We start from the raw sequence: 54434 nt of genomic DNA, 5'->3' as shown, positions 1-54434 counted from the left end.
CTCGAACTGCGAGGTTTCGCTGCCTTCGATGGTCCAGTGCCCGGAGTTGTGCACGCGCGGCGCCATTTCGTTGGCCAGCAGCTCCTCGCCCCGGCAGAACAGCTCCAGCGCGAACACGCCCACGTAATCCAGCCGTTCGGCCAGCGTCTGCGCATAGCCGATGGCGGCGTCGTGCTGTGCGGGTGTCAGTTGCGCCGGGGCCAGGCTGGCCGACAGCACGCCTTCCACATGCCAGTTGCCGGTGACCGGCCAGGCGCGGAACTCGCCGTCCTGGCCGCGCACGGCGACCACGCTGACTTCGCGCTCGAAGGCGACGAAGCCCTCCAGGATCAGGCCGGTGCGGGCCACCTGGCCGCCCAACGCATCCCACGCCGCATCGATGTCGGCCGCACTGCGCAGGCGGAACTGGCCCTTGCCGTCGTAACCGAAGCGACGGGTCTTGAGGATGCACGGCAGGCCGAACTCGGCCACCCGGGTGGCCAGTTCGTCGCGGCTGCCGATGTCGGCGAACGCCGGCAGTGGAATACCGAGCTCGCGGAAAAGGGTCTTCTCGCTCAGGCGGTCCTGCGCCACGGCCAGTGCGTCTGGGTTGGGATACACCGGCACTCGTCCGGCCAGGAATTGCGCGCTGCGGGCGGGCACGTTCTCGAAGTCGAAGGTCACCACGTCCACCCGTTCGGCGAACGCGGCCAAGGCGGCCTCGTCCTCGAACGCGGCCACCTGCAGCGGCGCCAGCTGCCCGCCACAGGCGTCCGCGGCCGGGTCGAACAGTTCAAAGCGCAGCCCCATCGGCGCGCCGGCCAGGACCATCATGCGGGCCAGCTGGCCGCCGCCCAGGATGCCAACGGTCACCGTGGTCATTGACGCGGATCGTCGTGGGCCATGACGTCTTCGGTCTGGCGGGAACGGAAACCCTCCAGCGCCTGGCCGATGGCCGGCTGCTCCGGCGCCAGCATGGCGGCGGCAAACAGCGCGGCGTTGGAGGCGCCGGCATTGCCGATGGCGAAGGTGGCCACCGGGATGCCGGCCGGCATCTGCACGATCGACAGCAGCGAATCCATGCCGTTCAGGGCCTTGGACTGCACCGGCACGCCCAGCACCGGCACCGCGGTCTTGGCCGCGATCATGCCCGGCAGGTGCGCGGCGCCGCCGGCACCGGCAATGATGGCGCGCAGCCCGCGCGGGCCCGCCTGCTCGGCGTAGGTGAACAGCACGTCGGGCGTACGGTGCGCCGACACGACTTTCACTTCGTAGGGAACACCGAGCGCGTCCAGCTTCTGCGCCGCGTGCTGCATGGTCTCCCAGTCGGAGCGGGAACCCATGACGATGCCGACGAGCGGCGCGGATTGGTTGGGGGTCATTGGCCGTCACCTGCCTTAAAGACGTATTCTAGCCGCCTTCCACGCAAGACGAAGAACCCATGGATCGCAAAGTCATCGACCTCCTGTGCGCGCCCCGCACCGCCCAGCGCCTGTCCCTGCTGGATTCCAAGGGCCTGGACGCGCTCAACCGGGCCATTGGCGCCGGCACGGTGACCAACCTCGAGGGCACCCCGCTGGTCCAACCCGTGCGCGAAGCGCTGCTGACCCAGGACCGCAAGCAGATATTCCGCGTCAACGATGGCATTCCCGTGCTGCTGCCGGAAGAAGCCATCGAGACCGCCCAGATTGCCGATTTTCCCAAGTAATGAGCCTGAGCGTGCTGACGCCTCCTGACCCCGGCCAGGTGCAGGCCGATGTCGCCCGCGCCCTGGCCGAGGACATCGGCGCGGGAGATGTGACTGCCGCCCTGCTCCCGGACCGCCCCGACAGCGCCTACCTGCTATGCAAGCAGGATGCGGTGATCGCCGGCCGGCCGTGGTTCGATGCCACCCACCAGGCCTTGGACCCGCAGGTCCGGATCGAGTGGCGGGTGGCCGAAGGCGATGCGGTGCCCGCCGGCACCGTGCTGGCGATCCTGCACGGGCGCAACCGCAGTCTGGTCAGCGCCGAACGCACCTCGTTGAATTTCCTGCAGACGCTGTCGGGCACCGCCACCACCACCGCACGCTACGTAGCGGCGGTGACCGGGACCGGCACGCGCATCCTGGACACCCGCAAAACCCTGCCCGGCCTGCGCGCGGCGCAGAAGTACGCGGTGCGCTGCGGTGGCGGCGACAACCATCGCCAGGGCCTGTACGACACGGTGATGCTCAAGGAAAACCACATCCGCGCCGCCGGTTCGCTGACCGCTGCGGTCAACGCCGCACGGGCGCAGTGGCCACAGCTGCCGCTGGTGGTGGAAGTGGAAGACCTTTCGCAGCTGCGCGAAGCGCTGGCGGTGGGGTGCGACCGCATCCTGATCGATGACTTCGACGCGGCCACCCGCCGTGACGCGGTGCGGATCGCCGCCGGACGCATCCCGCTGGAGGTTTCCGGCAGCGTGGACCTGGCCGGGCTGCGCGCAATTGCCGAGGACGGCGTCGATTGCATCTCGATTGGCGGGCTGACCAAGCATGTGCAGGCGATTGATCTGTCGTTGAAGCTGGGCGATCCGCCCTGATCGGGTACCGACCAACGGTCGGTACCTACCGGGGCATTCGTACCGACCAACGGTGGGTACCTGCCGGCGACACCGGTGACGCAGCGCTGCCTTCACGGGCTTCCCCTGCCGGCTCTGCGACGCTTCCCGTGCCCCCACCCGGAGAGCGCGGATGCGCCCGCTGCCCCTGCTTGCCTGCCTGACTCCCCTGTTCCTGCTGCTTCCCGGCGCTGCCGCCGCTGCCGAGGTCTGCGACATCCCGCCGCGCTATGGTCTGAGCCCGCTGGCGGCGAGCATCGTGCGGACCGCCTGCAACGAGCACCGACTGTGGTACCGGCCCTTCATCGATGGTGAAGGCCGTGCGCGCAACCTTGGCGTCAGCGAGGCCGAACGGGAATACCTGGCCGACGACGGCATGCCCGCGTGGCAGCGCGTGGTCGGCTACTGGCGCGACAGCGGCACGCTGGGGCCGATGGGCAGCCAGCCTGGCGCCACCAGCTGCATGGAGCCGTTCGGTTCGCGCTACACCGACAGCGACTGTCGTGCGTTCCTGATCGACAACCCGTGGTCGGCCGCCTTCATCTCCTGGGTGATGAGCCGCGCCGGAGTGCCCGGCTTCACCCGCTCGCCGCGCCACATCGACTACATCCGAGCCGCTTACCAGAACACCGGCCCGTACCGGATGGCGGATCCAGCGCAGGAAAAGCCCGCGCCCGGCGACCTGTTGTGTTACCTGCGTGGCCGCAACGAATCATTGAGTTACGCCGGGCTGGTGCAACAGCTCAGCGGCGGCACGGTGGCGAACTGGAAATCCCACTGCGAGGTGGTGATCGCAGCGAACATGGGCGGCGACCACACGCTGTACCTGATCGGCGGCAATGTGATGAACACGGTGGCAATGCGCAAGCTGTCGCTGGATCGCAGCGGCCGCATCCAGCTGCCCCCGGCCCCCTCCAGCGATCCCTACGACATGGGCTGTACCCCCGGACGCGAAGACGAGTGCAACTTCAACCGGCAGGACTGGGCGGCGCTGCTCAAACTGGTGGCGACCTCGCCGATGGGGTCGACGCCCAGCTATCCGCCATCGCCATCGCCCGCGCCGGCCACCGGCCCGCTGCCGGCACCCGCCCAGCCTGGGGTGCCGGCGACGACGACGCCGCCAAAGCCCACCTTCCCGCGCGTCGTGCCGCCGCGGCCCACACCACCGCCACCGCAATCGCCTGCCCCGCAACCGCAGCAGCCGCAGAAGCAGGACGGGTCGCCGGCTTGATCCGGCGCCGGTTCGTCGCCATCTTGGTCGTTCCTGACCTGATTCTGCACCGAGCCGCCGATGCCCAGTCTTATCCTGTTGATGATTGCCGGCGCGTTCGCCTACGCCTTCTGGAACTCCTCGCGCGCCGCGGCCGAACGCGCCATCGAACTGGGCCGCAACGCCTGCCGCGCCGCCGACGTGCAGTGGCTGGACCAGGCCGTGCATGCCAGTGGCATCCGCGTCTGCCGCAAGGACAACGGCTGGCTGGGCTGGGAGCGCACTTACCGCTTCGAGTACTCCCACGATGGCATCGACCGCCATACCGGGCGGATGGTGCTGCGCGGCGATGAACTGGTGGCCTTCGTCGGGCCCTCGGCCGCGCGCATCAGCGAGATCCGGCGCAGCGTGGACACCACCGGCGCCGAGGACGTGTAGAAACAAAATCGCCGCCCGAGGGCGGCGATCTCTTATTTGACCACCCGAAGGTGCGGGCGACCGCTCGGCTTGGGCGGGGTGTCATCCGGGGTCGGCGTGTCATCCGGTGGCAGGGTATCGTCCGGGCTCGGCTCGTGGCCGGGAATATCGTCCGGCAGTGCCATGCCCTGCCCGGTTTCGCGGGCGTAGACGGCCAGCACGGCCGAGATCGGCACCTGCACCGGGTAGCTGGTGCCCGAGAAGCGGGCCGAGAAGCTCACGCTGTCGTTGTCGATGTGCAGGCGCACCACCGCGCGCTCGGCGATGTTGAGGACCACGCGACCGTCCTTCACCGCGCTCTGCGGCACCTGTACGCCAGGCATGCCGGCATCGACCAGGATATGCGGGGTCAGGTCGTTGTCGTTGATCCATTCCACCAGCGCCCGCAACAGGTAGGGGCGATGGCTGGTCATGCGGAAAGTGTCTTCAGTCATTGTGGGGTGCCGCGGAAATGTGACAAGTGTACGCGCCCACCCGTGCAGCGGTCAGCATGCACGTCCCCCGGCGTAAAGCGCCGATGCAGCGAACCGCCGATCAGACCGGCAGGTCGCGCAGCTTCTTTTCCTGGTCGGTCAGGCTGCGGATGAAGCCCGGGTGGCGGAAAATGCGGTTGCCGTAATCCTCGATGGACTTGCCATCCTTGGGCAACGGCACGTCCAGCGACTGCAGGCGCCAGATGATCGGCGCCATGGCGCAATCGGCCAGACTCATTTCCGGGTTGAGGAAGAACTTGCTGGCCTTGAACAGCGGCACCGCGCTGGTCAGCAGTTCCTTCAACCGCTTGCGCCCCGCCTCGGCCTGGGTCTTGTTGCCGAGCTGGATCGCCTGCACCTGCGGTACCCAGTCGTGTTCGATGCGCAGCATCGCCAGCCGGATCCGCGCACGCGAGAGCGGGTCCACCGGCATCAGCGGCGGGTGCGGGTAGCGTTCGTCCAGGTATTCGCTGACCACCGAGGCCGCGTACAGCACCAGCTCGCGCTCTACCAGCGTGGGCACCGAGTGGTACGGATTGAGGTCGATCAGATCCTCGGGCGGGTTCTGCGGGTCGACGGGCACGAAATCGTAGGTAACGCCTTTGGCAGCCAGCACCAGGCGCACGCGATGGCACAGCACGTCGTCGTTCGAGGAAAACAGCGTCAGGGTGTTCCGCATGCGTACGCTCGCCGCCATCAAAGGCTCTCCAGCGATCGGTATCCGCCGGTCGCATCGGCGCTGCCGGCCCATTGCCGACAGTCGTCACAGTACCCGAGTGTGCAACTGCCCATCACAAAAGCCAATAGGCCGATCGACTTACGCCGTATCGATCAATGCACGTCCTTCCAGTACTCCTTCTTCAGCAGGTAGGCCAGGAAGGTGAGCAGTGCCAGGAACAGGATCACCCACACGCCCAGCTTCTGCCGCTTCAGCGCCGCGGGTTCACCCGCGTACTCCAGGAAGTTGGTGATGTCCCGCACCGCCTGGTCGTACTGCCCCGGGTCGACGTTACCGGGCTGTGCCAGCGTGAGCCCGGTCACCGGCGCGTCGGCACCCGGCGCCTCCGGCTTGCCGTGCACGGCGTGTTGCAGGCCCTGCATTTCCCACAGCGGGTTGGGCATGGAGGCGTTGGGGAACAGCGCGTTGTTCCAGCCCAGCGGGCGGCTGGGGTCCAGGTAGAACGACTTCAGGTAGGTATAGACCCAGTCGCTGCCACGCACCCGTGAGATCAGGCTGAGGTCCGGCGGCATTTTGCCGAACCACTTCTCGGCTTCCGCCTTGGGCATCGTCACCGGCACCGGTTCGCCGATCGGCACGCCGGTGAAGTTGAGGTTGTTCATGACCTCTTCTTCGCTCAGCCCCAGGTCCTGCGCCATCCGCGAATAGCGCAGGTACTTGAGCGCATGGCAGCCGGAGCAGTAGTTCATGTAGAGCTGCGCGCCGCGCTGCAGCGACGCACGGTCGCCCAGGTCGTTGCCGGCCTGCAGGGTCTTGCCGCCTTCGGCGGCGCCGGCGACGGTGCTGGCCAGCATCAGGGCGGCCGCGCAGGCCAGCCGGACAATCCAGTGGTCAGTCATGCGTGGTCACCCGGTCCGGTACCGGCAAGGTCCTGTCCAGCTTGGTCCATAGCGGCATGGTGATGAAGAAGGCGAAGTAGAGGAAGGTCAGCACGCGGCCGACATAGGTTTCATGCGCATCGGTACCGGGCCCGGAACCGATCACGCCCAGCCAGATAAAGCACACCGCGAATACGCCCAGCAGCGCGCGCGACAGCCAGCCGCGATAGCGGTAGGACTTCACCCGCGCCTTGTCCAGCCACGGCACCAGGAACAGGATGGCGATGGCCGAGAACATCACGATCACGCCGCCGAGCTTGTTGGGCACCACGCGCAACATCGCGTAGTACGGCGTGTAGTACCACACCGGTTTGATGTGCTCGGGCGTGACCAGGCGGTTGGCCTCGGTGAAGTTGTCGTGCTCCAGGAACAGGCCGCCGAAGCCCGGTGCGAAGAAGATGATGAAGGCCGCGATGATCAGCAGGAAGCCGGCGCCGACCCCGTCCTTGAGCGTGTAGTACGGGTGGAACGGAATGCCGTCGGTGGGCGCGGTGGCCGACCAGCGGTTGCCCTTGGGTCCCTTCTTGATCTCCACGCCATCGGGGTTGTTCGACCCCACTTCGTGCAGCGCGCCCAGGTGCAGCACCACCAGCAACAGCAGCACCAGCGGCAGGGCGATCACGTGCAGGGCGAAGAAGCGGTTGAGGGTGGCATCGCTGGGCAGGTAATCGCCCATGATCCACTCGGTCAGCCCGTTGCCGATCACCGGAATGGCGCCGAACAGCGAGATGATCACCTTGGCGCCCCAGAACGACATCTGCCCCCACGGCAGCACGTAGCCCATGAAGGCTTCGGCCATCAGCACCAGGTAGATCAGCATGCCCAGGATCCACACCAGCTCGCGAGGCTTCTGGTAACTGCCGTACATCAGGCCGCGGAACATGTGCAGGTAGACCACGATGAAGAACAGCGAGGCCCCGGTGGAGTGCATGTAGCGGATCAGCCAGCCCCACTCCACGTCCCGCATGATGTATTCAACGGAGTTGAACGCTTCCAGCGCACTGGTCTTGTAGTGCATCGTGAGGAAGATGCCGGTCACGATCTGGTTGACCAGGATCAGCAGCGCCAGCGAACCGAAGTAGTACCAGATATTGAAGTTCTTCGGCGCGTAGTACTCGCTGACATGCTTGCGGTACACCGGCATCAGCCCGGGCGCGCGCGCGTTGACCCAGTCGGCGACGCCGGTGGCGGTACGGGAAAGGATGTTGGCCATGATCAGGCTGCCCCCTGCGGATCGACGCCGATGATGATGGTGCTGTCGTCCTGGTAATGGTGCGGCGGCACCAGCAGGTTGATCGGCGCCGGGACGCCATCGAAGACGCGCCCGGACATGTCGAACCGGGATTTGTGGCAGGGGCAGAAGTAGCCGCCCTTCCATTCCGGATCGAACGGCTCGGGGCGGATCTCGGCAACCATTTCCGGCGAACAGCCCAGGTGGGTGCACAGCCCGACCAGCACCGAGACCTCGGCCTTGATCGCGCGGAATTCGGGGTTCTGCTTGAGCACGTAGTCCGGCTGCTGGTCCTTGTTCTCCGACGCAGGATCCTTCAACCGCCCATCCAGCCCGTGCAGGGCGTCAAGGATGGCCTTGGACCGTTTGACGATCCAGATCGGCTGTCCACGCCACTCCATGACCAGTCGCTGGCCTTCCTGCAGGGCGCTGATGTCGGCAAGCACAGGGGCACCGGCCAGTTTGGCGCGGGCGCTGGGATTCCAGGACTTGATGAACGGAACTGCGGCGAAACCGACGCCGACTGCTCCCACCACTGCGGTGGTTGCGGAAAGAAATCGTCGACGTCCAGTGTTGACTGGATCGTTTACCCCATCGTTGGCCATCCGGCACTCCGATATTGATTTAGGTAGCTTGAGGCTGCCAGTAGACCGGTGGGGGCCAGTCCACAATGAATCCTGATCGACTATAGCGGAACCTGACTCGGCGACACAATGGTGGTCGCACCACGAGGGCCGGCCAACAGCCGGCGCTGCCAGGGAAGCGTCCACATCTGCAGCGCCGGGCGTTGGCCGGCCTTCGCGATGCGGTCGAAAGCGGAAGGGGATTACTGCGTGGAGGCGGTGGCGCCGCGGTAGCGGTCGGCAAGCAGGGCGACGCGCTTCACGTAGTACTGCGTCTCGCTGTAAGGCGGCACGCCACCGTGGCGGTCGACCGCGCCCTCGCCTGCGTTGTACCCGGCAGCGGCAAGGGTCAGGTTGCCATTGAACCGCTTGAGCAGCCACGACAGGTACTGCACGCCGCCGCGGATGTTCTGCGCCGCATCATAGGAATCGGTCACGCCGAAACGGCGCGCGGTCGGCGGCATCAGCTGCATCAAACCCTGTGCGCCGGCGCGGCTGAGCGCGGTCGGGTTGTAAGCCGATTCGGCGTGGATGATCGCGCGGACCACCGCCTCTTCCACCCCGAACTCGCGCGCGGCAGACGCGATCTCTGCCTGGAAGGCGGTGGTATTGAGGCGGACCGAACCGAAGTTCACGCCCGGACTGGCACCGCAGGCATAACAGCGCTCGATGAAGCTGTAATGGATGGTGCGGACCTGGCCCAGGCTGGCCATCTGCGCGGGCCGGCGGCTGGTGTAATGCCGCACGCCATCCTTCATATACGAGTAGACCTGCCCGTTGACCACGCGCTGCGCCTTGCCGGTGCGGGCCGCCGGCGCGGCAGTAAGCACGGTGGCGGCCTGGGCAGGTGCCGGGGTCGGGGCCAGCGCGGTGCCGGACGCGGCACCGTCCTGGACCGGCGCAGCGGTTGCCACGACCGCAGGGGCGGGCACGGGGGCTGGAGACGGTGGCGGAACGTAACGGCGCGGGGCGCTGCGGTCGGGACGGTAGTTGCTGACCACGCTGCAGCTGGTGCCGGCAATGCGTTTGCTGACATAGCTGGGAATGCCGTCCGCGCCAACACACTTGTACAGGGTGCCCGCACTGGCCGGCACAGCGGTCAGCGCAGCCAAGGCCAGCGCAGCGATCCCCAAGATCCCCTTCATGGGGCGGAGTGTCCCCGTTTCGCGCGCCGTTGCCAAGCCCCGCAGCCACGCAGGGCGTGGCTCTACCGGGCGCCGGGGGTACAATGGACGGCTACCCGGCAGCCCTCCCCGGCTGCCTGCCCGCCCACCCGACTGGAATAAGCGCCATGACCGGGACGCCAGCTTCGACCCTGCCGACCTCGGCCGGCACCGCCGTGCCTGCCATCGATTCGCCCCGCCCCGACCTGCTGCCCCTGCCCGGTTCCCGGCCGCAGGTGACCGGCCCCGTGCGCGGCAAGCTGTACATCAAGACCCACGGTTGCCAGATGAACGAGTACGACTCGACCAAAATGGCCGACGTACTTGCCGCCGAAGAAGGCCTGGAGCTGACCGACGACCCGGGCGAAGCCGACGTGCTGCTGATGAACACCTGCTCGATCCGCGAGAAAGCGCAGGAGAAGGTGTTCAGCCAGCTGGGCTACTGGAAGGCGCTGAAGAACAACGGCCGTGGCGTCATCATCGGCGTGGGCGGTTGCGTGGCCTCCCAGGAAGGCGAAGCCATCATCAAGCGCGCCCCGCATGTGGACCTGGTGTTCGGCCCGCAGACCCTGCACCGCCTGCCCGAGCTGATCCGCCAGCGGCGCGAATCGGGCAAATCGCAGGTGGACATCAGCTTCCCCGAGATCGAGAAGTTCGACCGCCTGCCCGAGCCGCGGGCCGAAGGCGGTTCGGCGTTCGTGTCGATCATGGAAGGCTGCTCCAAGTACTGTTCGTTCTGCGTGGTGCCCTACACCCGTGGCACCGAGGTCAGCCGCCCGTTCGAGGACGTGGTGGTGGAAGTGGCGCAGCTGGCCGCGCAGGGCGTGCGCGAGATCAACCTGCTGGGCCAGAACGTCAATGCCTACCGCGGCCCCTATGGGGAAGGCGAGTTTGCCGACCTCGGCCTGCTGATCCGCACCATCGCCGAGATCGACGGGGTGGACCGCATCCGCTTCACCACCTCGCACCCGCTGGAGTTCAGCGATTCGCTGGTGGACGCGTACCGCGACGTGCCGCAGCTGGCCAATTTCCTGCACCTGCCGGTGCAGGCTGGCAGCGACCGGGTGCTGTCGGCGATGAAGCGCGGCTACACCGCGCTCGAATTCAAGGCCAAGATCCGCAAGCTGCGCGCAGTACGCCCGGACATTTCGATCAGCTCGGACTTCATCGTCGGCTTCCCTGGCGAGACGGACGCGGACTTCGAGAAGACCATGAAGCTGATCGAGGACGTAGGCTTCGACCACAGCTTCTCCTTCATCTATTCGCGCCGACCGGGAACGCCCGCAGCCGACCTCGAGGACACCATCAGCGATGCGGAGAAGCACGCGCGGCTGTCGCGCCTGCAGGCCCGGATCAACGAGCAGGCAGCCGCCATCTCCCATGCGATGGTCGGCACGGTGCAGACGGTGCTGGTGGAAGGTCCGTCGCGCCGCGATCCGAATGAGCTGACCGGCAAGACCGAGAACATGCGGTCGGTGAATTTCCCGGGGCAGGCGCGATTGGTCGGCCAGCTGGTCGATGTGGAGATCACCGAGGCGTACAGCAATTCACTGCGCGGGCGGTTGGTGGTCGCCTGATCAATCCAGGCGCTTGCGGAACCGCAGGATGGCCAGGGTCATCATCACCACGATGAAGCCCAGCAGTGCCAGCACCTCCGGCCACAGTTCCCACCAGCGGGCGCCGCGCAGCATGATGCCGCGCACCAGGCGCAGGAAGTGGGTGAGCGGCAGGATCTCGGCCAGCCACTGCACGATGCGCGGCATGCCGGCAAACGGAAACATGAAACCCGACAGCAGGATCGATGGCAGGAACACGAACATCGTCATCTGCATGGCCTGGAACTGGGACTGCGCGCGGGTCGAGATCAACAGGCCCAGCGCCAGGTTGGCGGTGATCAGCAGCACCGCCGCCAGGTAGACATCCAGCACGCTGCCGCGCACCGGCACCTCGAACAGCCACATCCCCAGCAGCAGCACCAGCGTGGTCTGGACCAGGCCGATCACCGCATACGGCAGCACCTTGCCGACCATCAGCTCGCTGCGGCTCAGCGGCGTGGCGATCAGCAGTTCCATGTTGCCGCGCTCGCGTTCGCGCACGATCGCCACGGCGGTGAACATCACCATGGTCATGGTCAGGATGATCCCGATCAGGCCAGGCACGATGTTGATCGCCGAGCGCCGCTGCGGGTTGTAGAACGCCACCACGCTGATCTGCCCGGCGGCATCCGACGCGCCCGCGCGCAGTGGCCGGTCGTTGCGCACCGGCCGGGTGTCCAGCGGCACCTGGGCCAGCTGCACCGCCGCGCTCTGCACGACGGTATCGCTGCCATCCACCAGCACCTGCACCGCCTCACGGCCGTCGAACCGGCGTCGCTCGAAATCAGGCGGCACCACGATGCCGATGCTGACCTGCCCGCGCCGCAGCGCGGTCATCAACTGGTCGGGAGTGTCCACGTGCAGGGTCGGGGTGATCACCCCGGTGGCCACCATGTCGGCCAGCAGCGCGCGCGAGGCCGCGCTGCCGGCCTGGTCGGCGATGCCGGTCTCCAGGTGGCGGAGGTTGAGGTTGATCGCATAGCCGAACAGCACCAGCTGCATCACCGGAATGCCGACGATCATGGCCAGGGTGATGCGGTCGCGGCGCATCTGCCGCAGCTCCTTGAGCACGATCGCCCACAGCCGCCGCAGGTTCATGGCGTGGCTCCGGCCGCGGCGGGCGTCTCGCGGCCGCGCGTGGCCGAGACGAACACGTCTTCCAGGTTGGCGGTGCTGCGCACCACCTCCGCACCCTGTCCGGCTGCGCGCAGCGCCTGCTGCAGGCGCGCTTCGGCATCGTCGCCGCTGTCCAGCAGCACGCGCAGCGTATTGCCGATCTGCGCCACGCTGAGCACTCCGGGCAGGCCTGCCAGCGCCCGCTGGGCTTGTCGTGGCTGCGCGGCATGCACTTCCAGGGTGCGCCCCTGCAGTGCGGCGGTGAGTTCGGCCGGGCTGCCATCGGCCACCAGCACCCCCTGGTCGAGGATGGCCAGGCGGTGGCAGCGCTCGGCCTCGTCCATGTAATGCGTGGACACCAGCAAGGTGGTGCCGGCGTCGGCCAGGTCGAAGAGCTTTTCCCAGAAATCGCGCCGCGACTCGGGGTCCACCGCACTGGTCGGCTCGTCCAGGAACAACAGCTCCGGCGCGTGGATCACCGCACCGGCCAGTGCCAGCCGCTGCTTCTGGCCGCCGCTCATGGTGCCGGCCAACTGCTTCTGGCGGTCCTGGAAATGGTAGTGCTCCAGCAACTCGTCGATGCGCTGCCGCGCCCGGGCGCGCGGGATGTCCTGCACCGCTGCCAGGAATTCCAGGTTCTCGCGCACGGTGAGGTCTTCAAACAGCGAAAAGCGCTGGGTCATGTAACCAATGCGCCGGCGCAGCGCTTCAGCCTGTTCCGGTATGCGCAGGCCCAGCACTTCGATCTCGCCCGCGCTCGGGGTGAGCAGGCCGCACAGCATCCGGATGGTGGTGGACTTGCCCGAGCCATTCGGCCCCAGGAACCCGTACACGTTGGCGCGCGGCACGCTGAGGTCGACATGGTCCACCGCCACCAGCGGCCCGAACTGCTTGGTCAGCCCCCGCGCGCGGATCGCCGGTTCGGCGGTGTTCAAAACACCACCCGCACCGGCACGCCGGCGGGCAGGTCCGCCAGCGGCGCGCCGCCACCGGCGCGGTCCAGTTCGATTTCCGCCAGCCAGCTCAACCGCGACACGTCGTCGCCACTGAGCGCGTAGTACGGCGTGAAGCCGGGATCGCTGCGGATGCTGCGCACATGGCCGGCAAACGCGCCGTCGCGACCCTGCAGGTGGACCTGGGCCGCCTGCCCCACCCGCACCTTCAGGCGCAGTGGCTCGGGCAGGTACACCCGGGCGTAAGGGTGGTCGCCGACCAGCAGCACCACCAGCGGGGCCCCCACCGGCGCCTGGTCGCCCAGCCGGTAGGGCAGCGCATCGACGCGCCCGGCGCGCGGGGCAACGAGGTCGAGCTTGCGCAGCGTCACTGCCTGCGCGGCGGCCTGGGCCTGTGCCGACTGCAGGGCGGCTTCGCCTTGGGCTACCTGCTCCACGCGGGTACCGTGTTCCAGCGCCAGCAGCGCCTGTTCGGCAGCCTGCACCGCGCCTTGCGCGCTGCCGGCCGCCGCCCGCGCGCGGTCCACGTCGGCAGCGGCCACCAGTTGCTGCCGACCCAGCGGCTGCAGACGGCGGTAATAGGCCGACGCATCGACGGCCTGCGCGCGTGCCGATGCCAGGTTGGCCCGCGCCTGGTCGATGTCCTCGCGACGCGGGCCCTCACGCAGTTCCTGCAGGGCCTGCCCGGCCTGGCTGGCCTGCGCTTCCAATGCCTGCAGCTGGGCGGCGGTGCGGATCGGCTCCAGCTGCAGCAGCGCCGCCCCAGCAGCCACCTGCTGGCCTTCGTGGACCCGGATGCCCACGATGGTTTCCGCCGCGGGCGCCGGCACGGTGATGCGGTCCCACTCCAACGTGCCGAGTGCGGCCGGCGGCTCCTGCCGACACGCAGACAGCAGCAGGCCCGCCCCGGCCAGGAGCGCCCCACGCACGGACAGGTAGCTGGCTGCGGACATCGACGCGGCTCCGGCAGGGCACGGCGGGGGAAGAAGAGGTCACCTTGCGCATGCCGCCGTGAAGGATCGGTCACGCGTGCCAGGGGACCCGCGCACTGGTCATGAAATGATCACCCTTCCGCAGCCATTGCGCCGCAGGGGGTACAGCGGCTTATCCACACCTTTCCCGCGCAACCGCCCACAAGCGGTGTGGAAAACCCCGAGGTAGATGTCGCTTTTTTGACCACGCACGCGACAGCATTGCGGCAGTAGGGCCGTCAGAGACTATCCACAGGTTGCTGCACTGCTGCTGCACAGCCGCTGTGGAGAACCGCGCTGCTGTGGCGAGGCCTGCACGCCCGCGCTACCCTGTCCTTCCTATCCCCAACTTGCGGCACGGCCATGACGACCGTCGCCGCCGGACGCAATGACCGCACTGGCACACCGCGACTTCACCCTGGCCCCGGAAGACAACGAACGCCTGGCCAACCTGGCCGGCCCCTTCGACGAGCACCTGCGCCAGATCGAACTCAAGCTCGGCGTGGAAATCGCCAACCGCGGCCACGTCTTCCGGGTCACCGGCCCGAAGGCCGTGGCCGAGGAAGCACAGGCGCTGATCGAAGCGCTGTACCTGGAGGCGGCCGAGACGCCCTTCGACAGCCACGCCATCCACCTGCGACTGAACCAGGCCAACGTGGAGCACCTGGTGGAGCGCAGCTACGAAGCGCAGGAAGTCACCATCAAGGTCAAGCGCGGCACCGTGCGCGGCCGTGGCGCCAACCAGGCGCGCTACCTGCACCAGATCACCACCCACGACATCAACTTCGGCATTGGGCCGGCCGGTACCGGCAAGACCTTCCTGGCCGTGGCAAGCGCCGTGGATGCGTTGAACGAATCGCGGGTGCAGCGCCTGATCCTGGTGCGCCCGGCGGTGGAAGCGGGCGAGAAACTGGGCTTCCTGCCCGGCGACCTGAGCCAGAAGGTCGATCCGTACCTGCGCCCGCTGTACGACGCGCTGTATGAAATGCTGGGCGTGGAAAAGGTGATCAAGCTGCTGGAGAAGAACGTCATCGAAATCGCGCCGCTGGCGTACATGCGCGGGCGCACGCTCAACGATGCGTACGTGATCCTGGACGAAGCGCAGAACACCACCGTCGAGCAGATGAAGATGTTCCTGACCCGGCTGGGCTTCGGCTCCACCGCCGTGGTCACCGGCGACCTGACCCAGACCGACCTGCCCAAGCACGTGAAGTCCGGCCTGCGCGATGCCATCGAGGTGCTGCGCGACGTGGACGGGGTGAGCTTCACCTTCTTCGAGGCCCGCGACGTGGTGCGCCACCCGCTGGTGGCGCGCATCGTCAGCGCCTACGACCGCCGCGACCTGCAGCAGGTCAAGCCGGGCGCCGAATGAGCGCGGCCATCGCGGCGCGGCGCCACACGCGCGATACTGTCGTTTCCTGATAGAACCCGAAGTGCCGGAACCGCCATGACCAAAGGCCCCATTCGACTCGATGTCGCCGTCAGCTACGCCCTGCCCCGTGCCGGGTTGCCGTCGGCGGTGAGTTTCCGCAAATGGGTGGCTGCGGCACTGAACGGCCGCATCCGCGAGGCCGACCTGGCCATCCGCGTGGTCGACGCCAAGGAGGGCCAGTCGCTGAACCGGCACTACCGCGGCAAGGACTACGCCACCAACGTACTCAGCTTCCCCGCCGAGCTGCCTGAGGGCCTGCCCAAGGGGGTTAAGTTCCCGCTGCTGGGCGACCTGGTGATCTGCGCGCCGGTGGTGGCCGCCGAAGCGATGGAACAGGCCAAGGCGCTCAACGCCCACTACGCGCACCTGACCGTGCACGGGGTGCTGCACCTGCTGGGCTGGGACCACGAGGACGACAAGGAAGCCGAAGCCATGGAACAGCTGGAGCGCGAGATCCTGGCCGACCTCGGCATCGCCGACCCCTACGCCGGCGAGCGCTGAGCCGCCGCCCCTGACGGACGTTTCCTGCATGACCTTCGCACGCCCCGCCTGCCTGTGCCTGCTGGCCCTGTTTTCCACCCCTGCCATGGCCGCCGCCCCGACAGCGGCCGCCCCTGCCGCCGCGCCGCTGGACCTGGCCGCGCTGATCGAGTGCCGCCAGCGCGTGGCCGACTACGACGCGGTCGCCCCGGTCGTGGCCGACCCGCTCAAGGCAGTGGCCAACGGCATGCAGCCGCTGCCGCAGAACAACCAGTTCATGAGTGAGTACCGCCTGGCCACGCCGTTGACGGTGTTCGGCCAGCGTACCGAATACGTGGCGGTGTCCGGGGCCAGCATCATGGCGATCCTGGACGTGGCCGATCCCCGCCCGATGGCCAAGACCCTGGCCCTGGAAGACGGCGTGGACAACCCGGACAAGTTCATGGCCGGCCGTGAAGTGGTCAGCCGGGACGTGACCGATCCGCGCACCGGCGAGCCGATGATCGAGTCGATCATCCTGAGCCTGTCCACGGTCAAGACCCACCCCGGCAAGACCCTGGCCGGCTGCACCTACAGCCTGGACCTGCCCGCCGAGGACGAAGCCCCGGCCGGCACCCCGGCAGCGCCGGCCGGCGCCCTGCCCCCGTCCGTGAACACCCCGCCGGGCGGGCGCTGACAGCGGCCCGCATCCTGCTAGACTGGCGCCAACGCCCGGCTCGCCGGGTGCCTTTTTTGCAGAGATGTCTGAAGACGACAGTAGTGGCTCCGTTCCGGAGCAAAATGAGAAGAAGCGCAGCTGGCTTGAACGCCTGACGTCTGCCTTCTCCGGCGAACCCCACACCCGCGACGAGCTGGTGGCGGTACTGCACTCCGCGCACGAAGACGGCCTGATTGCCGCCGACACGCTGCGCATGATGGAGGGCGCGATCTCGGTGGCGGAACTGACCGTGGGCGACGTGATGATCTCGCGTTCGCAGATGGTCTCGCTGCCGGTGGAAGCCCCCTTCCTTGAACTGATGAAGCAGGTGGTCGAATCCGGCCATTCGCGCTTCCCGGTGCACGGTGACAACAAGGACGACATCCTCGGCGTGCTGCTGGCCAAGGACCTGCTGCGCGGCGTGGTCGCCGACAACGGGCCGGCCAACGTGCGCGAGCTGCTGCGCCCGGCGGTGCTGATTCCCGAAGCCAAGAAGCTCAACGTGCTGCTCAAGGAATTCCGGCTCTCGCGCAACCACATGGCGATCGTGGTGGACGAGTACGGCGGTGTTGCCGGGCTGGTCACCATCGAGGACGTGCTGGAGCAGATCGTCGGCGAGATCGATGACGAGCACGATGAAGCCGAAGACCACACCGCGCAGATCGCGATCCAGGCCGATGGCCAGTACGTGGTCGACGCGCTGACCCCGATCGGGGATTTCAACGAGCGTTTCGGCGCCGCGTTCCCGGACGACGACTACGACACCATCGGTGGCCTGGTCACCGAGGCAATCGGGCACCTGCCCGAAACCGGCGACGAGCTGACCCTGGACCGCTTCGTGTTCCGGGTGGCGCGCGCCGATGCCCGCCGCGTGCAGGCGTTCCACGTGACCGTGCTGCCGCCCGACGCCATCATCGAGGATTGACCCACGCCATGCGGCCCCTGCTGACGCGGTGGCCGTTGTGCCGCCTGTTGTTCCTCCTGTTCCTTGCCAGTGTGTCCAGCCTGCCGCTGGCTGCACTGGCACAGGCAGCGCCTGAACCTGCGGCGGCCAGCGCCGCCGCGCCGCCTGCTGAAGCGCCGCCACCGCGCATCGGCATCGTGACCATGCAGCCGGGCAGCATCTTCTTCGAGCGCTTCGGGCATGACGCGATCGTGGTCGAGGACCCGGTCACCGGCGACGCCACCTCGTACAACTTCGGCTATTTCGACCCCAGCGAACCGGACTTCGTCGGCCGCTTCCTGCGCGGCGAGATGATGTATTACCTGGTGGCGCTGCCGCTGGACCAGGACCTCTCCTACTACCGCGACAGCGGCCGGGGCGCCAACCTGCAGTGGCTGGACCTCAGCCCGGAGCAGGCGCGTGCGCTTGCCGCGTCGCTGGCCGAGCGCGCCAAGCCGGAAAACGCGCGCTACCGCTACGACTATTACACCGCCAACTGCGCCACCATGGTGCGCGATGCGATCGATGGTGCGCTCGGCGGCGGGCTGCACTCGCAGCTGTCCGGCCGTTCGCGCGGCAACACCTACCGCAGCGAATCGGTGCGGCTGGCCTCGCCGGCCCCGTGGATGTGGCTGGGCTTCGACATCGGGCTCGGCCCGTTCGCCGACCAGCCGCTCTCGCGGTGGCAGGAAGCCTTCGTGCCGATGCGCCTGGCCGACGCGCTGCGCGAGGTGCGCAACAGCGACGGCCGCCCGCTGGTGCAGGAAGAGCTGGAGCTGCTGCCGCATCGCATCGCCCCGGAACCGGCTGAATCCGCGCGCCGCTGGTGGCCGTGGCTGCTGTGCGGGCTGGTGCTGGCTGCGGGCGTGCTGGCCCTGCGCCGCCGCAGGCGCCTGCTGGCCGCGCTGGCCGTGCCGCTGTGGCTGTTCTGCGGGATCGCCGGCATCCTGCTGGCCTACCTTTGGGGCTTCAGCGCGCACCACGCCGCCTGGGCCAACCGCAACCTGCTGCAGCTCTCGCCGCTGTGCCTGCTGCTGCTCCCGGGCGCGGTCACCCTGCTGCGCGCACGCGTGCCCGGCACCTGGTTCCGCTGGACCTTGTGGGCGGTTGCCCTGCTCTCCCTGCTCGGCCTGGTACTGCACTGGCTGACCCTGCAGGCGCAGGTGAACCTGCAGTGGATCGTGCTGCTCTTGCCGCTGCACGTAGCGCTGGCCTGGACACTGGGCCGTCGTGACCCAGCTGTCACGCATCGCTGACGCAGGATATCGCTCATGGAACACGCCGCCGCCTCCAATCCGACCTGTGTCATCAACTGCGTTCACTACGACGACCAGGGCAAGCGACACGACATCGCGCTGGATGCGATCAGCGATGTGATCGCCAGCAAGAACGGTTTTGTGTGGGTGGGCCTTTACGACCCGGCCGACGCGGTGCTGCTCAAGCTGCAGGAGGAATTCTGCCTGCACGACCTGGCCATAGACGATGCACGCAATGCCCACCAGCGGCCCAAGGTCGAGGCCTACGGCAATTCCCTGTTCGTGGTGGTGACCACCGCGCAACGCGTGCAGGACCGCATCGAGTATGGCGAAACACACGCTTTCCTCGGTCCGCGCTTTCTGGTGACCGTGCGCCACGGCGCATCGCTGTCCTACGCCCCGGTCCGCGCCCGGGTGGAACGCGAACCGCAGTTGCTGACCATGGGCGCCTCCTACTGCCTGTATGCCGTGCTGGACTTCGTGGTCGACAACTACCTGCCGATCACCACCGACTTCCGCGACACGCTGGATTCGCTGGAGAAGGACATCTTCGCCGACAGTTACAAACGCACCACGGTGGTACGCCTTTACGAGCTCAAGCGCGAACTCAACAAGATGCGGATGGCGGTCGCACCGCTGCAGGACGTGCTGGCGCAGCTGCGCCGCTATCCCGGCGAGCTGATCCCCGACGAAGTGAAGCTGTACATCCGCGACGTGCACGACCACGCCGTGCGGATCAGTGATGTGATCGACACCCTGCGCGAGATGCTGGGTACGGCGCTGAGCGTGAACCTGTCGCTGGTGACCCTGGCCCAGGGCGAGACGGTCAAGCGCCTCGGTGCGTGGGCGGCGCTGCTGGCCGCCCCGACCCTGATCACCAGCTGGTACGGCATGAACTTCACCCACATGCCCGAGCTGGACAAGCCGTGGGCCTACCCCGCGATGATCGTCGGGGTGGGTGCGGTGTGCGTCGGGTTGTATCGGCTGTTCAAGCGCGCCCGTTGGCTGTAACGCGTGTCGACCAACGGTCGATACCTACCCGTGTACCCGGCAGGTGGCGGCCGTTGGTCGGCAACCGCATCAGGCCACGTAAACGGTTTTGATGTTCATGAACTCGTGGATGCCGTGGTCGGCCAGTTCGCGACCGAAGCCCGAGCGCTTGCTGCCGCCGAACGGCAACCGGACATCGCTTTTGACGATGGCATTGACGAATGCCGCGCCGCATTCCAGCCCCTTGGCGATGCCTTCGCCGCGCACCGGATCTCCACTCCACACGCTGCCGCCCAGCCCGAAGGTGGTGTCGTTGGCCACCCGCAGCGCATCGGCGTCGTCGCGCACGCGCAGGATCGCCGCCACCGGCCCGAACAGTTCCTCGTCGTAGGCCGGCATGCCCGGTTCCACATTGTCGAGGATGGTCGCCGGGTAACCCGCATGGGTGCCGGCCACCGGCTCGCCGCCCAGCAATACCTTGGCACCCTTGCCCACGCTCGCCTGCACCTGCTTGTGCAGCTCTTCGCGCAGGTCGGCACGCGCCATCGGCGCCAGCGTGGTCTTCTCGTCCTGCGGATCGCCGTACACACGCGCTCCGGCCGCTGCGACGAACTTTTCCACGAACGCGTCGGCAATCGCATCGACCACGATGAAACGCTTGGCGGCGATGCAGGTCTGTCCGCTGTTGTCGAAGCGCGACTTCACCGCAGCGGCAACCGTCTTCTCCAGGTCCGCATCGTCCAGTACCACGAACGCATCGCTGCCGCCCAGCTCCATCACGCACTTCTTGAGCTGCTCGCCGGCGTTGGACGCGATCGAGCGCCCTGCCCGCTCGCTGCCGGTGAGGGTGACCGCCTTGACCCGCTTGTCGCGCAGCACCTCGGCGGCCTGGTCGTTGTCGATGTGCAGCACATCGAACACGCCCTCGGGCAAGCCGCCGTCGCGGCACACCGCCAGGATCAGGTCGGCGCACTGCGGCACGTTGCTGGCATGCTTGAGCAGGGCCACGTTGCCGGCCATGAACGACGGCGCCAGGAAGCGGAACACCTGCCAGATCGGGAAGTTCCACGGCATCACCGCGAACACGCAGCCGATCGGTTCATAGCGCACGTAGCTGCGCTGGGCTTCGGTGTCGATCAGCTGCGGCTTGAGGTAATCGGCGGCGTGGTCGGCGTAGTACTCGCAGGCCTGCGCGCACTTCTCCACCTCGGCCAGCGCCTCACCCTTGAGCTTGCCCATCTCGGTGGTCATCGCCTGCTGGATGTCGTCCCTGCGCGCGCGCAGTTGGCCGGCGATGGCACGCAGGATGGCGCCGCGCTCCTGGAGCGAACGGGCCGACCACGTCGGGAAGGCCGCGGCGGCGGCGGCCAGCCGCTGCTCGATCCCGGCGGCGTCCAGCAGCTCGTGGCGGTAAGTCACACGGCCCGTGGCGGGGTTGACGATTTCGACGGTCATCGCGGTGCTCCGAAAGACAGGCACCCATTCTGCGCCCGGCCCCGTGAGCCGGGTGTTGTGTCAGCCCTTTTCCTGCAGCGCCATCTGCATGTCGCGCTGCCGGCGCTTCTCGCTGCGCGAGGTGATGAACCACCCCGCCACCGCCGCGATCGACACCGCCAGCACCATCAACGTGGCCAAGGCGTTGATCTCCGGCTTGATCCCCATCCGCACCGAGGCGAACACCTTCATCGGCAGCGTTGTCGAATTCGGCCCGGCCACGAAGCTGGCGATCACCACGTCATCCAGCGACAGGGTGAAAGCCAGCAGCCAGCCGGCCACCAGCGCCGGGGCGATGATCGGCAGGGTGATCTGGAAGAACACCTTCAGCCGGCCCGCGCCCAGGTCCATGGCCGCCTCTTCCAGCGAGCGGTCCAGCTCCTGCAGCCGCGAGGACACAATCACGGTCACGAAGGACAGCGTGAACGTGACATGCGCGATCCAGATGCTGCCCACGCCACGGCTGGGAAAGCCGGGAATGCCGCCCATCGCCACCAGCAGCGTCATCAGCGAGAAGCCCAGGATCACTTCGGGCATTACCAGCGGCGCGGTGATCAGCGCACCGAACACGGTCTTGCCCGGGAAGCGCTTGAAGCGGGTCATCACCATCGCGGCCATGGTGCCCAGCACGGTCGCCGCGCTGGCGGTCCAGAACGCCACCTTCAGGCTGATCCACAGCGCATCCAGGATCTGCCGGTTGTTGAACAGCTCGCCGTACCAGCGCGTGGAAAAGCCCGACCACACCGTGGCCAGCTTGGACGCGTTGAACGAATAGATCATCAGCAGCAGGATCGGCAGGTACAGGAAGGCAAAGCCCAGCCCCAGGACCGTCCAGCCCAGCCAGCGGCTGCGGCGCACCATGCTCATGTCAGCTTCCCTTCCAGCTCACGCTGCTGCACCCGGTTGAACAACAGGATCGGCACCAGCAGCAGGGCCAACATCACGATTGCCACCGCCGAGGCGGTCGGCCAGTCCCGGTTGTTGAAGAACTCGCCCCACAGCACCCGGCCGATCATCAGCGTATCCGGCCCGCCCAGCATTTCCGGGATCACGAATTCGCCCACGGCGGGGATCATCACCAGCATGCAGCCGGCGATGATGCCGGTGCGCGACAGCGGCAGGGTGATGCGCAGGAACGCCTGCCACGGCTTGGCACCGAGGTCGTAGGCGGCCTCCAGCAGGCGGTTGTCCAGCTTCACCAGGTTGGCGTACAGCGGCAGCACCATGAACGGCAGGTAGCAGTACACGATGCCGATGTAGGCGGCGGTCGGGGTGTACAGGATCTGCAGCGGTGCATCGATGACCCCGATCTTCAGCAGCAGCTGGTTGAGCAGGCCGTTGCGGTCGAGGATGCCGATCCACGCATACACCCGGATCAGGAACGAGGTCCACGACGGCAGCACCACCAGCATCATCGCCACGTTGCGCGCGGCCGGGCTCATCCGCGAGATCACATATGCCATCGGGTAACCGATCAGCAGCGTGAACAGCGTGGCGATCACCGCGATCCTGATCGAGCTCAGGTAGGCGAGCACGTACTGGCTGTCCTTGACCATGGCCGCGTAGTTGCCCAGGTTGAGCTTGAGCGAGAACGCACCGTCCACGTATTCCAGCAGCCACGTATACGGCGGCGAGCCGACCTGGGTGCGCGCGAACGAGATCATCAGGATGATCACGAACGGCACCGCGAAGAACAGCAGCAGCCACAGGTACGGCGCGGCGATCACGCCGCTGCGCGTGCCGGGGAGCCAGCGCTTCCAGCCGGTGGCGTTCATGCGGTGAGCACCACGCCATCGTTGTCGCGCCAGTGCACCCAGACGCTGTCGCCCCAGGTCAGGCCATCGCTGGCCCAACGCTGCGAGTTGGCGAAATTGGACAGCACCTTGGCCCCGCTGGGCAGGCGCACGTGGTACACCGAATGGCTGCCGAAGTAGGCGATCTCCTCGATCACGCCCTGCGCCTTGTTGGTGTCGCCGGCCGGTTCGTCCTTGCCGATCATCACCTTCTCCGGGCGCAGCGCGAACGCCACCGGCTGCCCTTCGTAGCCGGTAATGCCGTGCGCCACGTAGATGGGCGCCGGGAACAGGGGCGTGCGCACGGTGACGTACTCGGGCAGGTCCTCGTCGATCACCCCGTCGAACAGGTTGACCGAGCCGATGAAGCCGGCCACGAAGCGGTTGGCCGGCTGTTCGTAGATCTCGTCCGGTTTGCCGACCTGCTGGATCCAGCCGGCATCCATGACCGCAATGCGGGTGGCCATGGTCATCGCTTCTTCCTGGTCGTGGGTGACCATCACGCAGGTCACCCCCGAGGTTTCGATGATGTTGACCAGCTCGATCTGCATCTGCGAGCGCAGCTTCTTGTCCAGCGCGCCCATCGGCTCGTCCAGCAGCAGCAGCTTGGGCCCCTTGGCCAGCGACCGCGCCAGCGCCACGCGCTGCTGCTGGCCGCCGGACAGCTGGTGCGGCTTGCGCTTGGCCAGCTTCTCCAGCTGCACCAGCTCCAGCATCTCGCCGACCCGGCGGCGGATGGCGTCGCGGGCCAGGCCATCCTGCTTGAGGCCGAAGGCAATGTTCTGCTCCACGCTCATGTGCGGGAACAGCGCATAGGACTGGAACATCATGTTGATCGGCCGCTGGTACGGGGGCAGCGCGTTGATGCGCTGGCCGTCCAGCTCGATGGTGCCGGCGGTGGGGGTCTCGAACCCGCCCAGGCAGCGCAGCAGGGTCGATTTGCCGCTGCCTGAGCCGCCCAGCAGGGCAAAGATCTCGCCTTTGCGCACGTCCAGGCTGACATCGTCGAGTGCGACGAAGCCGTCGAATTCCTTGCGCAGCGCGCGGATGGACAGATAGCCCGGCTCCAGGACCGGGACGACCTCGCCTTCCGGCTTGGCTTCAAATGGCATGGGCAGCGGCTCCAGGAGCGGCATCAGGACGGGGGAATGGCCCATTTTAGCGACCGTTGGCGACAGCGGGGATACCGGATCGTGGCGGTTGGGCCCAGCCGGCCCAATGGTCTCAGGAAGAACCCTAATAAGCGTGCCGCCGAGGCGACGTGAACGCCCTGCCTTTGTCGCGTCCACCCGGTACAGACGCGACGGTGTCGAAGTGCCCCTTGACATGCCTGGCCCATCCCCGCGAGAGCGGCAGCTGAAAACGCCTGAACTCTTGTCGCTCCCGGTCTTCCGAAACGGGAATTCAGCCCGTTCCTTGATGGCGTGCACACCTTCCAACACGCATGAACTACAGGCAAGTGACGCGTCACATTCCGCGCGACATCGCGTTGACCTCTCGACGGCGGGAGCGCGATACCTCCACGAACGCCGAACGCGCACATCACAAGGAGTTACCCATGCAAGCCATCCCCGATGCACGGCCCTATGACGCAGTTGTCATTGGAGCGGGACACTCCGGCCTGTCGCTCAGCGCCTTGCTGGTGGAGGCAGGCGTGCGTCATCTGGTTCTGGAAGCAGAAACCATCGGGTCCAGCTGGACGCGGCGGTGGGACTCCTTCCGCCTCAACACGCCCAATTTCCTGACCGCCCTGCCCGGCTACCAGTACGACGGCGCGGATCCCACGGGTTTCGCCACCGCGCCCGAAGTCATCGACATGCTGACCGACTATGCGCGTCGGCGGCGGCTGCCTGTCGTCGAGGGATGCGTCGTACATCGGGTATTTGCGGCAGGCGACGGCTACCGCGTCATCACCAGCGACGGCACGCTCGAAGCACGCTGCGTGGTCGTGGCCAGCGGGGAGTACCGCCGCCCGCGCTGGCCGCGGGCGTTCTTCTCCCCTGCCTCCGAGCTGGAGGTTGTCCACTCCGGCGACTACCGGCGCCCCCAGCAGCTCGGCCCGGGCGCCGTGCTTGTGATCGGCGGTGGCCAGTCCGGCGCACAGATCGCCCAGGACCTTCGCACTGCAGGGCGCGAGGTGTACTGGTCCATGGCCGATCGTTTCTCGCACATCCGCCGGGTACGCGGCAGGGATTCCATGCACTGGTGGGACATGCAGGGGCTGCTGCACCGGCACGTAAGCGAGCGGCCGGACGTGGCGGCGGGAGTGCCGGGCGCGATGCAGAAGGCAAGAACGGCGGAGTTCCCCTTGGTATCTGGAACGGGCGCGCGGGGCATGGGCAGCTCCATCAGCCTGCTGTCGATGCATCGCGACGGCATCGTGCTGCTTGGCAGACTGGAGCACCTGGAAGGCCACATTGCGCACTTCCGCGATGCGCGCCCGCAGATCCGCGAGGCGGTGGCCGGCACCCGCGCCGAGTACAGGCACCTCAACGACATGGCCGATGCGCACTATGCATCCACCTCAGAGGCACCGACCGACGACGCCCGCTATCTTCCCGAAGAGGTCTACCTGGACTGGGAGCCGGACGCCTCACCACGCTGCATCCGGCTGGACGCCGCCGGCATTGGCTCGATTGTGGCAGCCACCGGCTTCGACGCGCAGTGGCCATGGCTCGAAGTACCGGGCGTACTCGACCCGAACGGCTACCCACTGGGCGATTACGGCGTCTCCCCGCAGCCGGGCCTGTTCTTCATCGGCATGTACAACCTGCAGCGACCGAGCTCCAACTTCCTGTGCAATGGTGGGCGGGATGCAGCCGAGTTGATGCCTTCCATCCTGCGCCACCTTGCTGCTGCGTCCTCGCACAACGCCGTTGCATGAAAAAGGCCGCCGATCTTCACCGGCGCCCCCTCTTTCCATCGTGCAAACCCGTCGCCTCAGCGACCCGTCTTCACCTCGGTCCACAACCGGGTGTACAGCTTGTCCACATCCGGCGGGTTGATCGAGTAGGTGAACATCTTCGCGGCCACGTCGGCCGGCGGGTAGATGGTCGGGTCGTTGCGGATCGCTTCGTCCACCAGCGGCGTGGCCGCGCTCACCGGGTTGGCGTAGTGGATGAAGTTGGTGTTGGCCGCGGCGACCTTCGGGTCCAGCAGGTAGTTGATGAAGGCGTAGGCCGCTTCCGGGTGCTTGGCATCCTTCGGAATGGCAAGCATGTCGAACCACTGCGGCGCGCCTTCCTTCGGGATCGAATAGGCTACGGTCACGCCGTTGGCCGCTTCGGCGGCGCGGTCGCGGGCCTGGATGATGTCGCCCGACCAGCCCACCACCAGGCAGGTGCCGCCGTTGGCCAGCGAGCCCACATACTGCGAGGAATGGAAGTTCTGCACGTACGGGCGGATGGTCTTGAGCAGGTCGGCCGCCTTCTGGATCACCGCCGGGTCATGACTGTGCGGGTCTTCGCCCAGGTAATGCAGCGCGATCGGAATCATGTCGGCCGGGGTATCCAGGATCGTGATCCCGCAGTCCTTCATCTTGGCGATGTTTTCCGGCTTGAAGATCAGGTCCCAGCTGTTGGCGATCTCGATGCTGCCGCCGAAACGCTCCTTGAGCATCTCCACGTTGTAGCCGATGCCGGTGGTGCCGATCATGTACGGCACGCCGTACTTGTTGTCCGGATCCTGCTGCGCGATGCGCTTCATCATCTCCGGGTCGAGATTGGCCAGGTTGGGAATTTTGCTCTTGTCCAGCGGCAGGAACACGCCGGCCTGGATCTGGCGGCCGAAGAAGTTCAGCGTCGGCACCACCACGTCATAGCCGCTGCCACCAGCGAGCAGCTTGGTCTCGACCATCTCGTCGCTGTCGAACACGTCGTAGGTCACCTTGGTGCCGGTGGCCTTTTCGAAGTTCGGGATGGTGTCTTCGGCGATGTAATCGCTGTAGTTGTAGACGTTCAGCACCTTGCTGTCTTCCTGCTTGGCGCCGCCACAGGCGCTGAGCATCGAAACGGCAATGCCGAGGGTGAGGATTCGCAGCTTCATCGGACTCTCCACAGGTCAGGTGCAAGGCGGGGGAACCGGCCGGACCGGCATGACGGTGCCAGCCTAACGGGCAGCCGGGTATTTTCCCAGCACATGGCGCTCACGGCCATGCCTGATCGGGCGGCTGGGGCCGGTTACACATTCAGCAGCAGGAACTCCCGCTCCCAGGAGCTGATCACCCGGAAGAAGGTCTCGTATTCCTTGCGCTTGACCGATACATACGCCCGGCAGAACCGCTCGCCGAGCATCTCGCGCAGCTCGGGGCAGCGCTCCAGGCCGTCCAGCGCCTCGCCCAGCGAGCGCGGCAGGTCATAGCCGAGCTCCTTGGCACTGCCACTGATCGGGGCGGTCGGCGAGCCCTGCTCGCGGATGCCCAGCAGGCCGGCGGCCAGGGTGGCGGCGATCGCCAGGTAGGGATTGGCGTCGGAGCCGGCAAAACGGCTTTCCACGCGCATGTTTTCCGGGGTATCCATCGGCACCCGCAGCCCGCAGGTGCGGTTATCGAAGCCCCAGTGCACGTTGCTGGGGGAGACCTCGCCGAATACCAGCCGCCGGTAGGAATTCACGTTCGGGGCAAAGAAGGCCATCGCTGCCGGCACGTACTTCTGCAGGCCGGCCAGGTAGTGGCCGAACAACGGGCTGAATTCCTCCCCGCCGTTGTCACCACTGAACACGTTGTGGCCGTCGCTGACCCGCACCAGGCTCTGGTGGATGTGCATCGCACTGCCCGGCTCGGTTTCCATCGGCTTGGCCAGGAAGGTGGCATACACCCCATGGCGCATGGCTGATTCGCGCATGGTGCGCTTGAACAGGAACACCTGGTCGGCCAGGTCCATCGCGTTGGCGTGGGTGAAGTTGACCTCCAGCTGCGCTGCGCCGGATTCGTGGATGAGCGTGTCCACGTCCAGCTTCATCGCGTCGCAGTAGTCGTACATCAGGTCGAGGATCGGATCGAATTCGTTGACGGCATCGATCGAGTACGACTGCCGCGCCGTTTCCGGGCGGCCCGAGCGGCCGGCGGGCGGCAGCAGCGGAAAGTCCGGGTCGGTGTTTTTCTGCACCAGGAAGAATTCCAGCTCCGGCGCCACCACCGGGCGCAGGCCCAGTTCGGCATAGGCATCGAGCACCCGGCGGAGCACGTTGCGTGGCGCCAGCTCATGCGGCTCGCCGTGCTTGGTGTAGCAGTCGTGGATGACCTGCGCGGTGGGGTCGGTGGCCCACGGCACCATGCGCACGGTATCAGGGTCCGGGCGCAGGATCATGTCCGAGTCCGACGGCGAAGTCAGTTCGTAGTAATCGTCCGGAAACTCGCCGGTGACGGTGGTGGCGAAGATGCCCTCGGGCAGCCGGGTGCCGTAGTCATGGGAGAACTTGTCGGCCGGGATGATCTTGCCGCGCGCGTTGCCGGTGATGTCCGGCACCAGGCATTCCACTTCGGTGATGTGGCGATCCTTGAGCCAGCGCAGCAGCACACTCTCTTCGGCAGCCGGTTTGGCCGTGGCCTTGCGCGCGGGGGCCTTCCGCGACGGAGCGGCGGCCTTGCGCGATGGAGACGGGGCTTTGCGCGAACGCGTTCGGGTGGTCATGACCGGTCTGCTGTGCTGGAGTAACGACGACAAGCTTCGCCGAAGGGCTGGAACGTATTGTGATAGTGCCACTGTACCCCCGTCGGCAACCGCCGTCACAGCGGGCGCACCTGCCCTCGACACGGGTTGCTGGCATGCTGGGCGCATGAGCGAGCCCCCGATGAGCCTGGCCGGACAGGCGCACGCACCCAGCTGGTATGCCGACAGCGTGCCCGACGCGCCACTGCGCGCGCCGCTGCGGGGCGACCATGCCACCGACGTGTGCGTACTGGGCGCGGGCTATACCGGCCTGTCGGCCGCGCTCTCGTTGGCCGAACGCGGCTACCGGGTGACCGTGCTCGAGGCGCACCGGGTCGGCTGGGGCGCCTCGGGCCGTAATGGCGGCCAGGCCATTGTCGGCTACGGCTGCGAGGTGGATACGCTGGAACGGCTGGTCGGAAATGCCGACGCGCGACGCCTGTTCGACTTCTCCCGCGAGGGCATGGCCCTGCTCCGCAATCGCCTGAGCCACTACGCGATCCAGTGCGACTGGCGCGATGGCCACGCCAGCGTGCCAATCAACGCGCGCCAGGAGCGTGCGCTGCGCGCAGGCATGGACACGCTGGTGGAGCGCTACGACTACCCGCTGCAGTGGTGGGACCGGCAGCAGCTGCGCAGCCAGCTCGACAGCCCGCGCTATCGCAGCGCGATGTTCGATGCGGCCAGCGGCCACCTGCATCCGCTCGCCTATGCGCTGGGGCTCGCCCGCGCGGCCGAGGGCTTGGGCGTGGTGATCCATGAGGCCAGCCCTGTCCTGGAACTGGTGCGCGGGGACCGCCCGCAGCTGCGTACCGCCCACGGCACCGTCACCGCCAACCAGGTGGTCATCGCCGGCAACGCGTGGCTGCAGGGCATCGCACCGGAGCTGGAGAGCCGGATCATGCCGGTGGGTACCTATATCGGCGCCAGCGCCCCGCTGGGCGAGGAACGGGCCCGGGCGCTGATCCGCAATGACATGGCCGTGGCCGACGTCAGCTGGGCGCTGGATTACTTCAAGCTGAGTACTGACCACCGGTTGCTGTTCGGCGGCCGCGCCAGCTATTCCGCATTGCCGCCACCGAACCTGCGCGGGGTAATGACCAGACGCATGCACCAGGTGTTCCCGCAGCTGGCCGACGTGGGCATGGAGCAGGTCTGGGGCGGCTACGTGGACATCACCCGCAACCGTGCCCCGCATTGGGGCCGGCTCACACCCAACGTGTACTTCGCGCAGGGTTTCTCCGGCCATGGCGTCGCCGCGACGGGATTGGCCGGCGCAGTGATTGCCGCGGCCATTGCCGGACAGAACGAACGATTGGATGTGTTCGAGCGCATTCCGCATGCACGCTTCCCCGGTGGGAAGCTCCTGCGCACGCCGCTGCTGGTGGCCGCCATGTCCTGGTACAAGCTGCGGGATGTGTTGGGGTAAAGGGTGCGTAGTCGAGCGCAGCGCTCCCCTCAGGGGCGCTTGGGTGCAGGCGGCGGATTCGGCGGAAGCTTGGGCCGGTTGCTGCGAATCGGCTGATCCGCGCCGTCAGAACGCACGCGTCTCCATGGCGGCAGTGGTGGATTGGAACCGTTGCGTAAAACAGCCATCTCGAACTCCTTCGACCATTATTACTTCGACCCACCTGACATCGGTCGCTTGAATGATTATGCCCTCCAGATCAATCAGATCCACAGGATTTCCATCATTATCGATCCACGCAGGATCCAGAATATAGAACTGACCCTGTCCTGGATTCAGAGGCCACTCCTTCGGCCAGCCCGTGAGTCGCCTCCCGTCGACCAGATGCAGCACTACGTCGGAAAGGCTCGAACCCAGGACACCATGCCACTCGCTTGAATGCGAACTGCGAGATGTCATTTCTTTCTTCCTCAGCCAGGAATGAACGGCATCTTTGTTGACGGCAGCTGCCATCAACGCACCCAGAGCTGTCGCAATCAACACCGAGCAGGTGAGCTGGCTTGTCGATGTCCACTCTCCAGCGGACCAGACGCGGCCGAGTGCTTCCAACACGGCCTCAATCATCCGAGTGACGGCATGAACAACGAACGTAAAGACCAGCGCTTCAACTGTCCTTTCGAACTGACTGGGTTTGGGATGAGACGTGAACCCATAAAAGATCGATGCGGACAGGAAGCCCGGCAGCAGGAACGTGAGTAGCGGGGTCACTTCCTTGTAGAGGTTGTCCATGCGTTGCGGACCAGAGTTTCGAGCACAGAGGAATCGTAAGCGGCGGAAGCATGCCCGTACGTGCATCAGCTCTCATTCCAGTCGGGTAGCGATTGATTCTTCCTACGGATTGGCCCGGCGGAGTCGGGAGGGCTGCCACGCAGGGTATGGCGCTACGGTCCGGGACCTCCGGATCCGGGCGTTGCAGCCCCGGTTCCGGACATTGCGGTCACAGATCGGGAGATTGGGCCTAAAGTCCGGCGTGAAGACGCCGATACACCTTCCGACCCTCTCGGATTCGAGCGTACGCAACATGCCGGCACTGTTTCAGGGCGCCTTCCCCAGCGACCCCGGTGATGACCTCCCCCAGCGGATCCTGCTGGTGGAGAACTCGCGCACGTTCACCAGCATGCTCAAGGAAGCCATCGAGCAGCGGCTGGAGCTGCCGGTGTCGGTGGCGACCTCGCTGGCCGAGGCCGGGCGCCTGCTGGATGAGGAACAGGGCTGGTTCCTGGTGCTGACCGGGCTGGTGCTGGCCGATGGCGACCGCGACAAGGTGGTGGAGTACTTCCTGTCGCGCGGGTTGCGTACGGTGGTGGTCAGCGGGGTGTACGACGAGGACCTGCGCAAGCGCGTACTGCAGCAGCAGATCATTGACTACGTGCTCAAGAACACTCCCGGCAGCATCGACTACCTGGTGTGGCTGGTGCAGCGCCTGGACCGCAACCGGCGCATCGCCGCGCTCGTGGTGGATGATTCGATGTCCGCGCGCATGTACGCCGCCTCGCTGCTGCGCATGTATGGCCACGACGTCTACGAGGCTGCCGACGGTGCCGAGGGCCTGAAGGCGATCGAGGCCCACCCGGCGATCCGGCTGGCGGTGGTCGACCAGGAAATGCCCGGCATGGAGGGCGTGGAATTCACCCGCCGGCTGCGCACCCTGCGCTCGCGCGACAAGGTGGCGGTGATCGGCATTTCCGGCAACACCGATCCCTCGCTGATTCCGCGCTTCCTGAAGAACGGCGCCAACGACTTCCTGCGCAAACCCTTCTCGCGCGAGGAGTTCTTCTGCCGCGTCTCGCAGAACGTGGACCAGCTGGAGCTGATCGGCACGCTGCAGGACCTGGCCACCCGCGATTTCCTCACCGGCCTGCCCAACCGCCGCTGCTTCCTGGAACAGAGCACGCGCCAACTGCCAAAGCTGCAGGTGCAGGGTGAGCAGGTGGCGGTGGCGATGATCGATATCGATCACTTCAAGCACATCAACGACACCCATGGCCATGAAGCCGGCGACGACGCGTTGCGGGCGGTGGCCGCGGCCGTCGCCGACCACGCACGCGACCAGGACCTGATCGCGCGCTTCGGTGGCGAAGAATTCTGCCTGCTGGTACCGGGACTGGAGGAAGACGAAGCCATCGGCTACTTCGAGATCCTGCGCCAACGTATCGCCGCGCTGGAAGTGGATCTTGGTCACACCACGCTGCGGATGACGGTCAGCATCGGCTTGTGCTGCATCCGCCCGCAGCACGATTCGCTGCACCGGCTGATTTCCGAAGCCGACCGCCAGCTGTATCTGGCCAAGGCCGGCGGCCGCAACCGCGTGTGCAGCACGTGTGAGGCCACCGCCGCCCGGGAACCCGCGCTGGCGCCTTGATCCAGATCAACGCAGGTGCGCCCTGCCCTGCCTAGAGTCGTTCCCAGCGAACATCACAGGGAACGCAGCATGGCACTTCTGGTCTGGCAGGACGACCTGAACATCGGCATCGACGTCATCGACCACCAGCACATGCGGATCGTGGAGATGCTCAACCACCTGCACGTGGCGCAGACCAGCCTGCACAAGGTGGCCGTGGCCGAGGTGATCGACGAACTGGTGGACTACACCATGTCGCACTTCGCGTTCGAGGAAGAGCTGATGGAAGAAGCCGGCTACCCGTTCTGCGCCGCGCACAAGCGCGTGCACGAGATCTTCGGCAAGCGCGTGTCCGAGTACCGGCTGCGTTTCCAGGCCGGCGAGGACATCACCGACGAACTGCGCACGATGCTCTCGCGCTGGCTGTTCAACCACATCCGGGGCGATGACAAGGCCTACGCCGAATCGGTCAAGCAGCACCTGAACCAGTTCGCCCGCGACCACCAGCAGGGCAGCTGGCTGGGGCGCACGCTCAAGCGGATTTTCCGCTGAGCCGGGTTGGCCGGCCCATGGCCAGCAGCGCCAGGATGGTGATCACCGCAGTCAGGCACAGGTAGTAGCCCACCGCGACCAGACCGAAACGGCCGGCCAGCCAGGTCGCGACGTACGGTGCCGGCGCCGCGCCGAGGATGCCGGCCAGGTTGAACGACAGCGAGGCGCCGGTATAGCGCACCTGGACCGGGTAGATTTCGGCCAGGAACGTGCCGCAGGGCCCGTAGGTCAGGCCCATCAGGAACAGGCCAAGGGCCAGGAACCCCACTACCAGCCACGGACTGCCGGCCTGGAACAACGGCGCGAACAATACGCCGAAACCGAGGATCAGGCCGCTGGCCACGATCATCGTGCGCCGGGTGCCCCAGCGGTCGCCGTACATCGCCGACAGCGGAATACCGGCGGCGAAGAACAGGATGCCCACCATCTGCAGCAGCAGGAACTGCTCGCGGCTGTAGTGCAGCACGGTGGTGCCATAGCCGAGGGTGAACACCGTCATCAGGTAGAACAGCACGAAGGTGGCGAACGCCCCGAGCGTGCCCAGCACTAGGGTGCGCGGGTGGTGGCGCAGCACTGTCCACATCGGCAGGCGCACGCGTTCGTTGCGGTCCAGTGCGGCCTGGAACTGCGGGGTCTCATGGATGTTCAGGCGCACCCACAGGCCTACCGCCACCAGCAGTGAGCTGGCCAGGAACGGCACGCGCCAGCCCCACTGCAGGAAGTCCGCATCGCTCATCGCGCGGCCCAGCAGCAGGAAGATGCCGGCCGAAAGCAGGAACCCGAGTGGCGCGCCCAGCTGCGGGAACATGCCGTACCAGGCCCGCTTGCCCGGTGGCGCGTTCTCCGTGGCCAGCAGTACCGCCCCACCCCACTCGCCGCCCAGGCCCAGGCCCTGGCCGAACCGGCACAGTGCCAGCAGCGCCGGCGCCAGGATGCCGATGCTGGCGTGAGTGGGCAGCAGGCCGATCGCCACGGTCGACACGCCCATGGTCAGCAGCGCAGCCACCAGCGTGGCCTTGCGCCCGATCCGGTCGCCGTAATGGCCGAATACCGCCGAGCCGACCGGCCGGGCGATGAACGCCACCGCGAAGGTCGCCAGCGACTGCAGCAGCGCGGCACCCTCGCTGCTGTCGGGGAAGAACAGGTGCGGGAACACCAGCACCGCCGCCGTGGCGTAAATGTAGAAGTCGAAGAACTCGATGGTGGTGCCGATCAGGCTGGCCAGCAGGATGCGGCGGGGCGAATTGGCGGCGTTGGCAGCGGCAGGAGTCGACATCGTTCACGTGCGGGAAGATCAGCTGCCCGATTCTGCCACGTGACCGCCGCCCACCGTCGCGATGGTTGCACGCGAAACAACGAAACCAGCGGTAGCCCCGGCCGTTGGCCGGACCAGGCTGTGCCGAACGAAACCAGCGGTATTCCCGGCCGTTGGCCGGACCAGGCGGTCCACGACGAAGCAACGATCCAGGCAGTAAAGTCGAGACCATCCACATTCGCGGGTCCAGCACCATGCCCCCCACCGAAACACCGCCATCCCCGCTGTCCCAACACGCACCCACCAGCCTCGACGCCTGGTGGATGCCGTTCACCGCCAACCGCCAGTTCAAGGCCGCACCGCGCCTGCTGGTGCGTGCCGAAGGCATGTACTACCACGACGTGGACGACCGCCCGATCCTTGATGGCGCCGCCGGACTGTGGTGCTGCAACGCCGGGCACGCCCGGCCGCGGATCGTGCAGGCCATCCAGCAGCAGGCGGCTACGCTGGATTTCGCCCCGCCTTTCCAGATGGGCACGCCGCTGCCATTCGTGCTGGCGCAGCGCCTGGCCGCGCTCGCTCCCGGACCGCTGAACCATGCGTTCTTCACCAACTCCGGTTCCGAGGCGGTGGATACGGCGATGAAGATCGTGCTCGGCTACCACCGGCTGCGCGGCGAAGGCCAGCGCACCCGTTTCATCGGACGCGAGAAGGCCTATCACGGGGTCGGTTTCGGTGGGCTCTCGATCGGCGGCCTGCCCAACAACCGCAAAGGCTTCGGCCCGCTGCTGGCAGGCAGCGACTTCCTTCGCCACACCCTGGACCTGTCACGCAACGCCTTCACCCCCGGGCTGCCCCGCCACGGCGCCGAACTGGCCGAGGACCTGGAACGGCTGATCGCGCTGCATGATGCCTCCACCATCGCGGCGGTATTCGTCGAGCCCATTGCCGGTTCAGCCGGGGTGATCCTGCCGGCGCCGGGCTACCTGCAGCGCCTGCGCGAAATCTGCGACCAGCACGGCATCCTGCTGGTGTTCGACGAGGTCATCACCGGTTTCGGCCGGGTCGGCAACCCCTTTGCCGCGCAGCGCTTCGGGGTCACCCCGGACCTGCTGACGATGGCCAAGGGGCTGACCAACGGCGCGGTGCCGATGGGCGCGGTGATGGTGTCCGATGCCATCCACGCCGCGTACATGCAGGGCCCGCCGGGGGCCATCGAGCTGTTCCACGGCTATACCTATTCCGGCCACCCGCTGGCCTGCGCTGCTGCGCTGGCGGCGCTGGACACATACGCCGCCGAGGGCCTGTTCGACCGTGCCATCGAGCTGGGCGAATACTGGCAGACCCGCCTGCACAGCCTGCGCGGGCTGCCGAACGTGGTGGACATCCGCAATTTCGGGCTGATCGGTGCGGTCGAGCTGGCGCCGCGCAAGGACGCCCCCGGCAGCCGGGGCTTTGAGGTGTTCGAGCGCTGCTTCCGCGATGGGGCGCTGCTGGTGCGCTGTACCGGCGATGTGATCGCGCTGTCGCCGCCGCTGATCATCGACCGGGCGCAGATCGACCGGATCGTGGACGTGCTGGGCGAGATGATCCGCGCCACGGCGTGATGCCGGCGACCGGTACAATGGGCGGTCAACAGCTGCTCGCCAACCGGATTGCATGGACATCGTCGTCAAAGAAGAACTCAAGGCCTACATCGATCCACTCACCGCCGACGAACACGAGGCGCTGGAGCGCAGCATCCTGGCCGAAGGCTGCCGCGACGCGCTGGTGCTGTGGAACGATGTTTTGGTGGATGGGCACAACCGCTACGGCATCTGCCAGAAGCACGGCCTGCCGTTCCAGACGGTGCAGAACACCCGCTTCCAGTCGATGGACGACGTCCACCTGTGGATGATCGAACAGCACCTGGGCCGGCGCAGCGTGTCCGATTTCCAGCGCGGCGTGCTGGCCCTGCGCAAGCGGGACATCCTGGCCGAGCGCCACCGCGCCGACCAGGCCCAGTTGCAGCGCGAAAGCGACGGCGAGATCGCCGATGCCACGCCCGAAGGCGATGAGGACAGCCCGCCGTGGGCGCCGGCGCCGAAGGTAAGCCGCGCCGACATGGCGCGCGAAGCCCGGCTGAGCAGCAGCCAGGTAACGATGATCGAACGCATCCACAAGCAGGCCGCGCCGGAACTGGTGGAAGCGGTCAAGAGCGGGGTGATCTCGATCAGCGCTGCGGCGGCCGTAGCGGCGCTGCCGGAAGAGGAACAGCGCGCGGCCGCGGCCGCCGGCAAGGACGAGTTGAAACAGGCCGCCAAGCGCGTGCGCGAGGCCAAGCGCAAGCCGCGCAAGCCGGTGCAGGAGGTGCTGCACAGCGCCGATGGCGAGCTGGAGGTCGATCCGAGCCGTGAGGCCGAGATTGCCGAGGCACTGACCTCGCTGGGCGAAGGCCCGGCCGAGCTGCGCCAGCGGGTGATCGCGCTCACCCTAGAAAACGATGCGCTGCGTGCCCAGTTGGGGGCACTTCGCCGACAGGTCGGCGACGTGGCGTAACCCGTTCTGCCGGCCAACGGCCGGCGCTACCGTCGAGCGATGTGGGAGTTTCCTGGTGGCGCCGGCCGTTGGCCGGTCGTCCAGAGTGCTTGTCGAGGCGGCGTTCGCATCCGGGTCGATACACTTGCCGCATGAACAGCACGCCCTCGGTCGACCCCCGCCGCGCCCAGCTACGCCGCCTCAAAGCCATTGCCCTGGCGATGCTGCTGGCCATGCTGGCCGGCTTCGTCATCAGCCATCTCAACGGCGAACGCGGTATCTGGGCGTGGGTTTCCGCCTTCTGTGAAGCCGCTGCGGTGGGCGCGCTGGCCGACTGGTTCGCGGTGGTGGCCTTGTTCCGCCACCCGCTGGGCCTGCCGATCCCGCACACGGCGATCATCCCGCGCAGCAAGGAGCGCATTGCCGACAGCCTGGCGGTGTTCGTGCGCGACCAGTTCCTGGAACCGCAGGCACTGCTGGCCCGGCTGCAGGTATTCGATCCCGCCAGCCGGCTTGGCAGCTGGCTGGCCGATCCCGCACGGTCGCGGCTGCTGGCCGACATGGCGCGGGGCTGGGCCCTGCAGGCGCTGGATTTCCTCGACGAAGCCGCCGTTCGCCGCAGCATCCAGGCGTTCGTGGTCGAGCAGCTGCGGCAGTGGAACGCGGCGGCCACAGCCGGCGAGCTGCTGGGCCTGCTCACTGCCGACAACCGCCACCAGCGGGTGCTGGACGAAGGGCTGACCCGGATCAGCCAGTGGATGGACAACGACGCCGTGCGGCAGCGCGCTTCCGAACTGATCGTGCGCTACATCCAGCGCGAATGGCCGAAGCTCGCCAGCACGGTGAACTGGGTCAAACCCATTGATGAAATCGGCGACAACCTGGCCGAGCGCATGGCGCACGCGGTGCTGGCCGAACTGCAGCAGATCCTGGCCGAGCCGGAACACCCGCTGCGCAAGGATTACGAGGCGTGGCTGGGCGGCTACATCCAGCGCCTGCGCCACGACCCGGCACTGGCGGAAAAGGTCGACCAGCTCAAGCAGCAGGTGATCGACCACCCGGCGGTGCAGGAGTACGTCCAGGGCCTATGGGCGCGCATCCATGCCAGCCTGCGCGCCGATCTGTCCAGCGAATCGTCTGCGCTGGCCGGCCACCTGCAGCGCAGCCTGGGCAAGATCGGCCAGGCGCTGCAGGAGGACCCTTCACTGCGCGAGGCGCTCAACCAGCACCTCATGGACGGTGCCGAGCGCCTGACCACCCGGTTGCGCGAAGGCGTGACCAGCCATATCGCGCAGACCGTGAAGGGCTGGGACGAACGGCACCTGGTGGAGCAGCTGGAGCTCAGCGTGGGTCGCGACCTGCAGTTCATCCGGTTCAACGGCACCTTGGTGGGTGGGTTGATCGGGCTGTTGCTGCATGCCCTGACCGTTTGGATGCATTGGTAGGGACTGCCCAGCGCAGCCACGCAGGGCGTGGCTCTACTTCGGTTTGTGGCAGGCCCGGTTGACAGATTGCCCGGGTGTTTTTGAGACGTGGTTCGCGTATTCTGCCGCGCATTCAGGGCTGGAGTGGCCCACGGGGGGAACCATGCGAAGGACGATCATGACGTTGGCGCTGTGCGCGCTGGCCTGCAATGCCCACGCCGGGCGCGTGTACAAGTGCGCGAACGGCGGCCAGACCATCTACCAGACGGTACCCTGCCCACCCGAGCAGGACACCGGCGTGACCCGCCCGATTGTCAAAGACCCCAACCTCACGTGGGAAGAGCGCACCCGCGCCCAGCGCGACCTGCACCAGGCCCGCCGCCGCATGCAGGCTGACGCTGGCCGTGGAGAGCCCCCGGTGCGCGGCACCGTGATCGACGGCGCGGCCAATCCGGAGCAATGCGAAGAACTGCGTTCCCGACGCGAGATCAGCGAGATGTTCGGACGCCCCGCACCGGAGCGGATCGACGCCGACATCGCCAAGGCCTGCAGCTCGCGCTGAACATCTACCGGCAGGGAAACCTGCCTAACCAGCAACTGCGCGCACGGCGTCGATCAGCGACTGTATCTGCGCGGGGGCGGTAAAGATGCCCGGTGTCGCGCGTACGCAGGCGCCGGACGCCAAGCCCTCGCGGGCCACCACGAAGACACCGGACTGTTGCAGCATGCGCTCGGCCGTGGCGGCGTTGGCCTCCAGGCTGACCTGCCCGCGCAGGCGGAAGGCGGCGATGGCGCTGGACAGACGCGGATCCGGTGACGCCAGCAGCTGGATCCGGGCGTCGTCGCGCAGCGCATCCAGCCACTGGTTGCGCAGGCGCAGCAGGCGCGCGCGCTTGTTTGCCACGCCGATCCGCTGGTGCAGCGATACCGCGGCCGGCAAGGCCATGACCGCCGCGAAGTTGACCGTGCCGGTGTGGACGCGGCTGTCGATATCGCCGGTGTCGGCCTCGCCCATGCAGGGATCCAGGTCCTGAACGCGTCCGCGACGCACGTATAGCGCACCCATGCCGACCGGTGCGCCGATCCACTTGTGCAGGTTGATACCGACGAAATCCGCGCCCAGCGCGTGCAGCGGCGTGTCGACCTGGCCGATGCCATGGGCCGCATCCAGCACCACGTCCGCGCCGGCCGCGCGGGCCAGTGCGCTGATCTCCGCCACCGGCAGCAGCATGCCGTTGCGATGGCCGACCTGGGTGAGCAGCAGCAGGCGGGTGCGCGGGTAGCGCGCCAGCGCCTGGCGGTAGGTGTCCACGATGCCGTCATGGTCGAACGGCTCCGGCAGCACGATGCGCTGTACGTCCACGCCCCTGCGTTCGCGCAGCCACTGCACGGCGGCGATCGCGCTTTCGTGGTCGGTGTCCGCATACAGCACGGTATCGCCCGGAGACAGGTGCCGATAGCCGGCAATCAGTACCTGCATCGCTTCCGTCGCGCCCCGTGTCAGCACGATCTCATCGGTGCCCACGCCCAGCGCTTCGGCCAGCGTTGCCCGCGCGTGTTCCAACAACGCCGGGAACTCCCGCCGCCCGAACCAGGCATTCTCACGGTTCACGCGTGCGGTGGCGCGCTGATACGACTGCAACACGGGCCGCGCCATCGCGCCCCAGTAGCCGTTGTCGAGCATGACCACCTCGTCGGTGAGGTCGTACAGCGCCGCTACCTGGGACCACCAGTCCTCATCGGCTGCCAGCCTGTCAGGGTCGCGCCCGGCGGGATCGGGCAAGGCGTCGAGAGCGTGCAGGTCTGCGTCGGTCATGCGGCCAGTATTGCAGCCGCCGCGCGAAGAACGGGTGGCGCGAAATGCCGATCAATCTTGCCGAAGCGAATGATAATGACTATCATTAGCGAACTGGATGCTTGCTCGATGCCGTCCTGCGCGCCGCCGATGGTGGCGCTGCCGTGCGCGACAGAGGCAACACCGTTCTCCAGGGATACCCCCGCCCTGTGCGGCGGCTTGGCCACGGATGGCCACCCTTTCCCTGTCACCGGCTTCGGCCGGTGACGTTCGTTGTTCGACCCGACATTGCAGGTTCCCGTGGACAGCACGCCTGATGCCAGCTGGTTCAACCGTTTCGGCGGTTTCATCGACCGCCCCTGGCTGGGAGTGCTGTCGCGTTCGCTGGCCGCGATCATCGGCGGCTACGCGCTGGCCGCCACCTGCGCGATGTTCTTCGCCGTAGCCCTGCCCATCGCCCGCGCCCAAGCGGTGCTGACCGGCATGCTGGTGGCGATCGTGCTGTGCGCCTGCGCCGCGCTGTGGGCATTCGCCACCCGCACCGCACTGCGCGCCTGGATCGGCATCGCCGCGCCCACCGCGTTGTTCTGGCTGGGCACCCTCGCACTGGGAGCACGTGCATGAAGAATGGATTCCGCCAGTCCATGGCCTGGCTGCACACCTGGACCGGGCTGCTGGTGGGCTGGCTGCTGCTGCTCATCTTCATGGCCGGCACCGCCAGCTACTACCGCGAAGAAATCAGCCGCTGGATGCGCCCGGAGCTGCCGCGCAGCAGCGTGTCCACCGAGGTCGCCGCCGCGCGCGCGGTGACCTTCCTGCAGCACAAGGCGCCGCAGGCCGAAAGCTGGAACGTGACCCTGCCCGATCCGCGCAACCCGGCCATGCGCATGTTCTGGCGCAACCCCGAATCGATGGTGGAGCCACCGGCCGAAGGTGAAAAGCGCCGCCGCGGCGGTGGCCGCTTCGGCGATGCCACGGTGGACCCGGCCAGCGGCGAGGAAGTGGCCGCGCGCGAAACCCGGGGCGGCGATTTCTTCTACCGCCTGCATTTCGACCTGCACTATATCCCGGTGCTGTGGGCGCGCTACCTGGTGGGTTTCTGCGCGATGTTCATGCTGGTGGCGATCATCACCGGCGTGATCACGCACAAGAAGATCTTCAAGGACTTCTTCACCTTCCGGCCGGAGAAGGGCCTGCGTTCGTGGCTGGACTTCCACAACGTCAGCGCGGTGATGGCCCTGCCCTACCATGCGATGATCACCTACACCGGCATAGTCACGCTGATGTTCATGTACCTGCCGCAGGGCGTAAGCGTGGCTTATCCCAAGGATGAAGACGCGTTCTTCAGCGAGGCCTTTGCGCGCCTGGCCGATCCGGCCGACGCCGCCGAAGGCCGCGCGGCGCCGCTGCCGATCCAGCAGCTGCTCGACAGCGCGCGTGCCGAATGGAAGGGCGCGCAGGTCAGCGGCTTCACCGTGTTCCACCCGGGCGCGGCCAATGCGGTGATCGACATCTACCAGCGCGATGGCAAGCGGCTGTCGATCGACACACCATCGCTGCGCTACCACGCGGTCAGCGGCGCGCTGATCGAGACCAGCCCGGTGCCCGGCGGCGCCACCCACACCCGCGGCGTGATGTACGGCCTGCACCTGGCCCGCTTCGCGGACTGGGGCCTGCGCGCCCTGTTCTTCCTGTCCGGCCTGGTGGGTTGCCTGATGGCGGCCAGCGGCGTAGTGCTGTGGGCGGTCAAGGAGCGCCCCAAGCACGCCAAGGCCGGCAGGATCGGCTTCGGCCTGCGGCTGGTGGATGCGCTCAACATCGGCGCCGTGGCCGGCCTGCCGATCGCGTTTGCCGCGTACTTCTGGGGTAACCGGTTGCTGCCGCTGGAAATGGCGGAACGCGCCGACGCAGAAGCCAGCGTGTTCTTCTATGCCTGGGGCGCCGCCCTGCTGGCGGCCTTCCTCTGGCCCAAGAGGTTGATGTGGGCCTGGCAGCTGTACCTGGGCGCGGCCTTGTTCGCTCTGATCCCCGTGATCAATGTGCTCACCACCGATGCACATCTGGGCGTAACGCTGCGAACCGGCGACTGGGCGGTGGCCGGGTTCGACCTGGTGATGCTCGCCTTCGGCGCGATGCTGGCGTACTGCGGCCTGCGCATGCAGCGTTGGCAGCCTGCGCTGAGTGCTGCCGAGAAGAAGCGGCGCCAGGCCGCTGCCCTTGCCGCCACCGCGAATACCGCCGAGGCCAGCGCATGATGCTGCTGGCGCTCACATTGAACTTTTCTGCGTTCACCGCACTGTCGCTGGCGATGGAAAAGCACCAGCTCGACCTGCATGGCAAGGCGCACGCCGGCCCCGCGCGCATGCGGCTGTGGCGTTGGCTGGGTTGGGCATTGCTGGCGACCGCGTTCGGCATCTGCGTGGCCGACCACGGCTGGGCCGCCGGCCCGGTGCTGTGGCTGGGGGCGATGACGATCAGTGGCCTGCTGATCGCGTTCGGCCTGTATCCCTGGCGACCGCGCTGGATCGCGCCGCTGGCCTGGGCGTTGCCGGTGCTGGGCCTGGGCGCCGCCGCGCTGTAGAGCCGACTGTCCGTCGGCTGCTCTTCCGGTGGCAACGGGAACTCAAGTGCAAACCGACTGACAGTCGGCTCTACATCACGCCCCGTAACGCCTCAACTCCCACGCGCGGTGGATGCGCGGGTTGCGCTCGAAATCGTCGCCGATGGTGTCGGCCGAGATCTCGCGGCACTCGGCGAATTCCTTGATCGCTTCCTCGTCCAGCTTGAAGCGGCGGAAGTTGTTCGAGAAGTACAGCACGCCTTCCGGGCTCAACCGCGCCACGGCCGCACGCAGCAGCCGCACATGCTCGCGCTGCACGTCGAAATCCTCGGCGCGGGCGGAGTTGGAGAAGGTCGGCGGATCGCAGAAGATCACATCGAACCGATGCCGCTCGGCTTCCAGCCAGGCCAGTGCATCGGCCTGGATCAGCTGGTGCTGGCTGCCGCCCTTGCCGTTCAGGGCCAGGTTGTCGGCGCACCACTGCAGGTAGGTACCGGACAGATCCACGCTGGTGGTGGAGGCCGCACCGGCCACCGCTGCCTGCACGCTGGCCACGCCGGTGTAGCAGAACAGGTTGAGGAAGCGCTTGCCCTGCGCTTCCTTGGCCATGTGCCAGCGCAGCGGGCGGTGGTCCAGGAACAGGCCGGTGTCCAGGTAATCAAACAGGTTCACGCGCAGCAGCGCATCGTTTTCGCGCACCAGCACGAATTCGCCGCGCTGTTCGAAGCGGCCATACTTGCTGCCGCCCTTGCCGCGCTCGCGCGACTTCAGCGCCACCTGCTCCGCCGGCACCTGGAACACCTCGCGCGCGGCCGAGAGCAGCTCATTGCGGCGGCGGCGCACGTCCACGTCGGGAATGGTGGCCGGCGCGGCGTATTCCTGCACGTGCAGGAAGGTGCGGCCAGCGCCACCGTCTTCTTCGTACACGTCGATCGCGGCGGCGTACTCGGGCAGGTCGGCGTCATACACGCGGTAGCAGGTGACCTGCTCGCGCGCCTTCCAGGTCTTGAACCTGCGGATGTTCTTGCGCAGCCGGTTGGCCACCATCTGCGCGCCTTCGCTGAGCTCGCGCGGCTGGCCCGCGTTCTCGCGCTGCGGTACGGCGATGGGATCGCACACGATCAACGCGCACTCGATGGCGCCGTTGAACAGCTGGTACTTCTTGTTCGCGCGCAGCCCGGTGGCGAACGCAAGTTCGGCGCTGCCGCACAGCAGGCTGGCCCGCCACTGCGGCACGGCGCGCTTGAGCGCATCGCCCAGGCGGCGGTACAGCACCGCATCGGCGGCCAGGCGTTCGTCATACGGCGGGTTGCACACCACGCAACCGGTTTCCTGCGGCGGAACCTGCACGTCGGCCACGTCGCGCACGCCGAACCAGATCGCCTCGGCGACACCCGCGGTTTCCGCGTTTTCCTTGGCCGCGCGGATCGCATGCGGGTCGATGTCGCTGCCGTGGATGACCTGCTTGAGCGCTGCGCGCCCGGCCTGCTCGCGCGTGCGCGCATCGGCCATCAGGGCGTTCCAGGCTTCGCGGTCGAAGCCCAGCCAGCGGCTCGGCGGAATGCTGCCGTGGCGCTGCAGGCCCGGGGCCACGTCGGCAGCCATCAGCGCGCCTTCGATCAGCAGCGTGCCGCTGCCGCACATCGGGTCCAGCAGGCCGCCGCCTTCGGCATGGATCTTCGGCCAGTTGGCGCGCATCAGCACGGCGGCCGCCAGGTTTTCCTTCAGCGGGGCCTCGTTCTGCGCCATGCGCCAGCCGCGCCGGTGCATCGGGCCACCGCCGAGGTCGATCGAGATCGAGGCGCGGCCCTTGCGCAGCGACAGGTTGATGCGCACGTCCGGGAACTCGGTGTTCACCGACGGCCGCTCCAGACCCTGCGCGCGCAGGCTGTCTACCACGCCGTCCTTGACCCGCTGCGCGGCGAAGCGCGCGTGGGTGATTTCGGTCCCCGACACATGGGCGTCCACCGACAGGGTCAGCTCGGGGCTGATGTGCTGCTCCCACGGCATCGACGAGACGCCCTGGTACAGCGACCCCTCGTCCGGGCAGTCGAACTCGGCCAGCGGCCACAGCACCCGGCTGGCCAGGCGCGACCACAACACCACCTTCAGTGCCTGCGGCAGCTCGCCCTCGGCATTGACGCCGGAAATGGTGGCAGTGGCCCTGGGCAGGCCCAGCGCCAGCAGTTCGTCGGCGAGCAGGTACTCCAGGCCCTTGGCGCAGGAAACAAAGAATTTCACGGGATCGGTATCGCAGGTCAGCAGGAAGGGGGTGCCCACGGGCACCGCGGGCGGCCCGGGCGCAGGCGCCGGACCGTCCATTGTACGTGACCGGGCCGCACGCGGCCGCGTAGCGCCGGGCTCTGCCTGGCTGGCCGAACCGCTACCGGAATGCAGCGGGTCGGAGCCCCGCTCTACCGGAGGGTGGCGAGCAGGGCCTCGAAGGCCTGCGCGGAGGCGTCCACGTGGTTGTTCAGGCGGTGGCCGTCGTCCACCAGCAGCAGACGGGCTGACCGGGCCTGGGCCCAGGCAATCACATCGGCGGCGGGAATCAGTTCGTCGTGCCAGGCGTGGACCACGCTGGTGGGCACGCGGGCGGCATCCAGCGCCGGCATCGGCCCCATCCGGGTCGGCGGCACCATGAGGAACAGACCCCGGGTCGGGACCTGCAGCGAGGCGATGGCCGAGATGTAGGCGCCCAGCGAGGAACCCGCCAGCACGACCGGGCCTTGCGCGGCGGCGGCGCTGGCGCGCTCGACCAGGAGCTGCAGGCGGGCACGGACATCCCCCACGCTGCTGACCTCACGCAGGGCATCCAGGTCGGTGTAATCGGGCCGTTCGTGGGTCCAGCCCAGTCGCTCGGCCACCTCGGCCAGGGCGGTTACCTTGGTGGCGTCCGGGCCGCTTTCGAAGCCGTGGGAAAGAATGCAGTGGCCGCGGCTCATGCAGCCACCGCGTGGAAATCGATGTAAGCGCTCATGCCTGAATGCTAGCATCGGCGCATGCCCGACCGCGCCCCGCCCCGCATCGATTCGCAGCCGCTGCCCTACGTGGCGCAGCTGGGCGAGCGCGCGCCGGATGACATCGATCTGGTGGTGATCCACTGCACCGAACTGCCCGACCTGGCCATGGCGCGCAGCTACGGCGAGCGCGTGCTGTACGACAGCGGCAGCGGCAACAGCGGGCACTTCTACATCGACCGCGACGGCAGCATCGTCGAGTACGTCCCGGTCGAGCGCGTGGCTCACCACGTCAGCGGGTACAACCCGCGTTCGGTCGGCATCGAACTGGTCAACACCGGCCGCTACCCGCACTGGCTGGATTCGCGCCACCAGGCTATGGACGAACCCTATCCGGAGGCCCAGATCGCGGCCTTGATCGACCTGTTGCAGCATCTGTGCGACACCCTGCCCGCCCTGCACCACATCGCCGGGCACGAGGCGCTGGACACCCGGGAAGAAGTAGCCAGCGACGATCCGGACCGGCGCGTGCTGCGCAAGCGCGACCCGGGCCCGTTGTTCCCGTGGCCGCGGGTGCTGGCGGCGGTGACGCTGAGTCCGCTGGGGGGGTAGAGCGGACTGTCAGTCCGCTGCCGTTGGCGTGCAGCCTGCGGTCGACGCGGAGAGCAGCGGACTGACAGTCCGCTCTACCTGTGCCATTCGTTGACGCCGTGGGTGGCGGCCGATCAGGCGCCGGTCGCGACCGGTCGGCTTGAATCGCTGACCCACCCGCTCCACGAATCGGCATAGACCCGCGCGCCGTGCAGCCCGGCCACTTCCATCGCCAACAGCAGATGGCAGGCGGTCACGCCCGACCCGCACATCAACACCACCTGCTGCGGATCATGCGTCCCGATCAGCGGCCGCAGCGCGGCCTGCAATTCGGCTGCGGGCCGCAGGCGGCCGTCGGCCACATTCAATGCGAACGGGCGGTTCACCGCCCCGGGCACATGCCCCGCCACCGGATCCAGCGGCTCCACCTCACCCCGGAACCGTTCACCGGCACGCGCATCCAGCAGCCAGCCCGGCGCATGCTTCAAGCGCGCGGCGATCTCGTCCACCGACGCCACCTGGCGGGTATCGAAACGCCCCGGATAGGCCGGCAACGGCAGCACCTCGGGCACGTCCGTGGTCAACGGCAGACCGGCCGACTGCCACGCCGCAAGGCCGCCATCGAGCACCGCCACCTGTGTATGTCCGATCAAGCGCAGCAGCCACCATGCGCGCGCCGCCGCCATGCTGCCGTCGCCGCCGTCGTAGACCACGACCTGGGTATCCGGACCGATTCCCCACCGCCCCAGCGTGGCGGCGAACGCATCGCTGTCCGGCAACGGGTGGCGGCCGTGGCCGACCACGCTCATGTCCGCCAGGTCGCGGTTGACGTCTGCGCGCAGGGCGCCGGGCAGATGCCCGGCGGCGTAATCGCGCGCGCCGGACTGCGGATCGGCCAGCGAAAAACGCGCATCCAGCACGCGCGGCGCCGTACTGGCGGTGGCGCGTGCATCCAGCAGGCGCGTATCCCCCTGCGAAAGCGCGCTGGACAGCGTCGCCACATCGACAAGAGTGGTCCACGGGGTCGGGTTCGCGGTCATCATTCCAGTTGCTCCAGGCGGCGACGCAGGTTGTAGAGGATGGCGGCGGTGGCGCCCCAGATGCGCTGGCCCGGCCAGCCGTATTCCAGCACGTGGCGAATGCGGCCGCGGTGGTCGATCTCGACCTGGTGCAGGTTGGCCGGGTCCATCAGGTAATCGAACGGCACTTCGAACACTTCGGCCACTTCATCCGGCTGCGGCACCGCCACGAAGCCCGGGTCGATCACCGCCACCACCGGCATCACCCGGTACCCGGTAATGGTCACGAACGGATCCAGGTAGCCCAGCACCTGCACCTGGTCGTGCGCCAGCGCGATTTCTTCGTTGCTTTCGCGGATCGCGGCGGCCACCGCGTCGCGGTCGTCCGGCTCTTGGCGGCCGCCCGGGAAGCCGACCTGGCCGCCATGCTGGCGCAGCGTATCGGTGCGCCGGGTCAGCAGCACCTGCGCGCCGCTGGCACGCGGAATGATCCCGGCCAGCACCGCCGCTTCCACCGGCGGGCCGGGCGGCAGCAGGTCGGCCAGTTCACTGCGGTTCCAGCCATCGCCACCGGGGGGTGCATCGAGCGGGTGCAGCGCGCGCAACAGGCGCTCGTGGTCGGCCAGTGAGCCACCCAGCGACTGCCGCAGCTGCTCACGCAGCGGCAGCACCTGCCGCATCACATGTTCTTGTTCGTGTCGGGTCATCGTCGACCAGCGGGTGATTTCATCCACGTTGCGCAGGCAGCCGCCGCACAGGCCGGCGCGATCAAGCGCGCAGGTTCCGATGCAGGGGCTTGGCATGGCATGGGCGGGGGTTTCCGGAAAGTGCACCGGGCAACAGTAACGCGAATGGCGCGGTTCCAACACTGCGGGAGCCGACCAACGGTCGGCGCTACGAATGTGCTGAAAACAAAAAACGCGCCGATGTTGCCATCGACGCGTTTTGTTGTTTTCAGCCGTTCTTATTTGACGCTGACCAGCTTGATTTCAAACTGCACGGCGACGTTCGGCGGGAACGGGGTACGCGGGTCGGCACCGTAGGCCTGTTCCGGCGGCAGGGTAACTTCCCACTTCGAACCGGCCGGCATCTGCAGCAGCACTTCGCGCATGGCCTTCATTTCGACTTCGCTGACCTTGATCGACGGGATCTGCTGCGCCGGGCGGGCTTCGGTCGGACGGGTGCCGAACGGGTACGGGCCGGCCACTTCCAGCTGCACGGTGCTGGCCTGGGTCGGCTTGGCGCCCTTGCCGGCTTCGATCACGCGGTACTGCACGCCGCTCGGCAGCGCCTGCACGCCGGCCTTGGCCTTGTTGGCGGTCAGGAAGGCAGTGCTCTTGGTCTTGTTTTCGGCGGCAGCCTTTTCGTACTCGGCCTTGGCGGCAGCGGCACGACCCTGCTCACGCTTCTGGAAGGCTTCGACGGCCGGCTTCAGCTGGTCGGCGGTGATTGCCGGCTGCTTCTTGGCGTAGGCATCCTGCAGGCCCTTCACCACCGAATTGATGTCCAGCTGTTCGCCGCGACCGGTGAGCTCAGCCAGGTTGTTGCCGTAGTCGTAACCGAAGTAATAGCTCAGCTTGCCCTTTTCGGACGAAGTGTCCTGGGCGAAGGCATTGCCCGTCAGGGCCAGGGCCGCGACGGCGACCGCGATAGAACGCAACTTCATCAAACGTTTCTCCAGGGGTGGTAACTCAGGACGCATTGGGCCGCCCTGAGGCGACGGGTTAGGATAGCCGCCGCAACGTTGAACCGCCACTAACGACGAAGGCTATGACCTGCTTTCGTTTCCAGAGTTCAAAATCACTTTTTTTTAACGTTTTACCAGGAGTTTCTGCCGTGGCCGACGCGCCCCTGTCCGTTGCCGACGATGGTGCCACCCCAGCGCCCGGGGTCAACCGCCCCATGGTTCAGGGAGGTGACGCCGCCGGGCCGGCGCCGGCGCGCCTGCTGCAGCTGGTGCTGGCGGATGGCTTGGATGCCGCGCTGGACGCCGGCCTGATGGACTACGTGCCCGGCCCTGGCGACGACGCCCTGCTGCCCGGCCACCCGGACCTGCCCGCCCGCCTGCTGCAGGCCCAGCAGCAGCTGCAGCGCGCCTGGGCGGCGCGTGACCGTTACCGCCAGCGCGCGCAGCGGCTTGCGCGCCGCGCGGCCGAACGCGATGCGCGACGCGCGTCGCCGGCCCCCACTCCCGATCTGAAGCCCGCCCTGCCGCCTGCGGCTGCCGCGATTCTTGCGCGCGCCAAAGCCAGGGCTGCTGGAAAGCCTTCCTGATGCCCCCTGTTGCAAAGGCCGCTCCGCGCAGTGCGCGCATGCCCAAGGCCGACGTCGTTGAAATGTTCACCCGCCTGCGCGAACTCAATCCGCATCCGAAGACCGAACTGGAGTACAGCTCACCGTTCGAACTGCTGGTCGCCGTGGCGCTTTCCGCGCAGGCCACCGATGTGGGCGTCAACAAGGCCACGCGCAAACTGTTCCCGGTGGCCAACACGCCGCAGGCGATCCTGGCGCTGGGCGAGGACGGACTGAAGAAGTACATCGCCACGATCGGCCTGTTCAACGCCAAGGCGAAGAATGTCATCGCCACTTGCCGCCTGTTGATCGACCAGCATGGCGGTGACGTGCCGCGTGACCGCGCCGCGCTGGAAGCCCTGCCCGGGGTCGGGCGCAAGACCGCCAACGTGGTGCTCAACACTGCGTTCGGCGAACCGGTGATGGCGGTGGATACGCACATCTTCCGGGTGGCCAACCGCACCGGGCTGGCCCCCGGCAAGGACGTTCGCGCAGTGGAAGACCTGCTGGTCAAGGTGATTCCGGCCGAGTTCCTGCTCGACGCGCACCACTGGCTGATCCTCCATGGCCGCTATGTGTGCAAGGCGCGCAGACCGGACTGCCCGCAGTGCGTAATCCGTGACCTGTGCCGCTTCAAGCAGAAAACCGCCGCCTGAGCGATGGCGGCGACTGCCATCTGGGCGCAACCGGGCAGTCATCTGATTCGGGCAGTTTGAGCAACCCCAGCAGCCGCCGTGCCCGGGCCTGGGGCTGCTTTGTCTGAAACTGTCATATTTACGCAATCTTCACTTATTAGCCTGCGCAGCATCTTCCCACCTGCCTGCAAGGCTCCTTTCCATGAAACTGCATCGCCAACTCCTCACTGCGGCCGTGGCTGCTGCGCTGTTCGTGCCGGCCGCCCACGCTGAAGTGGCCATCGACGTGATCGGCGGCTCGGAGATCACCTTCGAAGGCCTGGTCCAGGCCGACGGCAACTGGTTCGACAACGATGTGACCGATCTCAACGGTGGCGATGCCGCCAACGGCAAGGACAGCGAATTCGAACTGCGTCGCGCCGAGCTGGTGCTGAAGGGCAAGGGCCCGGGCAACGTGGAATGGGTGGTCGGCTACGACGCCAAGGCCGACAAGTTCCTGGACACCAACGTCAAGTACAAGCTGGCCGGCAACGCCAACCACTTCGTGCAGCTGGGCCAGTTCAAGCAGCCCAACAGCCTGGAAGAGCTGTCCAGCACCAAGAACAACGACTTCATCTCCAAGGCTGCGGTCACCAATACCTACGCCGTGGCCCGCCGCCTCGGTGGCGCCTACAGCTTCGGCGACAACAACTGGTCGGTCACCGCCAGCGCATTCGGCCGTGAGCTGACCCGCAACCTGGCCCACGGCAGCGGCTATGGCGCACGTGGCACCTGGGCGCCGATCAACGACAAGGGACAGGTCCTGCACTTCGGCCTGAGCTATGTCGACTACGACACCGACGCGGACACCCTGCGCGTGCGCGCCCGTCCGAACGCCGACCTGGCCACCGCACGCCTGGTCGACAGCGGCAACATGACCGACACCGACCGGGTCAAGACCATCGGTGCCGAAGCCATGTACATCGGCGGCCCGTTCAAGGCCCAGGCCGAGTACTACACCAGCGAAGCCAAGCGCATGACGCGCGACAACTACACCAGCGACGGCTTCTATGTCAGCGGGCTGTGGAACATCACCGGCGAGACCTGGGGTTACAAGAGCGGCGTGCCGACCACCGGCCTGCCGGACGAACCGGGCCGTGGCATGTGGCAGCTGGGCGCGCGCTATGATTCGATGAACCTGGATGATGGCCATCTGAACGCCAACCCGGTTGCCGGTCGTCCGCCGATCGTGGACGGCGTGCTGGGCGGCAAGATGGATATCTGGACCGTCGGCGTGAACTACTACTGGCGCTCCAACACCAAGTTCGCGCTGAACTACGTGATGGTGGACAGCAAGAAGTACAGCTCCGCCACGCGCACTTTCGTGAACGACGACCCGAACATCCTGGAAGCGCGCCTGCAGTTCTTCTGGTAAGCAACAGGCAAGACGCAGCATTGATGGGGCGCAGCTTGGGCTGCGCCCCTTTCTTCGTTTTGGGTCACCGGTTACCCGGCGTTGCAGCGCAATTGCAGAAGTAACAGGCACTGTCCACCGTCACCGGGTGGCACCATTGGCAGGCGCCGCCACGCCCCTCAATCGGAGTGCCATCCCCAATACGACCAGACCGATTCCCGCCGCCTGCCACCAGTCGAGGGTCTCGCCAAAGGCGAGCACGGCAGCCAAGGCGCCGACTACCGGAACACCCAACGTAAAGCTCGCCGCGCGTACTGGACCCAGCCCCTGTATCGCGACATACCACAGCCCGAAGACCACCGGCCCGTTGAGCACGCCGACATAGAGAAGGGCCAGGACATTCCCACGCCCCTGCCAAGGTGGCAATGACTCTCCCTGCCCGCCGGCCAGAGCAAGCAGCGGAATGGAACAGAGGAATGCGATGAGCATCTGCACGGTGACCAGCGTCGAGGGCCGGCAAGGCTGCCCCGTACGCGCCGACAACAGGGTGCCTACTGCCCAAATGGCTGCATTCAGAACAATCAACAAGGCGCCGCCCGCTGGCGCACCGCCGACATATAGAAGGACTCCGCTCAACGCCGCCCCCGTCGCCAGCACGCCCCCCCAAGACCACCGCCCCAGGCGCACCGCCTCCATCGCGCCGGCAAAGGCGGGCATCGTGTACATCAACGTAAGCACGGTGGTAGCTGGATAGTAGGCGAGCGCGAGGATGTTGAGGCTGGAGACCATGGTTCCATTGATCGTCACTGCCCAGAGCACGCGCTGTCTCGTCGCCGCCTGCAGCTGCAGGACCTCCATCCAGCTCCGTCGGACAAAGGGCAGCACTGTCATGAAGCCCGCCAAGGTACTGTAAAAACGAAACGTCCAAGGGCCCATCTGTTGAACTGCGTCCCTCGCAAAAGAGAAGCTGGTACTCCAGACCAGGACCACGCACACAGCGGCGGTCGCGGCCCGGAGATCCACGCCTGGTGCGTGATCAGACCACTTCATGCGCGGTACCTGGCCACCGCAGTGATTCGTCTACGACGCGCAGGAGCGGTAACCGCGGAGACGAAATGCGGGATGCGGCGTGCGCTGGTATCAAATACCAACAACGTGAACAGTGCCGGCACCAGACAGGCAGCAGGTTCCTTCTCCCCGTCAGGAAGCACTACGGTCAGCCCTCCGTGGTTGGGGTCCCACTCCTTCGTCAGACTGAGCGCGACGCCGAAGCTCTGGCCCGGATCGCAGTGAGTGCCAAGGAAATGGCCATGCTCGAACCAACTCAGGTAGAACTGGGATACGGTCAGAGGTACGCGGCCAGTGACCTTTCCCAGCAACTCGAGCACCGGCCTTGAGGCCATCAACTGTTTCATCGCCTGTAGCGCTTCCACATCGGCGTTCTCACGCGAGTCCGGCATCCATCGGAACGAAAACGCGAATCTGCCAAGCTCACGGTCGCGATCAGCGATGGCGTGCTGCCTGCTCGCTTCGACTTTGTCCGACGAACACAGATCGTGCTCACCATCACGATTCTTCACGATATATGACCACCGATCCTCCCCGATGCTGGCAACGCGCTCAGCCACATCAGCGATGGATGGCACAAAGGCGCGTAGATCGAAATGAACGTATCCATCGAGCTGGAAGCGCTCGCGAAGTACCTCATATCCGATCAAACACCACCTCCTCCCGGGACCTGCGCCCTGCCCTTCCGGTGTCACGAGAGCTGGATGCTCTCGCCGGACTGGTACATCGCATCTTCCTCGCTGATGGCCGAGATTCGCTCTTCCAGATCGACGAACGTGATCTCCAACATTTGCAGCTCCTTTTCACATGCACCGGAAGTGGTGCCGCCCGAAGGTGGAGGGCCTGACCACTTCGACTCAAGGACCGACGTCACTTATTGCAATGGAATGTCAGAACATGTGAAGGCGAATGCACTTTCAAAGTGACTGCCGTCATGCTGCAAGGTTGCGCTGGCGCAGGAATCGGTGAGTTGCACCGATTGCGCCAAAGACCGCTGTCTGTCGCGGACGACGCGATCGTGACGGTGTCCGCGCTCCGCGCCAGTGGAATCTCCGAGATTGGAGGGTGTCACGATGCCGTCATATGACAGACGTCGCGCTGTCATTGAACCGTTATGCAATAGGCACCGGGCGGAAAACCCCGCACCACCATCCATCCCAGGAGCCACCCCGTGATCCACGCCTTCAAGTCGCGCGCCGCTGTTGCCGTCCTCGCCGCGTCCTCCGTGTTCGCCGCCAATGCCGCCGATGTGACCGGCGCGGGCGCATCGTTCATCTATCCGGTCATGTCCAAGTGGTCGGCCGACTACAGCACCGCGACTGGCAAGAAGGTCAACTACCAGTCCATCGGCTCGGGTGGTGGTATCGCCCAGATCAAGGCGGCCACGGTGGACTTCGGTTCGTCCGATGCCCCGTTGAAGCCGGAAGATCTGGCCGCGGCCGGCCTGGCCCAGTTCCCGTCGGTAATCGGCGGCGTGGTGCCGGTGATCAACGTGGCCGGCATCGCCCCGGGTGCGCTGAAGCTCGATGGCGTGACCCTGGCCAACATCTTCCTGGGCAAGGTCAAGACCTGGAACGACCCGGCCATCGCCGCCCTCAACCCGGGCGTGAAGCTGCCCGACGGCAAGATCACCGTCGTGCACCGCTCGGACGGTTCGGGCACCACCTTCAACTTCGTCAACTACCTCTCCAAGGTCAACCCGGAGTGGAAGTCCAAGGTCGGCGAAGGCACCTCGGTCCAGTGGCCGGTCGGCATCGGCGGCAAGGGCAATGAAGGCGTTGCCGCGTACGTGAAGCAGATCAAGGGCGGCATCGGCTATGTCGAACTGTCCTACGCGCTGCAG

56 protein-coding genes (2 of these 56 running past the window's edge) are annotated in these 54434 nt (G+C 66.9%); 27 read left to right on the top strand and 29 right to left on the bottom strand.

Translation table 11 applies throughout. From position 1 onward, the window contains the following. Positions 1-861, bottom strand: partial view of a 5-(carboxyamino)imidazole ribonucleotide synthase gene (locus BAY15_RS07625; protein ID WP_068850699.1) — the 5' portion only. 321 nt of this gene lie to the left of the window's left edge; the window shows 861 of its 1182 coding nt (coding positions 1-861); it begins with the start codon at positions 859-861; its stop codon lies beyond the left edge, outside the window. Next, positions 858-1361 (bottom strand): 5-(carboxyamino)imidazole ribonucleotide mutase, encoded by a 504-nt coding sequence (gene purE / locus BAY15_RS07620; protein ID WP_068850697.1) that lies wholly within the window; start codon positions 1359-1361, stop codon positions 858-860. Before purE ends, BAY15_RS07625 begins: the two co-directional genes overlap by 4 nt. A 59-nt stretch (positions 1362-1420) precedes the next feature. Here purE and BAY15_RS07615 point away from each other — a divergent pair, with 59 nt between their 5' ends. From BAY15_RS07615 to BAY15_RS07600, 4 genes are all read left to right on the top strand, one after another. Beyond that, positions 1421-1687, top strand: a complete 267-nt coding sequence (locus tag BAY15_RS07615) for a Trm112 family protein (protein WP_068850694.1) — start codon at positions 1421-1423, stop codon at positions 1685-1687. Beyond that, positions 1687-2541, top strand: coding sequence for a carboxylating nicotinate-nucleotide diphosphorylase (gene nadC / locus BAY15_RS07610; protein ID WP_068850691.1), 855 nt, complete (start codon positions 1687-1689; stop codon positions 2539-2541). The genes BAY15_RS07615 and nadC overlap by 1 nt, the downstream gene beginning before the upstream one ends. A gap of 151 nt (positions 2542-2692) precedes the next feature. Next, positions 2693-3790 (top strand): DUF2272 domain-containing protein, encoded by a 1098-nt coding sequence (locus BAY15_RS07605; RefSeq protein WP_068850688.1) that lies wholly within the window; start codon positions 2693-2695, stop codon positions 3788-3790. A 60-nt stretch (positions 3791-3850) separates the two neighbouring features. Further along, on the top strand, positions 3851-4207 hold the full coding sequence (locus tag BAY15_RS07600; protein WP_068850685.1) for a DUF3301 domain-containing protein: 357 nt from the start codon (positions 3851-3853) through the stop codon (positions 4205-4207). A gap of 32 nt (positions 4208-4239) precedes the next feature. On the opposite strand, the gene BAY15_RS07595 is transcribed toward BAY15_RS07600, so the two are convergent. The 6 genes from BAY15_RS07595 to BAY15_RS07570 form a co-directional block, all read right to left on the bottom strand. Then, positions 4240-4680 (bottom strand): ClpXP protease specificity-enhancing factor, encoded by a 441-nt coding sequence (locus BAY15_RS07595; RefSeq protein ID WP_068850682.1) that lies wholly within the window; start codon positions 4678-4680, stop codon positions 4240-4242. Between the two features lie 100 nt (positions 4681-4780). Beyond that, entirely contained in the window at positions 4781-5416 is a 636-nt protein-coding gene (locus BAY15_RS07590) for a glutathione S-transferase N-terminal domain-containing protein (RefSeq protein WP_068850679.1), read from the bottom strand. A gap of 134 nt (positions 5417-5550) precedes the next feature. Next, positions 5551-6252 (bottom strand): cytochrome c1, encoded by a 702-nt coding sequence (locus BAY15_RS07585; protein WP_237334347.1) that lies wholly within the window; start codon positions 6250-6252, stop codon positions 5551-5553. 37 nt (positions 6253-6289) lie between these two features. After that, positions 6290-7549, bottom strand: a complete 1260-nt coding sequence (locus BAY15_RS07580) for a cytochrome b (protein WP_068850673.1) — start codon at positions 7547-7549, stop codon at positions 6290-6292. Positions 7550-7551: 2 nt separating this feature from the next. Next, on the bottom strand, positions 7552-8172 hold the full coding sequence (gene petA / locus BAY15_RS07575; RefSeq protein WP_068850670.1) for a ubiquinol-cytochrome c reductase iron-sulfur subunit: 621 nt from the start codon (positions 8170-8172) through the stop codon (positions 7552-7554). 221 nt (positions 8173-8393) lie between these two features. After that, the gene (locus BAY15_RS07570) at positions 8394-9335 is read right to left on the bottom strand and encodes a lytic transglycosylase domain-containing protein (RefSeq protein WP_068850667.1); all 942 of its coding nucleotides are present in this window, start codon (positions 9333-9335) and stop codon (positions 8394-8396) included. A gap of 146 nt (positions 9336-9481) precedes the next feature. Here BAY15_RS07570 and miaB point away from each other — a divergent pair, with 146 nt between their 5' ends. Then, entirely contained in the window at positions 9482-10930 is a 1449-nt protein-coding gene (gene miaB / locus BAY15_RS07565) for a tRNA (N6-isopentenyl adenosine(37)-C2)-methylthiotransferase MiaB (protein WP_068850665.1), read from the top strand. Here miaB and BAY15_RS07560 read toward each other — a convergent pair whose 3' ends face one another. From BAY15_RS07560 to BAY15_RS07550, 3 genes are read right to left on the bottom strand one after another with little or no spacing between them, the layout of a single operon-like run. Next, positions 10931-12046: an ABC transporter permease gene (locus BAY15_RS07560; protein WP_068850662.1), complete on the bottom strand. Its 1116-nt coding sequence runs from the start codon at positions 12044-12046 to the stop codon at positions 10931-10933. Next, positions 12043-12978 carry an ABC transporter ATP-binding protein gene (locus BAY15_RS07555; RefSeq protein WP_068854622.1) on the bottom strand — a complete coding sequence of 312 codons (936 nt, stop codon included), beginning with the start codon at positions 12976-12978 and terminating at the stop codon, positions 12043-12045. Before BAY15_RS07555 ends, BAY15_RS07560 begins: the two co-directional genes overlap by 4 nt. 17 nt (positions 12979-12995) lie before the next feature. Beyond that, positions 12996-13970: an HlyD family secretion protein gene (locus BAY15_RS07550; protein ID WP_068850657.1), complete on the bottom strand. Its 975-nt coding sequence runs from the start codon at positions 13968-13970 to the stop codon at positions 12996-12998. Positions 13971-14376: 406 nt separating this feature from the next. Between BAY15_RS07550 and BAY15_RS07545 the strand changes: the two genes are divergently transcribed. The 6 genes from BAY15_RS07545 to BAY15_RS07520 all read left to right on the top strand — a co-directional run bounded on the left by BAY15_RS07545 (position 14377) and on the right by BAY15_RS07520 (position 19807). Continuing rightward, positions 14377-15360: a PhoH family protein gene (locus BAY15_RS07545; protein ID WP_068850654.1), complete on the top strand. Its 984-nt coding sequence runs from the start codon at positions 14377-14379 to the stop codon at positions 15358-15360. 75 nt (positions 15361-15435) lie between these two features. Continuing rightward, entirely contained in the window at positions 15436-15921 is a 486-nt protein-coding gene (ybeY, locus tag BAY15_RS07540) for an rRNA maturation RNase YbeY (RefSeq protein WP_068850652.1), read from the top strand. Positions 15922-15949: 28 nt separating this feature from the next. Then, positions 15950-16576 carry a hypothetical protein gene (locus BAY15_RS07535; RefSeq protein ID WP_428999287.1) on the top strand — a complete coding sequence of 209 codons (627 nt, stop codon included), beginning with the start codon at positions 15950-15952 and terminating at the stop codon, positions 16574-16576. A 64-nt stretch (positions 16577-16640) separates the two neighbouring features. Next, entirely contained in the window at positions 16641-17522 is an 882-nt protein-coding gene (locus tag BAY15_RS07530; RefSeq protein WP_068850649.1) for an HlyC/CorC family transporter, read from the top strand. Positions 17523-17530: 8 nt separating this feature from the next. Then, the gene (locus BAY15_RS07525) at positions 17531-18796 is read left to right on the top strand and encodes a DUF4105 domain-containing protein (protein WP_083214104.1); all 1266 of its coding nucleotides are present in this window, start codon (positions 17531-17533) and stop codon (positions 18794-18796) included. Between the two features lie 15 nt (positions 18797-18811). Continuing rightward, positions 18812-19807 carry a magnesium and cobalt transport protein CorA gene (locus BAY15_RS07520; protein ID WP_068850648.1) on the top strand — a complete coding sequence of 332 codons (996 nt, stop codon included), beginning with the start codon at positions 18812-18814 and terminating at the stop codon, positions 19805-19807. A gap of 69 nt (positions 19808-19876) precedes the next feature. Here the strand turns inward: BAY15_RS07520 and BAY15_RS07515 are convergent, their stop codons facing one another. From BAY15_RS07515 to BAY15_RS07500, 4 genes are read right to left on the bottom strand one after another with little or no spacing between them, the layout of a single operon-like run. After that, positions 19877-21241 (bottom strand): NAD-dependent succinate-semialdehyde dehydrogenase, encoded by a 1365-nt coding sequence (locus BAY15_RS07515; RefSeq protein WP_068850645.1) that lies wholly within the window; start codon positions 21239-21241, stop codon positions 19877-19879. 60 nt (positions 21242-21301) lie between these two features. After that, positions 21302-22147 (bottom strand): ABC transporter permease subunit, encoded by an 846-nt coding sequence (locus BAY15_RS07510; protein WP_068850642.1) that lies wholly within the window; start codon positions 22145-22147, stop codon positions 21302-21304. Next, a complete protein-coding gene (locus BAY15_RS07505) occupies positions 22144-23055 on the bottom strand; it encodes an ABC transporter permease subunit (RefSeq protein ID WP_068850639.1) in 912 nt (303 codons plus the stop codon). Before BAY15_RS07505 ends, BAY15_RS07510 begins: the two co-directional genes overlap by 4 nt. Further along, complete coding sequence (locus tag BAY15_RS07500; RefSeq protein WP_068854617.1) at positions 23052-24185, bottom strand: ABC transporter ATP-binding protein; 1134 nt, start codon at positions 24183-24185, stop codon at positions 23052-23054. The genes BAY15_RS07505 and BAY15_RS07500 overlap by 4 nt, the downstream gene beginning before the upstream one ends. Positions 24186-24631: 446 nt before the next feature. Here BAY15_RS07500 and BAY15_RS07495 point away from each other — a divergent pair, with 446 nt between their 5' ends. Continuing rightward, positions 24632-25957 carry a flavin-containing monooxygenase gene (locus BAY15_RS07495; RefSeq protein WP_157771706.1) on the top strand — a complete coding sequence of 442 codons (1326 nt, stop codon included), beginning with the start codon at positions 24632-24634 and terminating at the stop codon, positions 25955-25957. 56 nt (positions 25958-26013) lie between these two features. Here the strand turns inward: BAY15_RS07495 and BAY15_RS07490 are convergent, their stop codons facing one another. Both BAY15_RS07490 and BAY15_RS07485 read right to left on the bottom strand, forming a co-directional pair. Further along, positions 26014-27117 carry a polyamine ABC transporter substrate-binding protein gene (locus BAY15_RS07490; protein ID WP_068850637.1) on the bottom strand — a complete coding sequence of 368 codons (1104 nt, stop codon included), beginning with the start codon at positions 27115-27117 and terminating at the stop codon, positions 26014-26016. A 134-nt stretch (positions 27118-27251) separates the two neighbouring features. Next, the gene (locus BAY15_RS07485) at positions 27252-28703 is read right to left on the bottom strand and encodes a glutamine synthetase family protein (RefSeq protein ID WP_068850634.1); all 1452 of its coding nucleotides are present in this window, start codon (positions 28701-28703) and stop codon (positions 27252-27254) included. Between the two features lie 145 nt (positions 28704-28848). On the opposite strand from BAY15_RS07485, the gene BAY15_RS07480 reads away from it, so the two are divergent. Continuing rightward, positions 28849-30150, top strand: coding sequence for an NAD(P)/FAD-dependent oxidoreductase (locus BAY15_RS07480; RefSeq protein ID WP_237334329.1), 1302 nt, complete (start codon positions 28849-28851; stop codon positions 30148-30150). 105 nt (positions 30151-30255) lie between these two features. Here the strand turns inward: BAY15_RS07480 and BAY15_RS07475 are convergent, their stop codons facing one another. Next, on the bottom strand, positions 30256-30918 hold the full coding sequence (locus BAY15_RS07475; RefSeq protein ID WP_068850629.1) for a DUF6338 family protein: 663 nt from the start codon (positions 30916-30918) through the stop codon (positions 30256-30258). A gap of 292 nt (positions 30919-31210) precedes the next feature. On the opposite strand from BAY15_RS07475, the gene BAY15_RS07470 reads away from it, so the two are divergent. Both BAY15_RS07470 and BAY15_RS07465 read left to right on the top strand, forming a co-directional pair. Further along, a complete protein-coding gene (locus BAY15_RS07470; protein WP_068850627.1) occupies positions 31211-32551 on the top strand; it encodes a diguanylate cyclase in 1341 nt (446 codons plus the stop codon). 69 nt (positions 32552-32620) lie between these two features. Then, positions 32621-33082, top strand: coding sequence for a bacteriohemerythrin (locus BAY15_RS07465; protein ID WP_068850625.1), 462 nt, complete (start codon positions 32621-32623; stop codon positions 33080-33082). On the opposite strand, the gene BAY15_RS07460 is transcribed toward BAY15_RS07465, so the two are convergent. After that, positions 33063-34358, bottom strand: coding sequence for an MFS transporter (locus tag BAY15_RS07460; protein ID WP_068850622.1), 1296 nt, complete (start codon positions 34356-34358; stop codon positions 33063-33065). The genes BAY15_RS07465 and BAY15_RS07460 overlap by 20 nt on opposite strands. Positions 34359-34591: 233 nt before the next feature. On the opposite strand from BAY15_RS07460, the gene BAY15_RS07455 reads away from it, so the two are divergent. The 4 genes from BAY15_RS07455 (at position 34592) to BAY15_RS07440 (ending at position 38840) form a co-directional block, all read left to right on the top strand. Further along, positions 34592-35944 carry an aspartate aminotransferase family protein gene (locus BAY15_RS07455; protein WP_068850620.1) on the top strand — a complete coding sequence of 451 codons (1353 nt, stop codon included), beginning with the start codon at positions 34592-34594 and terminating at the stop codon, positions 35942-35944. 52 nt (positions 35945-35996) lie between these two features. Then, a complete protein-coding gene (locus BAY15_RS07450) occupies positions 35997-36875 on the top strand; it encodes a plasmid replication/partition related protein (protein ID WP_068850618.1) in 879 nt (292 codons plus the stop codon). A 131-nt stretch (positions 36876-37006) separates the two neighbouring features. Continuing rightward, a complete protein-coding gene (locus BAY15_RS07445) occupies positions 37007-38299 on the top strand; it encodes a DUF445 domain-containing protein (protein WP_068850616.1) in 1293 nt (430 codons plus the stop codon). A 142-nt stretch (positions 38300-38441) separates the two neighbouring features. Next, positions 38442-38840: a DUF4124 domain-containing protein gene (locus BAY15_RS07440; protein WP_083214103.1), complete on the top strand. Its 399-nt coding sequence runs from the start codon at positions 38442-38444 to the stop codon at positions 38838-38840. Between the two features lie 24 nt (positions 38841-38864). Here BAY15_RS07440 and BAY15_RS07435 read toward each other — a convergent pair whose 3' ends face one another. Together BAY15_RS07435 and BAY15_RS19135 are read right to left on the bottom strand one after the other, a co-directional pair. Then, entirely contained in the window at positions 38865-40094 is a 1230-nt protein-coding gene (locus tag BAY15_RS07435; protein WP_068850612.1) for an aminotransferase class V-fold PLP-dependent enzyme, read from the bottom strand. Next, the gene (locus tag BAY15_RS19135; protein ID WP_157771705.1) at positions 40091-40300 is read right to left on the bottom strand and encodes a hypothetical protein; all 210 of its coding nucleotides are present in this window, start codon (positions 40298-40300) and stop codon (positions 40091-40093) included. The genes BAY15_RS07435 and BAY15_RS19135 overlap by 4 nt, the downstream gene beginning before the upstream one ends. 73 nt (positions 40301-40373) lie before the next feature. On the opposite strand from BAY15_RS19135, the gene BAY15_RS07430 reads away from it, so the two are divergent. Genes BAY15_RS07430 through BAY15_RS07420 form a run of 3 tightly spaced genes read left to right on the top strand, consistent with a single transcriptional unit; the run spans position 40374 to position 42654 of the window. After that, on the top strand, positions 40374-40697 hold the full coding sequence (locus BAY15_RS07430) for a DUF3649 domain-containing protein (RefSeq protein WP_068854614.1): 324 nt from the start codon (positions 40374-40376) through the stop codon (positions 40695-40697). Further along, positions 40694-42328, top strand: coding sequence for a PepSY-associated TM helix domain-containing protein (locus tag BAY15_RS07425; RefSeq protein ID WP_068850610.1), 1635 nt, complete (start codon positions 40694-40696; stop codon positions 42326-42328). Before BAY15_RS07430 ends, BAY15_RS07425 begins: the two co-directional genes overlap by 4 nt. Then, positions 42325-42654, top strand: coding sequence for a DUF3325 domain-containing protein (locus BAY15_RS07420; protein ID WP_068850608.1), 330 nt, complete (start codon positions 42325-42327; stop codon positions 42652-42654). Before BAY15_RS07425 ends, BAY15_RS07420 begins: the two co-directional genes overlap by 4 nt. A gap of 75 nt (positions 42655-42729) precedes the next feature. Here BAY15_RS07420 and rlmKL read toward each other — a convergent pair whose 3' ends face one another. Both rlmKL and BAY15_RS07410 read right to left on the bottom strand, forming a co-directional pair. Then, on the bottom strand, positions 42730-44874 hold the full coding sequence (gene rlmKL / locus BAY15_RS07415; RefSeq protein WP_068854612.1) for a bifunctional 23S rRNA (guanine(2069)-N(7))-methyltransferase RlmK/23S rRNA (guanine(2445)-N(2))-methyltransferase RlmL: 2145 nt from the start codon (positions 44872-44874) through the stop codon (positions 42730-42732). A 173-nt stretch (positions 44875-45047) separates the two neighbouring features. After that, complete coding sequence (locus BAY15_RS07410; RefSeq protein ID WP_068850606.1) at positions 45048-45578, bottom strand: alpha/beta hydrolase; 531 nt, start codon at positions 45576-45578, stop codon at positions 45048-45050. 57 nt (positions 45579-45635) lie between these two features. On the opposite strand from BAY15_RS07410, the gene BAY15_RS07405 reads away from it, so the two are divergent. Continuing rightward, a complete protein-coding gene (locus tag BAY15_RS07405; protein ID WP_068850603.1) occupies positions 45636-46205 on the top strand; it encodes an N-acetylmuramoyl-L-alanine amidase in 570 nt (189 codons plus the stop codon). A gap of 113 nt (positions 46206-46318) precedes the next feature. Here the strand turns inward: BAY15_RS07405 and BAY15_RS07400 are convergent, their stop codons facing one another. The 3 genes from BAY15_RS07400 to BAY15_RS07390 form a co-directional block, all read right to left on the bottom strand. Then, on the bottom strand, positions 46319-47224 hold the full coding sequence (locus BAY15_RS07400; protein ID WP_068854611.1) for a sulfurtransferase: 906 nt from the start codon (positions 47222-47224) through the stop codon (positions 46319-46321). Next, positions 47224-48006 carry a CoA pyrophosphatase gene (locus tag BAY15_RS07395; RefSeq protein ID WP_068850601.1) on the bottom strand — a complete coding sequence of 261 codons (783 nt, stop codon included), beginning with the start codon at positions 48004-48006 and terminating at the stop codon, positions 47224-47226. Before BAY15_RS07395 ends, BAY15_RS07400 begins: the two co-directional genes overlap by 1 nt. Before the next feature lie 161 nt (positions 48007-48167). After that, on the bottom strand, positions 48168-48869 hold the full coding sequence (locus BAY15_RS07390) for an FKBP-type peptidyl-prolyl cis-trans isomerase N-terminal domain-containing protein (RefSeq protein WP_068850599.1): 702 nt from the start codon (positions 48867-48869) through the stop codon (positions 48168-48170). A 236-nt stretch (positions 48870-49105) separates the two neighbouring features. Between BAY15_RS07390 and BAY15_RS07385 the strand changes: the two genes are divergently transcribed. The 3 genes from BAY15_RS07385 (at position 49106) to BAY15_RS07375 (ending at position 51544) form a co-directional block, all read left to right on the top strand. Next, on the top strand, positions 49106-49477 hold the full coding sequence (locus BAY15_RS07385) for a hypothetical protein (protein ID WP_068854609.1): 372 nt from the start codon (positions 49106-49108) through the stop codon (positions 49475-49477). Beyond that, positions 49477-50151 carry an endonuclease III gene (gene nth / locus BAY15_RS07380; protein WP_068850597.1) on the top strand — a complete coding sequence of 225 codons (675 nt, stop codon included), beginning with the start codon at positions 49477-49479 and terminating at the stop codon, positions 50149-50151. Before BAY15_RS07385 ends, nth begins: the two co-directional genes overlap by 1 nt. A gap of 181 nt (positions 50152-50332) precedes the next feature. Next, entirely contained in the window at positions 50333-51544 is a 1212-nt protein-coding gene (locus BAY15_RS07375) for an OprO/OprP family phosphate-selective porin (RefSeq protein WP_068850595.1), read from the top strand. Between the two features lie 120 nt (positions 51545-51664). On the opposite strand, the gene BAY15_RS07370 is transcribed toward BAY15_RS07375, so the two are convergent. From BAY15_RS07370 to BAY15_RS18830, 3 genes are read right to left on the bottom strand one after another with little or no spacing between them, the layout of a single operon-like run. Beyond that, on the bottom strand, positions 51665-52573 hold the full coding sequence (locus BAY15_RS07370; protein WP_083214102.1) for a DMT family transporter: 909 nt from the start codon (positions 52571-52573) through the stop codon (positions 51665-51667). Then, positions 52570-53241 (bottom strand): hypothetical protein, encoded by a 672-nt coding sequence (locus tag BAY15_RS07365; protein ID WP_157771704.1) that lies wholly within the window; start codon positions 53239-53241, stop codon positions 52570-52572. Before BAY15_RS07365 ends, BAY15_RS07370 begins: the two co-directional genes overlap by 4 nt. Before the next feature lie 41 nt (positions 53242-53282). Continuing rightward, a complete protein-coding gene (locus tag BAY15_RS18830) occupies positions 53283-53381 on the bottom strand; it encodes a pantocin A family RiPP (RefSeq protein ID WP_083214100.1) in 99 nt (32 codons plus the stop codon). A gap of 381 nt (positions 53382-53762) precedes the next feature. Here BAY15_RS18830 and pstS point away from each other — a divergent pair, with 381 nt between their 5' ends. Next, positions 53763-54434 carry the 5' portion of a phosphate ABC transporter substrate-binding protein PstS gene (pstS, locus tag BAY15_RS07360; RefSeq protein WP_068850591.1) on the top strand. The gene runs 348 nt beyond the window's last position, so 672 of the gene's 1020 nt are visible here — the first part of the coding sequence; its start codon is at positions 53763-53765; its stop codon lies off the right edge, out of view.

Origin of the sequence: Stenotrophomonas rhizophila (assembly GCF_001704155.1) — a bacterium.
GTDB classification, from domain to species: domain Bacteria; phylum Pseudomonadota; class Gammaproteobacteria; order Xanthomonadales; family Xanthomonadaceae; genus Stenotrophomonas; species Stenotrophomonas rhizophila_A.
This window is presented reverse-complemented; position numbering and strand designations above follow the sequence as displayed.

What these genes read in the sequence shown, in the direction of transcription:
- purE (WP_068850697.1), bottom strand. Translation starts at nt 1,361, where the DNA reads ATGACCCCCAACCAATCCGCGCCGCTCGTCGGCATCGTCATGGGTTCC.
- BAY15_RS07615 (WP_068850694.1), top strand. Translation starts at nt 1,421, where the DNA reads ATGGATCGCAAAGTCATCGACCTCCTGTGCGCGCCCCGCACCGCCCAG.
- nadC (WP_068850691.1), top strand. Translation starts at nt 1,687, where the DNA reads ATGAGCCTGAGCGTGCTGACGCCTCCTGACCCCGGCCAGGTGCAGGCC.
- BAY15_RS07605 (WP_068850688.1), top strand. Translation starts at nt 2,693, where the DNA reads ATGCGCCCGCTGCCCCTGCTTGCCTGCCTGACTCCCCTGTTCCTGCTG.
- BAY15_RS07600 (WP_068850685.1), top strand. Translation starts at nt 3,851, where the DNA reads ATGCCCAGTCTTATCCTGTTGATGATTGCCGGCGCGTTCGCCTACGCC.
- BAY15_RS07595 (WP_068850682.1), bottom strand. Translation starts at nt 4,680, where the DNA reads ATGACTGAAGACACTTTCCGCATGACCAGCCATCGCCCCTACCTGTTG.
- BAY15_RS07590 (WP_068850679.1), bottom strand. Translation starts at nt 5,416, where the DNA reads ATGGCGGCGAGCGTACGCATGCGGAACACCCTGACGCTGTTTTCCTCG.
- BAY15_RS07585 (WP_237334347.1), bottom strand. Translation starts at nt 6,252, where the DNA reads ATGCTGGCCAGCACCGTCGCCGGCGCCGCCGAAGGCGGCAAGACCCTG.
- BAY15_RS07580 (WP_068850673.1), bottom strand. Translation starts at nt 7,549, where the DNA reads ATGGCCAACATCCTTTCCCGTACCGCCACCGGCGTCGCCGACTGGGTC.
- petA (WP_068850670.1), bottom strand. Translation starts at nt 8,172, where the DNA reads ATGGCCAACGATGGGGTAAACGATCCAGTCAACACTGGACGTCGACGA.
- BAY15_RS07570 (WP_068850667.1), bottom strand. Translation starts at nt 9,335, where the DNA reads ATGAAGGGGATCTTGGGGATCGCTGCGCTGGCCTTGGCTGCGCTGACC.
- miaB (WP_068850665.1), top strand. Translation starts at nt 9,482, where the DNA reads ATGACCGGGACGCCAGCTTCGACCCTGCCGACCTCGGCCGGCACCGCC.
- BAY15_RS07560 (WP_068850662.1), bottom strand. Translation starts at nt 12,046, where the DNA reads ATGAACCTGCGGCGGCTGTGGGCGATCGTGCTCAAGGAGCTGCGGCAG.
- BAY15_RS07550 (WP_068850657.1), bottom strand. Translation starts at nt 13,970, where the DNA reads ATGTCCGCAGCCAGCTACCTGTCCGTGCGTGGGGCGCTCCTGGCCGGG.
- BAY15_RS07545 (WP_068850654.1), top strand. Translation starts at nt 14,377, where the DNA reads ATGACCGCACTGGCACACCGCGACTTCACCCTGGCCCCGGAAGACAAC.
- ybeY (WP_068850652.1), top strand. Translation starts at nt 15,436, where the DNA reads ATGACCAAAGGCCCCATTCGACTCGATGTCGCCGTCAGCTACGCCCTG.
- BAY15_RS07535 (WP_428999287.1), top strand. Translation starts at nt 15,950, where the DNA reads ATGACCTTCGCACGCCCCGCCTGCCTGTGCCTGCTGGCCCTGTTTTCC.
- BAY15_RS07530 (WP_068850649.1), top strand. Translation starts at nt 16,641, where the DNA reads ATGTCTGAAGACGACAGTAGTGGCTCCGTTCCGGAGCAAAATGAGAAG.
- BAY15_RS07525 (WP_083214104.1), top strand. Translation starts at nt 17,531, where the DNA reads ATGCGGCCCCTGCTGACGCGGTGGCCGTTGTGCCGCCTGTTGTTCCTC.
- BAY15_RS07520 (WP_068850648.1), top strand. Translation starts at nt 18,812, where the DNA reads ATGGAACACGCCGCCGCCTCCAATCCGACCTGTGTCATCAACTGCGTT.
- BAY15_RS07515 (WP_068850645.1), bottom strand. Translation starts at nt 21,241, where the DNA reads ATGACCGTCGAAATCGTCAACCCCGCCACGGGCCGTGTGACTTACCGC.
- BAY15_RS07510 (WP_068850642.1), bottom strand. Translation starts at nt 22,147, where the DNA reads ATGAGCATGGTGCGCCGCAGCCGCTGGCTGGGCTGGACGGTCCTGGGG.
- BAY15_RS07505 (WP_068850639.1), bottom strand. Translation starts at nt 23,055, where the DNA reads ATGAACGCCACCGGCTGGAAGCGCTGGCTCCCCGGCACGCGCAGCGGC.
- BAY15_RS07500 (WP_068854617.1), bottom strand. Translation starts at nt 24,185, where the DNA reads ATGCCATTTGAAGCCAAGCCGGAAGGCGAGGTCGTCCCGGTCCTGGAG.
- BAY15_RS07495 (WP_157771706.1), top strand. Translation starts at nt 24,632, where the DNA reads ATGCAAGCCATCCCCGATGCACGGCCCTATGACGCAGTTGTCATTGGA.
- BAY15_RS07490 (WP_068850637.1), bottom strand. Translation starts at nt 27,117, where the DNA reads ATGAAGCTGCGAATCCTCACCCTCGGCATTGCCGTTTCGATGCTCAGC.
- BAY15_RS07485 (WP_068850634.1), bottom strand. Translation starts at nt 28,703, where the DNA reads ATGACCACCCGAACGCGTTCGCGCAAAGCCCCGTCTCCATCGCGCAAG.
- BAY15_RS07480 (WP_237334329.1), top strand. Translation starts at nt 28,849, where the DNA reads ATGAGCGAGCCCCCGATGAGCCTGGCCGGACAGGCGCACGCACCCAGC.
- BAY15_RS07475 (WP_068850629.1), bottom strand. Translation starts at nt 30,918, where the DNA reads ATGGACAACCTCTACAAGGAAGTGACCCCGCTACTCACGTTCCTGCTG.
- BAY15_RS07470 (WP_068850627.1), top strand. Translation starts at nt 31,211, where the DNA reads ATGCCGGCACTGTTTCAGGGCGCCTTCCCCAGCGACCCCGGTGATGAC.
- BAY15_RS07465 (WP_068850625.1), top strand. Translation starts at nt 32,621, where the DNA reads ATGGCACTTCTGGTCTGGCAGGACGACCTGAACATCGGCATCGACGTC.
- BAY15_RS07460 (WP_068850622.1), bottom strand. Translation starts at nt 34,358, where the DNA reads ATGTCGACTCCTGCCGCTGCCAACGCCGCCAATTCGCCCCGCCGCATC.
- BAY15_RS07455 (WP_068850620.1), top strand. Translation starts at nt 34,592, where the DNA reads ATGCCCCCCACCGAAACACCGCCATCCCCGCTGTCCCAACACGCACCC.
- BAY15_RS07450 (WP_068850618.1), top strand. Translation starts at nt 35,997, where the DNA reads ATGGACATCGTCGTCAAAGAAGAACTCAAGGCCTACATCGATCCACTC.
- BAY15_RS07445 (WP_068850616.1), top strand. Translation starts at nt 37,007, where the DNA reads ATGAACAGCACGCCCTCGGTCGACCCCCGCCGCGCCCAGCTACGCCGC.
- BAY15_RS07440 (WP_083214103.1), top strand. Translation starts at nt 38,442, where the DNA reads ATGCGAAGGACGATCATGACGTTGGCGCTGTGCGCGCTGGCCTGCAAT.
- BAY15_RS07435 (WP_068850612.1), bottom strand. Translation starts at nt 40,094, where the DNA reads ATGACCGACGCAGACCTGCACGCTCTCGACGCCTTGCCCGATCCCGCC.
- BAY15_RS07425 (WP_068850610.1), top strand. Translation starts at nt 40,694, where the DNA reads ATGAAGAATGGATTCCGCCAGTCCATGGCCTGGCTGCACACCTGGACC.
- BAY15_RS07420 (WP_068850608.1), top strand. Translation starts at nt 42,325, where the DNA reads ATGATGCTGCTGGCGCTCACATTGAACTTTTCTGCGTTCACCGCACTG.
- BAY15_RS07410 (WP_068850606.1), bottom strand. Translation starts at nt 45,578, where the DNA reads ATGAGCCGCGGCCACTGCATTCTTTCCCACGGCTTCGAAAGCGGCCCG.
- BAY15_RS07405 (WP_068850603.1), top strand. Translation starts at nt 45,636, where the DNA reads ATGCCCGACCGCGCCCCGCCCCGCATCGATTCGCAGCCGCTGCCCTAC.
- BAY15_RS07400 (WP_068854611.1), bottom strand. Translation starts at nt 47,224, where the DNA reads ATGACCGCGAACCCGACCCCGTGGACCACTCTTGTCGATGTGGCGACG.
- BAY15_RS07395 (WP_068850601.1), bottom strand. Translation starts at nt 48,006, where the DNA reads ATGCCAAGCCCCTGCATCGGAACCTGCGCGCTTGATCGCGCCGGCCTG.
- BAY15_RS07390 (WP_068850599.1), bottom strand. Translation starts at nt 48,869, where the DNA reads ATGAAGTTGCGTTCTATCGCGGTCGCCGTCGCGGCCCTGGCCCTGACG.
- BAY15_RS07385 (WP_068854609.1), top strand. Translation starts at nt 49,106, where the DNA reads ATGGTTCAGGGAGGTGACGCCGCCGGGCCGGCGCCGGCGCGCCTGCTG.
- nth (WP_068850597.1), top strand. Translation starts at nt 49,477, where the DNA reads ATGCCCCCTGTTGCAAAGGCCGCTCCGCGCAGTGCGCGCATGCCCAAG.
- BAY15_RS07375 (WP_068850595.1), top strand. Translation starts at nt 50,333, where the DNA reads ATGAAACTGCATCGCCAACTCCTCACTGCGGCCGTGGCTGCTGCGCTG.
- BAY15_RS07370 (WP_083214102.1), bottom strand. Translation starts at nt 52,573, where the DNA reads ATGAAGTGGTCTGATCACGCACCAGGCGTGGATCTCCGGGCCGCGACC.
- BAY15_RS18830 (WP_083214100.1), bottom strand. Translation starts at nt 53,381, where the DNA reads ATGTTGGAGATCACGTTCGTCGATCTGGAAGAGCGAATCTCGGCCATC.